The following is a 57,671-nucleotide window of genomic DNA, read 5'->3' as shown; positions in this document are numbered from 1 at the left end:
AGCCCTTGCCATTGTTCTTTCCGGTCTTGCTGTTGCGGTGCTGCTCAGTTATCCGGTGGAGCAACTGCGTGAGGCTTTTCGGGTGGTTCAGAATACTTATTCCAACCGCCTTACAACTCACGAAGAGATTGTGGAAACTCTGCTGGACCTAAGTGTGCGTTCTAAGATGGACGGTATGCTTTCCCTTGAAAAAGCTGGCGAGAAAACTACAATTTCATTTTTGCGCAATGCTCTCATGCTGCTGGTGGATAATTTTGAAGAAGATGAAATTAAAGATTGCCTGAAGACTGAAATGTCATTTTTCAACATGCGTCGCGGTGAATCCGAGCGTGTTTTCCAGTCCATGGCCCGCTTTGCTCCTGCCTTTGGTGTGGCCGGGTCCGTAATCGGACTGATCGGTCTGCTCATGGGCATAGATAATCCGGCAATGATTCTTAAACATATTCCGGTGGCCTTTATTTCAACTCTTTACGGTGTAATTTTCAGCAACATGATTTTCGCGCCCATGGCCGAAACCGTGCGCTGCCGGACCCGTAATGAGCTGATTAACCAGAAGATGATCCTCGACGGTGTTATCGCTATCAAGAAAGAACAGAATCCCTATAAGTTGGAAAGAAAGCTTGGTGCATTTCTTGATGCTGATGACCGCGAAGAAAAGACTGAAGCCTTGAGGAACATCACCCGCAAGTATATCAAGATGCGTAAAGACGAGAAGAAGTCCAAGGACAAGATTCTGCATGAAGTTCCTTTAGTAAAGGCCAAGGCTTCATAGGCGCAAAGTATAGATCTCCAAGTCATAATTGAATATGCGGCTCGGTGCGGCGTCCCTAAGCGGGCAGTCCGTACCGGGCCTTTTCGTGTCTGATTTCTGACATCCAATGAAATCTGTATTGTTCGCATTTATTTATTCTTATGAATGTATTAGAATTACAGTCAGTTTGTTTGGAAACTATTTAAAAATTTCAGAGCAGGGGATTGTGATAATGGGACTTGTTCTTGCCGTTGATATCGGTGGCACAAACAGTAGATTTGCAGCATTTGAGTCCGGGCCGGGCCATAAACTGGTCATGAAGGAAACAGTCTGGCTTTCCAGTGTACAGGCCCGCAGTTTTGATCATCTTATGGAAATGCTGGCTAAAAGTGATTTTCCCTACCTTCCGTCCGATTTTGATGTCACGGTTATAGCCGTGGCCGGTCCGGTGGTGGGCGGTGTCTATTGCAATGTTACAAATGTGGACTGGGAGGTTGATTTCCGGTCCGGTTATAAAAAATATGGCTTCCGTGCTGCTGTGTTGATTAATGATTTTGCGGCGCAGGCTTATGCTTGCCGTACTCCTGCGGTGGAAGGCTGCCGGGTCATTCATGAGGCTGAAATCTCACCTATTGGAACTGTGGGGGTTATCGGTGCCGGAACCGGGCTGGGGCATTGCGCATTGGTACCCGTCCCTGTTTCTGAACTGGGCTATGTACCTGTTCCCTCAGAAGCCGGGCATATTTCTTTTCCCTGCCAGACCACTGAAGAACTTGATTTCTGCAAATTCGTCATGGACAAGCGCAAGATCAGTTATTGTTGCGGTGACGAGGTGCTGACAGGGCGCGGGCTGAATATGCTTCACCTCTATCTGACAGGAGAAGATCTTGAGCCGCGTAAGGTGGCTGAGAAGATGAAACAGGGCGGTAGAACCCTCGAATGGTACTCCCGGTTCACTGCCCGTTGTTGCCGTAACTATGCTATCAGCGTTTGTGCCACTGGAGGGCTGTACATTGCCGGGGGTATTGTAGCCAAAAATCCTTTTGTGGTTGTACAGCCTGTCTTTTTAGAAGAATTTCTCGATTCCAGCTCCATGGGCGATTACTTGAAACAGATTCCCGTATTTTTGAACGATAATCAGGAAAGCGGACTTTACGGAGCCGCCTTGCGGGGTGTGCTGCATATTTAATCTGGAGATGATATGTCAAAATACGATTATGATCTCGGTGTGATCGGTGGCGGCGCCGCAGGTTTGACTGTTGCCGCCGGGGCCGCACAACTTGGCGTAAAAGTCTTGCTTATCGATAAAGAAGGCCATTTGGGCGGAGATTGTCTGCACTTTGGTTGTGTGCCCAGCAAGACCTTGATTCGTAGCGCACGGGTGCGTCATCTCATGGGGAGGGCCGGAGATTTCGGGCTGCCCGAGGTTGAGCTGCCCCCGGTAGATTACGCAAAGATTGTGGCCCGTATCAACGAGGTCATAGCGAAAATTCAGGTTCATGATTCCGTGGAGCGGTTCAATTCCTTGGGAGTTGAGGTTCGATTCGGCGAAGCCCGTTTTGCTGATTCGCATTCTGTTTCCCTGAACGGCGGCAGTTTATCCGCCCGTTCATGGGTGGTTGCCACAGGTTCCTCTCCATCTGCTCCTTCTATAAAGGGCTTAGATGAAGTTCCATATCTGACTAATGTGGATGTCTTTTCGTTACCGGAATTGCCCGAATCACTGGTTGTACTCGGTGGTGGTCCCATAGCCGTTGAAATGGCCCAATCGTTTCAGCGTTTGGGAAGCAAGGTCACGGTTATCCAGCGCAGCAATCAGATTTTGAGTCGGGAAGATGAGGATATGGCTCGTTACGTCATGGATGGTATGACGGATGATGGTGTGCGTTTTATCCTCGGATCAAAGGTTAATGAAGTCTGCAAGACTGATAGCGGCGGGATTGAAGTACAATTGGAGTCCGGTGGTAAGGTGCTTACCGTAAATGGCAGTCAGTTATTGGTTGCCATGGGCCGTCGATCCAATACTGCCGGGTTGGGATTGGAAGACCTCGGCGTAAACCTTGAGCGTGGGTCAGTTGTGGTGGACGCACGTATGCGCACATCGGTTCCAAATATTTATGCTGCCGGGGATGTGATTGGAAAGTATCGTTTTACCCACGCCGCAGGTTATGAGGGCGGGATAGTTATATCCAATGCTGTGTTTAGGATTCCACGCAAGGCCGATTATACATGGTTGCCGTGGTGTACCTACACCGATCCGGAACTTGCCAGTGTGGGTATGAATGAAAAAGCAGCACAGAACTTAGGCATCAAGTATAAGACAGTGATTGAGGAATTTTCGTCCAGTGACCGTGCTTTGGCAGAAGGTGAAGGGCAGGGGCGGATCAAGCTTTTGCTTAATGATAGTGAAAAGCCCATAGGTTGCCAGATAGCTGCGGTCCATGCCGGGGAATTGCTCTCCGAATGGGTTGCGGCTGTTAATGGCAAGGTCGGCCTTGCAACTCTCGCCGGGGCCATTCATCCATATCCAACCCTTGCTGAAATGAACAAGAAAGTGGCCGGGAAGTTGCTTGGTGAAAAACTTTTTTCAGACAGGGTGAGCAAGATTTTGAAGTTGTTGTTTTCCTATAGAGGTTCGTAATGGTTTTTTTGTTTTTTTGTGAATATATTGCAGTAGTTATTCGTTTAAGGTAAATCTAATAGATATGAGGAATAGAATATTTAAAGAAATCTTAGTTACATTGCTTTTCTGTGCTGGACTGTTTTTGACAACAGCTTCTGCATGGGCGGAAAAGTTTACTCTTGTTTCTTTGGAATATGAGCCGTATTCGTGCTGTCGTAACGGGACACTGCGGGGATATGATATAGAACTTTTGCAGGAATGTTTTCTTCGTATGGATGAAGAACTTGAAATTATGCTTGTCCCATGGAAGCGTGCTTTGCACATGGGAATGTATGGAGATGCAGATGGAGTTTTCGGGGTATTGAAACTTCCTGAGCGGGCTGAAAAAATGTTTTTTAGTGTCCCTGTGAGGGATGAAAAAATTTCTTTTTTTGTGCGTCACGATTCTCCTCTTGTTTATGATGAAGATTTAAATAAATTTAGGAATTTCTCTTTTGGAGTAGTAAGTGGCTATAGTTATGGCAAGGACGTAGATGCATTTCTAAAGAATGATGTCCCTGCATCCCGGGTTGAGGTAGGTGTTTCACCGGAAATGAATATTGCCAAGCTTCTTAAAGGTCGATTTGATATTTATGTCGGCGATACTCTTTCATCATTGAATACCATTCATAAGATGGGGGTTGCAGGGCAGGTTCGCAATCTTGGTCCTCCTTTCAGTCTCAGCGATGTTCATGTTGCTTTTTCCAAGAAACGTAAGTTGGGATTTTTACGCGACCGGTTTAATATTGCTTTTGAATCAATGCGCGCAGACGGAACTCTGGACCGGATTAAGAAAAAGTATTTCGATGAGTAGTTAAAGGATAAAATATAAATGCAGTGGAATAAGTTACTCAGCAAGCAGAGAATCGGAAAAGAAAAATCAAATTACATAGATAAAGACCGCAGTGAATTTCAGAGAGATTTTGACCGCATAATCTTTTCATCTGCCTTCAGGAGATTGCAGGATAAGACGCAAGTCTTTCCGCTCTCACGTAGCGATTATGTGCGCACGCGGCTTACTCATAGTCTTGAAACATCTTCCGTGGGGCGTTCCCTTGGGAATATGGTCGGCAGTCGGCTGGTAGAACAGTATCCTGAGCTCGACCTTATTTCTTCGGAACCGGGAACCGTGGTGGCGACAGCCTGCCTTGCCCATGATATCGGCAACCCGCCTTTCGGGCATTCCGGGGAGGACGTTATTCGGGATTGGTTTCAGACTTCTGAGATCGGTGCACAGCTTTGTTCCATGGTTGATGCAGAGCAGCGCAACGATTTTATCTGGTTTGAAGGCAATGCGCAGGGCTTGCGCAATATATTGGCCTTGCAACGTCCTTACAGTAAGGGTGGTATGCAGCTGACCTGCGCTACTTTGGCCGCTTTTACCAAGTATCCTTATGTTTCCAGGCATATCAAAGATAAAAAGAAGTTCGGTGTTTTCGCCAGTGAGGCCGAAATTTATGCCGAAGTGGCTGAACATCTTGGGTTGATCGAGCTGGAAGATAAAAAATGGGTACGCCACCCCTTCGCTTATCTGGTGGAGGCTGCGGATGACATTTGCTACCACGTTATCGATATTGAGGACGGGCACCGTCTCGATCTTATTTCATTTGATGAATTGCACGAAATTTTCATGGCTATTTTGGATAATGACAAGGGCATTAAAAGTCGGGTTGACGGAATACCGGGCCGGAAGGAGCAGGTTGAGTATTTGCGGGCCTGTACCATCAATGCGTTGGTGACCAGTTCTTGCGACGTTTTTTTTGAGCATGAGCAGGAGATTCTAGCCGGGAAATTTAATTCCAGTCTGACCGAGGAGATCGGCAAGGCTGAAGAATTCAGCAGGCTTAAAAAGATCGCTATTGAAAAGGTCTACAATTCCACTGAGGTGATAGAAACCGAAGCTGCTGCTTATGAAGTGCTTTGGAAAATTCTTGATTTTCTGGGGCGTATTGTCATTGAGATTCATACCAAGGGTAAACTTGGTGCAAAGTGCAAGAAATCAGTTAAATTGTTGCCTGAGCTTTATGCACCGTCAAACAAGGGCAGTGTGTACGAAAACACCCAGAAGATTGTGGATTATGTTTCCGGTATGACCGATACCTTTGCAGTACGGACTTTCAATAAGATCTCAGGGATTTCGTTGCTTCGACGTTAGCTTGATCTGCTATTAAAATTTAAACGCCGTGCTCATTATGAACACGGCGTTTTTTATTGGTGTTGTGGCTTAAGGCTACTGCAACAAATGTTTATTCAAAAATATTTCCATAGCCTCATAGAAGTCAAAACGGTTCTCCTGATTGTGGAATCCGTGGCCTTCGTTATCCTTGACCATGTATTCCACTGCCACTCCGCGATCACGCAGGGCTTTTACTATTTGGTCTGATTCCGCCTGTTTAACTCTTGGATCGTTGGCTCCCTGAGCAACAAAGAGCGGGGCCTTGATTTTGTCCGCATGGAAAACCGGGGAGACTTTGCGCAGCAGTTTGTAGTCGCGGACCGGATCGCCGACCTTGATGTAAAATTCCAGCTTTTCCGTTTCCCAGTACGGGGGCAGGGTTTCCAGCAGGGTGAACAGGTTGGAGGGACCAACGTAGTCGATGCCGCAGGCATACAAATCCGGGGTAAAGGTCAGCCCGGCGAGGGTGGCATAACCGCCGTATGAACCGCCATAAATGGCAATCCGCTCGGGATCGGCAATACCTAAGTCAATCAGCCAGTGGGCCGCGTCAGTGAGGTCGTTTTGCATGTTCAGGCCCCATTGCTTGAATCCTTTTTCCCAGAACTCGCGTCCGTATCCGGTGGAACCCCGGAAGTTGACTTGCAGTACCGCGATTCCCCGGTTGGCCAGAAATTGTGTTTCAGGGTTGAACCCCCAGTGGTCGCGCGCCCACGGTCCGCCATGCGGATTAATGAGTACGGGCAAGCCTCCCGCTTTTTTGTTTTTGGGCAGGGTCAGGTAGCCGTGGATGGTCAGGCCGTCGCGGGAAATGAAGGAAACAGGTTTCATCTCAGACAGTTGAGATTTATCAAGCCACGGGCTGACTTCGGTTATTTTTTCCAACTTTTTGCTTTTTACATCATAAATATATCCGGCTCCGAGGCTGCGGTCAGAGTATGTGCGGACTATGCATTTTGTTTCGTCTCTATCTGCATCAGTCACAACCACTTCATAGCCGGGTAATCTTGATTCCAGTTCACTTTGCAATTCTTCACGATCATCATCGAAAAATACGTAATGATGTTTGTCGGTATAGAAGCCTGTTCCGGTAATAATTTTGCGCTTCTTGGAATAAAGGAGTTGAGTTACATCAACATCGGGGTGTTCGAAAACCAGTTGTTCGAGCTTTTGTGTTTCCGGGTTGAATAGGTAGATAGCTTGCTTGTCCCGGTCGATGTTGGTGCTGACGTATATCTTTTTGTTTTTGAAATCAAAGAGCAGGGGGATAAAGGCTGTCCTGAAATCCATACTCATGATCGGGCGAAATAGTTCAGAGTCGGTGTTCCGGTAGAGAACTACATTTTGTCCGTTGCGATTGGCCATGGCTATGCGCACTTTACCGTTATGGTCGGTCATCCAGCCGCTTACATCGCCGGGATTGCGGGCTTCCAGTTCAAGCTCTCCGCTGACAACATTAAGTTTGTACACATCAAATAGTCTGGGGTCGTCCTTATTTATGGTAATGAGGATGTGGTTATCATCATTTTCGAGGTCATCCAGCAGGTTGGTGCGGGTGTTTTCAAATGGAGTCAGGTCCTTTTCTCCGCTTCCGTCTATTGCGGCGGAGAAGGTATGGACATTTTCATCTCCACCGGAATCCTGACCGAAGACAATGCGCTCATTGCCGGCCCAGAAATAACCATAGATGTCTCTTTTGGTCGCACTGGTTATTCTGGTGGTCTTGCCGTCGGAGAGGTCTTTTACAAAAATATTGAGCCTGTCTTTCCACGGTGCCAGCCATGCTAATTTCTTGCCGTCGGGTGAGATTGTGAAGCCCTCGGCCACTGGGTTTTTAAAGAAATCACGGAGAGGAATCTGGCCCGGTTTTAGTTGTGGTGCAATTATCTCCGGGGAAGGTGCAGGTTTGTGGGTGGAACAGGCAGTCACTCCCATAAAAAGAACGACAGAAAAGACAGCAATGATAAAAAATCGTAATGTTTTCATTTGTTACTCAACATTCTTTGCAGATTCAGGGTGGGTATATACGGTTCCGGGACCGTATTTTTTGGATTCGTTCAGGGCCAGATCAACTTTTTTGAGCAGGGATTCTGCGGACTCTTTGTGTCCGCACATGGCTATTCCGGTATTCATCAGAAACGGCACAGCCTTAAGGCTTCTGGTGTGCGTGATCAGTTTGTTTATTTTTTCAGTAAGGTTTTTGGCGTTGGTTACATTTGTGTGCGGAGCAAGTATTATGAATTTGTCCCCGCCGACTCGGTAAAAACTGTCTGGACGTCTTAAATTTTTACGCACCACACGGGCAAATCCGGCCAGAATTTTGTCCCCAACCTTTTGACCGTGTTTCTGGTTAATGGTTTTAAAATCATGAATATCCATCTTAATGAGTACGAGGTCGGAGCCGTATCTTGTGGCGGTTGAAACTGCTTTTTCCGATTCCTCGTAAAATTTCATCCTGCCGGGAAGGTTGGTCAGGGTATCCCGTTCGGCAAGTTTTTTGATAGTGGTTTTACTCAGTTCTTTTTCGCGGGCGCAGCGAATTAATTCATTCCGCATTGGAGAATCCACAAGGTAGTACTGGAGCACTGCGAGAATACATATCAAAAACAGGATTCCGTATTCATATTTCACCATCTTAACATGGTAGTAGTCTGAAATCTTGTTGATATCTCCTGAAACCATACCTATGGACGAGTCAAGTTTGCGTGTAGCTATGGTTATCGCTTTGCTGTCACCGGAAGCTACGGATTTGAGAAAATTATCAGTGGATTCAAAAAGTTTTGAGTCCTCGTTATCCAGCAACTTGGTCAAGCGGCTGTCCGCAGGGTAGTTCTGTAATTCTTCAATAATAGAGTTGAATATCTGTATCGTGGATTCATTGTTTATCTCATTGGGGGCAGTTAGTACTTCTACTGCTGTGGCGTGCAACCCACTGAGCAGGTTTTGGGTGTCTATGAGGTTTTTGCGTTCAATAAGTATAGTATGAAAAAGATAAAGCGCGGTCAGGGTCAGCAGAAGAATAAGGGGTAGGGTTATTTTGTAACGCAGACGGGCGGCATCCTGAAATCTCATAAGTATAAACCTTTGATTTGAGTTGATTGAATTTCTTCAGCTCCATTTCTTCTTTTATCCTTGCCTGTGTTTTATGTAAAATCAAAAATGAATAATTGGTTCCGGCAAATATATTCAGAACCTGTTCAGGGTAGACGGAAGGAGATTTCTGCTGCTAAAAGGTTGGTTGCCGTTTAAGGTGTTGTTTTATGGTAACTGACGCAGCTTATAACAATGATCAGAAGGACCTGAGTTTTCATAAATGTGGAATCGCGTTTATTTTTATGTTGCTCTTGTCCATTCCTTGGGCTAGGGAAAACCGCGTGCATGCATGGAAATTAAGGAGAAGATAAATTGTCCAAGGCAGACAGATATAATAAAATGTACCCCATTTCTTGGGAACAGCTGCACCGTGATTGCAGGGCTTTGTCCTGGCGGCTGCTTGAAAAAGGGCCTTTTGAAGGTATCCTTGCTATTACCCGCGGCGGGCTGGTTCCTGCGGCTATTCTGGCCCGTGAGCTGGATATAAGACTTATCGACACCGTCTGCATTTCCACTTATGATTGGAAAGTTCAGGAAAAGAAAGCCACTGTGCTTAAAGATTTCAAAGGCGATGGTGAAGGTTGGCTTTTGGTGGACGATCTTGTCGACACCGGAGGCACTGCCAAGCTGGTCCGGGAAATGGTTCCCAAGGCCCACTTTGCCACTATTTATGCCAAGCCTGAAGGGCGTCCTTTAGTGGATACCTTCATTACTGAAGTGAGTCAGGATACCTGGATTCTTTTTCCGTGGGACAGCGAGACCCAGTTCGCTGAGCCCATTGCGAAGGTTTGTCAGGAAGACAATAGTTAAGACTTTTAGGGTCTTAATACGGTTCAGGGTTAATTAGACATTTGCATTTCCAGCTGTCGGACATAGGTAGTCCGGGGGCTGGTTGTGTATTTGTTTTTTTGTTTTCAAAATCAGGGGAAGGTTCGTTGATACGGAGCTTCGACAGGGTTTACTAACTAATTCTCAAGGAGTGGATGATGCGTAAAGTTCTGCTTATGGCCATTGTTGCGGCCATGTCCGTAATGCTGGCATCTGTTGCGTTTGCCGGAGCTAAGAAGGACAAAGTTAAAGTCGGTTTTGTTTACATTTCTCCCGTGGGTGACGAAGGTTACTCCTATGCACAGGATCAGGGCCGTAAGGCAATTGACGCCCTTCCCTGGGTTGAGACTTCCTATGTAGAATCTGTTGCTGAAGGTCCGGACTCCGAGCGCGTTGTGCTCAACTTCGCCCGTAAGGGTTACGACATGATCATCGGTACCAGCTTCGGTTACATGGACCCCATGGTTAAAGTTTCCAAAAAATTTTCCAAGACCGCATTTCTGCACTGCTCCGGTTTCAAAACCACCCCTAACATGAGCAACTACTTCGGTCGTATGTATCAGGCTCGTTATCTGACCGGTATCGTTGCCGGTATGATGACCAAGTCCAACGTCATCGGTTACGTTGCTGCTTTCCCCATTCCCGAAGTTATCCGCGGTATCAACGCTTTCACCCTCGGTGTGCGCGCTGTTAACCCTGAAGCTAGCGTGCGTGTAGTATGGACCAAGACTTGGTACGATCCTGCACTGGAAAAAGATGCAGCCATCTCCCTGCTGGATATGAAAGCTGACGTTATCACCCAGCATCAGGATTCCCCCGGCCCGCAGGAAGCTGCTCAGGAACGTGGTAAATATTCCATCGCGTACAACTCCGATATGTCCAAAATGGCTCCCAAGGCTCACCTGACCGCTGCTGTCTGGAACTGGGCACCGCTTTTCAAGAACGCTGTTGAACAGCTTCGTGACGGTGTCTGGCAGGGTAACGAATCCATGTGGTGGGGTATGGACCAGGGCATCGTGGACATCGCTCCTTTCGGTCCCATGGTTCCCCAGAATGTTAAGGACAAAGTTCTTGCTGCCAAAAAAGAAATTATTGAAGGCAACAACGCAATCTTCGTAGGTCCCCTTAAGGACCAGAACGGTAAAGAAATGGTTCCCGCCGGAAAATCCATGACCGATCCTGAAATGCTCGGTATGATGTGGTTTGTTGAAGGCGTAATCGGGAATACCAAGTAATAATTTATGTTGGGTTATCGCTTACAAAAGCGTGACGAACCCTGGAACTGGGGCGCCCCGTTTATTATCGTGGGCGCTCTGGTTCTATCTTTCGGGATCAGCGCGCTCCTGCTTGAATTGCAGGGTAAATCTGCTGTACAAGGACTCTTCGTGCTTTGGCAGGGGTCTTTTGGTGCTTCATGGGCTTTGGAAGATGCCCTCTTAAAATCTATTCCCATTTTTCTCTGTGCTCTGGGTGTTGCTACTGCCTTTAGGATGCAGGTCTGGAATATTGGGGCTGAAGGTCAGTTTGCGCTTGGTGCAATCGGGGCTACGTGGGCTGCTTTGACTTTTCCCGGATTGCCCGGCTATCTGCTCATGCCGCTTATGTTCATCTGTGCTGCCATTTTTGGTGCCTTCTGGGCTTACATACCGGCTATTTTGCGGCTTAAATTGCAGGTCAACGAGATTATCTCCACCCTGATGCTCAACTACATTGCTATTCTGCTGCTTGAATACCTTGTGTTCGGCGCATGGAAGGACCCGGCCAGCTTTGGATTTCCGGTGACAGCTGAGTTTTCTCCGGCTGCCATTATCGGACAGATCGGTGATACCCGTCTGCATTGGGGATTCGCGGTATGCGTTGGTTCCGGTATTGCCATGTGGGCATTTATGCGCTTCACCCGTCTCGGCTTTGATATCAAAGTTGCTGGCGAGGGCGAAAGAATCGCAATGTATTCCCGCCTTCCTTACGGAATGTTGACTATTCTTGTCATGGCTATTTCCGGCGCACTTGCAGGCTGGGCCGGGTGCATAGAAGCTTCCGCTACCATCAACAGGCTGCAACCTTCCATTATGATAGGTTACGGTTATACCGCTATTGTTGTGGCATGGCTGGCGCGATTGCATCCCCTTTATATAGGCATCGCCGCATATTTGCTGGCTGCACTGCGGGTGGGTGTTGAAAATATGCAGCTTGAAATGCAGACCCCGGCAGCATTTGGTTCCATTATGGAAGGGCTGATCCTTATGTCCGTCCTCGCGGGCCAGATGTTTGTTACTTATAAGATTGTTAAGAAGAAGTAGTCGGATACTATAATGCTAGAAAGTTTTATTGTCCCCCTGCTGGCTGCCACAGTGCAGTCCGGAACACCGATCCTCTACGCCACCCTTGGTGAGATCCTCACTGAAAAGGGCGGGGTGCTCAACCTTGGTGTCGAAGGCATGATGAGCATGGCTGCTTTTGCCGCCTTTTTTGTTACCCTGACCACCGGTAATCCGTGGCTTGGCTTTATTGCCGGGGGGATAGCCGGAACATTTATGGCTGCGCTGCACGGATTTGTTTGTATCACCTGTCTCGGTAATCAGGTTGTTTCCGGTCTGGCTTTGACCATTCTCGGCGTGGGGCTGTGCAACTTTCTCGGAACCCCGTATATCGGTACAGCTACCGAAGGGTTTGATAAGTTCAGTGTTCCCGTACTTTCAGCCATTCCTTACATCGGGGATATCTTTTTCAAGCAGGATGCCCTTGTTTATGTTTCCTATATCATTCCGGTGCTGTTCATGCTGTTTATCAACAGGACCAGCATCGGTTTGGCAATTTCTGCTGTTGGGGAGAAGCCCGCAGCCGCAGCCGCAGTAGGGCTCAAGGCTATCCGTCTACGTTGGATTGCTTTGCTTGGTGGTGGATTTCTCATCGGACTGGGCGGTTCCTATCTTTCCCTTGCTTATACCCATCTCTGGGCTAACGGTCTTTCCGGCGGGCGTGGTTGGATCGCGGTTGCTTTGGTTATCTTCGCTTTCTGGAGACCGGGCCGGGCTGTTTTCGGTGCTTATCTTTTCGGTGGGGTAATGGCTTTCCAGCTCCGCTTGCAGGCTGTAGGTACCCACATTCCTTCATCTCTGCTCCTGATGCTGCCATATGCCCTGACCATCCTGGTGTTGATTTTCTCTGCAATGAGAGGGCGTAGCGGTAATTCTCCCGCGCATCTGGGAATCAACATCGAGCCTGAAGGATAGGTGCTGCAATGAGCTCTCAACAGAATTTCACCCGTCCCGAATGTCAGAAGGCTACCGGTTTCGAAGGTTGTGCCCCGCTTATTTCACTGAAAGGCATCACCAAGCGTTTTGGTAAAGTGGTGGCAAACAACGATATTTCACTTGATCTTTATCCCGGTCGCATCAAAGCCCTGCTCGGTGAGAACGGGGCGGGCAAGAGTACGCTCATGTCCATGCTTGCCGGACGCTTTCGTCCTGATGAAGGCTATATTGAAGTGGACGGTAAGCGTGTTGATTTTTCCAATTCCAAGGATGCCATTAAGGCCGGGGTAGGCATGGTTTACCAGCATTTTATGCTTGTAGATACCATGACTGTTGCCCAGAACGTACTGCTTGGTCAGGAAGGCGGATTTTTCGTCAACCCCAAGGAAATGGAAAAACGGGTCCGCAAGCTGGCTGAAGATTATGAGCTGGAGATTGACCCTTCAGCCATGGTTTCAACCCTTTCCATGGGTGAGAAGCAGCGGGTGGAAATCCTTAAGCTACTTTACCGTGAAAGCAGGGTGCTTATTTTTGATGAACCTACTGCGGTTCTTACTCCCCGCGAGGCCTTTCGCCTTTTTGAAGCTCTTTGGGCTATGACCCGTCAGGGCAAGTCGGTGGTCTTCATCAGCCATAAACTTGAAGAAGTTATGGCCATTGCCGATGAGGTTGCTATTTTGCGCCGAGGCAACATTGATGCCGAGGTTCCCCGCGATAAGATTGTTTCCAAGGCTGATCTGGCCTGCCGCATGGTCGGTAAGGAAGTTCTCCTTGAAGTGACCAAGGAAGAAGTCGAACTTGGCGATAAGGTTCTGGAAGTTAAGAATATGACCGGAATCGGCCTGCGCGATATCAATCTTGATGTGCGTAAGGGGGAGGTTGTTGCTATTGTCGGTGTTGCCGGTAACGGTCAGCAGGAACTTGTGGAAGGCGTTTGCGGTATGCGTAAGCCTCCCAAAGATACAATTTTCATTATGGGCAAGCCGTGGCGCAAGTTTTTTGCCGAGATGAAGTGGAATAATTCCATGTCCTACATCCCGGAGGACCGTCTTGATCTAGCCACTGCCCGCAATCTTGATTTAGTGGACAACCTGCTTTTGACTACTCGGCAGGGATTTACCGCAGGCCCGTTGCTTAAACACGATCAGGCTGCAAAAGTAGCTCAAGAATTGGTTGAAGAGTTTGATGTGCGTCCCGGACGTATTCGCGCTTTGGCTTGGCAGCTATCCGGCGGTAATCTCCAAAAGATGGTGTTGGCCCGCGAACTTTATCGCCAGCCGCACTTGATAGTCGCTGAGCAGCCGACACAGGGGCTGGATATTTCCGCCACTGAGGAAGTCTGGAACAGGTTGCTGGAAGCCCGTAAAATGGCCGGGGTGCTGCTTGTGACTGGTGACCTTGGAGAAGCTCTGCAATTGGCTGACCGCGTGGCGGTAATGTATTGTGGACAGGTCATGGATGAATTCTCCGTCAACGACAAAGAGAAAGTAGACAGCATCGGTCTGCTTATGGCTGGTGTGAGAGAGTAAGGCTTTCTTTTTCGAATCGAATTTAATAATTTAAGAATTGTACACCCCTTTCTGCTATGCAGAGAGGGGTTTTTTGTTGTTTTGAATATAAAACGGGGTATAAATTCCCGCACATGAATGTCCGTTATTTAGGACTGGGTAGGAAAAAGTGTCATTATAGAAAAAAAATGAATTTTTTTTTACTTCTAAGTTTAAGTAAGTGGATGCTGATTTTGGCAAAGCTGCTTATGGTATTGTGTAAAATTTCTCAAATTCGTTCGTACTGAATATAACTTTAAGGTGTTGAGTTGTGTGAAATTATGTTGATCTACATAGTTGTAGTTGCAAAGAGGTTTATTTAGGTTGTTTTACATAAAATAGATTTGTGTGAAAATTTTCCCAATCTAGGTTGTGTAGTCGCTGAAACCACTGTTTATGGGCGTTGCAGAGTATATACATCTACGTATTTTTATTGAAATAATCCCTGATTTTGATTAGGAAGATACGACTTTCATGAGGAGGAATAAAATGAAGACGAATTTTCTGTATGTTGGAGCGGCTGTAGTCTTTGCCGTTCTCGTAATTGTGTATTCAACTGCGACCAGTAATCTCAGTGAGGAGATTGCTAATATCTCCGGAGACAAGAAGGTAGAAATCATTTCCGAAGAATTGGTTGTACGGTTTCCCGTAAATCTCGAATTCAAACGTCCTGAAGTGCTTAACAAGGTTCGTTTTACCCCGGTTAAGTTTTCTCACTTCGACCATCAGGATGTTAACTGTGCCAAGTGTCACCACACTTGGGATGGCAAATCCCAGATCAAGAGCTGTGCCGCTGCTGACTGTCATGACAATCTGAAACAGAAAGCTGCACCTAACTCTTACTTTAAGGCGTTCCATACCCTTCAGAGTGACATCAGCTGTCGTGGCTGTCATGTGAAGATGAACAAGGAAGGCAAGACTGATCTTGCTGTTGCTCCTTGCGCAAACAACGCATGTCACCCCAAGCAGGACAGAGCACACAACTAAAAAAGTATTTCATAACTTTTCGAGGTTGTACGCTTGAGCCGTCTGTGGTTGCCCCGCAGACGGCTCTTTTTTGTTTTACGTATAGTCTTGACATCTTTTTATAACGCAGATAGTTTTGACATACCATACCGTACGGTATGTTGAAGAAGGAGTTGAAAAGTGAGCACGAAGGAAAGTAGGCGAGAAGTTCGGCATTGTGCAGAAGACCTGCTCGACGCAGGGTTGAAGTTGCTTGAAAGTGAAAGTGTGCAGCAACTGACTATCGATGCTTTGTGTCGAAAATTAAAAGTGACAAAAGGTTCATTTTACCATCACTTCAAAAATCGCGCGGATTTTCTTGAAAGGATGCTCGGATATTGGGTGGAAGGATGGACGCTTGCCAGCATCGAAGCTGCGAACAAGGGTGCTGATGCAATTGAGCGATTCAACCTGATAGTGGAGAAATCACATAAGTTGCCCTCGGGAACTGAGACTAGTATCAGGGCGTGGGCTTTATGTGATCCATTTGCACAGAAGTATATTGAGCGTGTTGACAGTATGCGAATTGAATATTTGCGTTCGATTTTTGAAGAGGTGAGTGGAGATCCTGAGCGGGCAGTCCTGCTGTCTAAAATAAGCTATTCCATGTTTTTAGGTGTTCGTATGATGGGGGCAAATGTCTCGGAAAAAGATCATATCCATATTCTCGAAACAATGAAGCAGGAGTTGTACAAAATTCCTGCGAAATAAAAAGGGAGTTTGTATCATGCAGTCAGATATTTTATGGAATGAGGTAGAAGAACTTTTCGCTAAAGTGGAGCATGCGTCACTCGGCACAGTGGATGCTGATGGTTTTCCACGTATTTCACCTATCGGTTCAGTCACTTTCACCGAACAGGGGAAGGGATATTATTTTGAAAAATTCCCCAAAACAATGCGCGAAAACATTGAACGTGATGCGCGCATGACTCTCATGGCAGCCCAGCCGGGTGCGGGATTCTGGATTAAATCTTTGTGGAAAGGGCGTTTTCCGTCTCAGCCTGCCCTGCGGCTATTTTGCCATACAGGGGTAAGGAGAAAAGCAACTCAGGCGGAGATTGATAATTTCCTTGGCAAGGTTAGTATGTATCGTTTTTTCAAGGGACATGATCTTCTCTGGAAGGATATGAATATGGTTCGTGAATTCGATGTGTTGCGTATTGAAGGGCTTGAGGCCGGGAGGATGAATCCATGAGTAAGTCAATAGCAATCTTAAATTTAATTCCCCAAATACATAAACTTAGCGCGAATGCCGATCACATTCATTGCCGAGTCTTTGACAGCCGTCGTGACATGGAAGATTTTTTGATCCGTTTGATGTCCTACAAACCGGGGTGGCTGACATTTCTATACAAAGTCAGAGGCGTACTGGCCAAAATAATGGGTCTCAAGCATGATGAGTTTATGAATCACGGTCTTGAAGTTTCTGATTACGATTTCAACCGTGGCGGGCAGGTAGATTTTTTTAATTCAGTTGATTTTGAAGCGAATAAATTCTGGATCGGCGAGGCCGAGGATAAGCATCTCATTGGATATATCGGAGTGGTTTCTGAGCCTGCTGAAAACGGTTCGCATCATTACCATGTTTTTACAATTGTCCGTTATAAGCATTGGACTGGGCCGGTTTATTTCAACCTGATCAAGCCGTTTAGTCATTTAGTGGTCTTTTTTATGGGTAAGTACGCGGCAGAATGAATAAAAAAGCGCACAAGGTAATTACTTGTGCGCTTTAGTTTTTATTCAAGCAGAGATTCCACTGCACTCATGTGTAGTTCCAATTCACTGTCTTTCAGCTTAAGTGCGTGTTGTAATTCTTTCATTGAATCCTGCGGATCAAAGAGCGGGTAGTCGCTGCCGAACAGAATCTGTTCGCGTGGGTGTTTGGCGATAATTTCATGAAGTACTTTTTTATCCATGAAGGGTAGACAGCTGGAGGTGTCGAAATAAACGTCCATGCCTGCCAGTTCTTCTGCGACCATTTTCCAGTGGTATAACCCGCCCATGTGCGCGCCGATTGCTTTCAGGTGGGGGAAGTTCTGGAGCAGTTTTTTCAGCTTCAGCGGGCAGGATGGATTTTTTTCAGGCGGAAGTCTGTCCCCGATATGGAACATGCACACAAAGCGGCCCTGCACCATTTCCATGATGCGGTAAAATTTGCGGTCGTCCATGAAAAATCCCTGAAAATCGGGGTGAAATTTCAAACCCTTGATGCCGTTTCGTTCCAGCCTTGCAAATTCTTTTTCAGGATCAGCATAGTCCGGGTGCATGGTTCCGAAGGTGACAATGCGTTCATCGGATTTTGCCAGCTCTATGGACCAGTTGTTGGCCGGGATGACCTGATCCGGAGCGGTCGCAGCGGTATGGATGATGACCCGGTCCAGACCTGCACGCGTGGCACGGTTCAGCAAATCTTCAGGGTGTCCGTTACCCACTGCGGTGATGCCGTAATGGTCGTGGAGCTGGGTAATAACTTTGTCTGCAATTTTAGGGTGGAATGCATGAGTATGAACGTCGTAATACATGGTAAGTCCTTTTTGGCCTCCGGCGGCTGGGGRAGGGAAACTTTTGGGAAAAGTTTCCCTTCCCAAGACCCCATCCCTTCAAAACTTTTTGATAAGGCTTCGCCGTCGGGGGGAGAAAATTGAGAGAGGGTATGCAAAAGAAAATTTCCCCATACCAGTTAGGCGGGGAAGTTTATTTTTTTATGTTTAGATTTGTCGCTCCCTACATGCGAAAGCGTTACTAACGCGTTTTGGAAAAGGGGAGAGGAGTCCAGAGGAGAGGGGAAAACCCTTTTGCTCACGCCAAAAAGTGTTTTCCCCTCTCCTCTGGTTCCCGAAGGGCCGTCGGAGACATTAAAATATTTCTTTAAGCCATTCCGGTACTCGTACGGGCCTGCCGTCTTTGTTGACGCAGGCATGCTCGGTAAAACCGCTTGCAATAAGCTTTGAGCGGTCATCTTTGTAGATATCGTAGATGAATTTGATGGAAGCTCGCTTCCATTCGCTGATGCCGACTTGAATACTGAGCTGGTCATCGTAATGGGCCGGGATGCGGTAACGGCAGTTGGCCTCACGCACGGGCAGGTAGATGCCGCGTTCTTCAACCGTGGCATAGCTCATGCCCCGTTCGCGAATGAAAAGCGAACGGGACCGTTCAAAAAAGTGCAGGTATTCTGCGTAATAAACCACACCCATGGCATCGGTCTCACCGTAGGAAACACTATGAGCCAGCCATGAATGTGGATTTGGGAATTCGTTATTCATGATTATCTGGTCTTGTTCAGCACCCACTGCATGAAATCATGGCCGTCGGGGATAATGATTCCGGCGCGGTCTGCGGTTTCTTCAGTGAATGATTTCTCACCGGAAGCAATGCAGCGCGGTGAGGTCATGATGAAGGGAACCGGGGTTTCATCGTGGGTTCTTGTTTCGATCGGGGTGAAGTGATCGCAAGTGATTACGTAGTTGGCTTTATCCAGCGGATATTTTTCCAGCAGCGGAGCTACAATGCGGGAATCAAAACGCTCAATGGATTTGATTTTATCTTCCACGCTGCCCATATGACCGGATTCATCCGGTCCTTCAAGGTGCACGTAGACGAAATCTCCGTGTTCGAGGAATTTGAGTGTTGCCTCGACTTTGCCTTCGTAGTTGGTATCCACCAGTCCGGTGGCTCCTTCCACATTGATTACTTCCATGCCGGAAGCGTGTCCGAGTCCTTTAATCAGGTCAACCGCAGAAACTACCGCGCCCTTCATGCCGAACTTTTCTTCAAAAGGCGGCAGGTTCAGCGGACGGCCCTGTCCCCAAGGCCAGATGGATACAGCCTTACTGCCGTTTCCGGCAAGGACTTTCGCAGCATCACGGACCAGTTTGTCCAGACGCGGGCTTTTGGCGAATTCGCGGACATCTTCGTCAATGGGCTTGTCGGTCAGGTCATGGGGCGGACGGATATGTAATCCGGCTTCCATTTCTTTGGCCCCGCCTTTCTGCACCAGCAGATGGCGGTACTGGATACCGGGATAAAAGGTAAATTCATCATTGCCGAGTTCGGCTTGCAGCTTTTCCACCAGCGGCACTGATTGATCGGTTCCGATATGTCCGGCGGAGTAGTCATACATGGTGCCGTCTTCAGCAAAATCGGAAATATTGACCAGATTCATGCGCCAGACGAGATCATCCGGCCCAAGTTTGAGCCCCTGCGCCGCTGCTTCAATAGGGCCGCGTCCGGTATGGTAGGTGGCGGGGTCGAAGCCCAGCAGGGACATGTTGGCAATGTCGGAGCCGGGAGCCATGCCTTTGGGTACGGTACGGCAGGTGCCGATCAAGCCTTTTCCGGCCAGCATATCCATGTTCGGGGTCTTAGCTGCCGCAAGCGTGGTCTTGTTGCCGAGTTCCTCAATGGGCCAGCCGCCCATTCCGTCAGCAATGAGAAAAAGAAGTTTCATATCTAAAAATTATCCTTTTAAAATACGCATGGAAATAGTCGGCTTGGTGATAAAAGGCATCTTGTCGATTTCGGCAATGGCCGCATTCACGTCCTTGGTGCTTGCCTTGTGAGTGGTGAATACCACCGGGATGTCCCGCTCTTCAGGATTTCCTTTCTGTACGGCCTGCGCAATGGAAATGTTATGCTCTGCAAGGCACTTGGAAAGCGCGGCCATTACTCCAGCTTTATCCTGTACGGTGAAACGGAAGTAGTACTCCGAGGTCGCCAGTTCAGGAGCGAGGATGTCGGCTTTTTTAATGGGAGCGTTGCAGAATCCGGTGTTGTCCGGGGTGTCGGTTTTGGCAAGGGCCATGATGTCTGCCAGAACCGCGCTTCCGGTGGGCAGTGATCCGGCTCCCTGACCGTGGAAAAATGCGGGACCGACAGCGTTGCCTTCAACACGTATTGCATTGTAGTTGCCACCCACGCGGGCCAAAAGCAGTGTATATTTGACCAGTGCCGGAAAAACGCCAGCTTCAAGTTTTCCGCCTACATCACGTACTGCGCCGATAAGTTTGATGCGGTAGCCGAATTCACGGGCAAAGCGGATGTCCTGTCCTTCAACCTTGGTGATGCCTTCGATGGGCAGTTCAGCAAGGGGGTAGTCTTTACCGTAAGCAATGCGGGCCAGCACACAAACCTTGTGCGCGGCGTCGATTCCTTCAATATCAAAGGTAGGATCGGCTTCGGCGTAGCCTAGTTCGGTGGCCTGCTCCAGAGCGGTATCGAATTCCAGCCCGCTGGTGGACATCTCCGAAAGGATATAGTTGGCGGTACCGTTAAGAATACCGACAATGGATTTAATGCGGTTCCCGGCCAGTGATTCCTTGATGGACTGGATGATAGGGATTCCGCCGGCAACGCTTGATTCGTAGTACAGGCCGACCTTGTTTTTGGCGGCGATTTCGAAAAGCTCGATGCCGTGCTCAGCCAGCAGATGCTTGTTGGCGGTGACTACATGCTTGCCTGCTTCAAGGGCTTTGATGACAATTTCCTTGGCAACGGTGGTGCCGCCCATGAGTTCTACGACAATGTCAACATCCGGGCTGGATGTGAATTCATCGGGATCGGCGGTGAATTTTACGTTAGGTCCGGGCAGGAAATCCCTTTTTTTGTTTACGTCACGGACAAGAACGGATGTAAGCTCAAATTTTTTGCCGCAACGGGCGAGGATTACATCTTCATTTTCTTCCAAAATCCGGGCGAGTCCGGTTCCGACGGTGCCGAATCCGGCAATGGCAAGCTTTACGGTCTGCATTAAAACCTCATTAATTCATTTCTCTTGGTTCAAAAAAACTGACAGGCTGCGTTATACCGCAGCCTGCCAGAAATTTGAATAATTATCTTTTACCCTTTGGCGAAAAGGTCTTTCATGCCGCGTACGGCCTGATTGATCCTCTGTCTATTCTCCACAAGGGCCATGCGTACATGGTCATCCCCGTAGTGGCCGAAGCCAAGTCCGGGAGCGACTGCAACCTTGCATTCGCGCAGCAGCAGCTTGGAGAATTCTACTGATCCGAGATCCTTGAACTGCTCAGGAATCGGTGCCCAGACAAACTGGGTTGCTTTGGGAGGAGTTACATCCCAGCCGATGCGTTGTAAACCTTCGCAAAGGGCGTCGCGGCGGTCCTGATAAACGTCCATGATTTCGCGGACGCAATCCTGCGGGCCGGAAAGGGCATGGCATGCCGCAATCTGGATTGGCTGAAAAAGTCCATAATCCAGATAACTTTTGATGCGTGTCAGGGCCTGTACCATTTCCTGATTACCGCAGCAGAATCCCACACGCCAACCGGGCATGGAATAGCTTTTAGACAGGGAGAAGAATTCTACTCCTACGTCTTTTGCTCCGCGAGCCTGCAAGAAGCTGGGGGCCTCGTAACCGTCAAAAGTGAAGTCCGCATAGGCGAGGTCGTGAATGACCAGCAGATCATTTTCTTTTGCAAAATCGACGATTTTTTCAAAGAACGGAATATCTGCGGTAATCCCGGTAGGGTTATGCGGAAAGTTGATGATCAGAAGTTTCGGCTTGGGCCATGTCTGGCGCATTGCCAGTTCGAGATCTTCAAAAAAATCACGGTCATGAGCCATGGGAATACGTCTTACATCCGCTCCGGCAATAATACTTGCGTAAGGGTGGATGGGATAGGACGGGTCCGGCGCGAAAACAACATCACCGGGTGAAAGCATAACCAACGCCAAGTGCGCCAGCCCCTCTTTGGCGCCCATGGTAACGACCACTTCCTGATCATAATCCAGTTCAACGTCATATCTTCTTTTATACCAAAGCGCCATTTCTCTGCGCAGACCTTTGATTCCCTTTGACGCGCTGTAGCGATGGTTGGCAGGCTTGTTCGCCGCTTCAACCAGCTTGTCTACAATGTGCTGAGGGGTGGGGAGATCCGGGTTCCCCATACCGAGGTCGATGATGTCTTCGCCTTCGTGGCGCATCTGCATTTTCAGTTCGTTCACCTTGGCAAACACATAGGGGGGCAGCCGGTGAACTCTTGGAAATTTATCCATGGTCGTTACTCCTAAATAAAATATAAACTTAAAGATGATATGTAACCGTGGGGCCAGTTGCTGTCAAAATTATTATTTGAATGATCTGTGTCTTTTTTGTTTGTATATTTGTTGGTCAGTCTTGAATTTTAAGTAATAAATTTTTCTTAAAATGATTTTTTTCTGGGGTAAAATTAGGTAAAATAGATTTTTTGCAGAAGATTATTTGTGGAAGACGAAGTGACGTTTAGATGAATTTTTTTTCGTGAATGTTGACATTAAAAAAAAAACGGGATTAATTATTATAAGAAAAAATTTTATCACTGAATTTTTGAAATTTTAAAACCAGCAGGAGGTTCCTGTGGCTCTTTCCAAGAAATTTCTTAAGACCAAGCCTGTGTGCAAGGTTAAGTTTGATGTGGAAAAGGATCAGATTGAAAACGGTGAAGCCATTTATCTGGTTGGCGATTTTAATGGTTGGGATGAAAGTTCCATTCCTATGAAAAAGCTGAAAAGCGGCAAGTATACTGTGACCGTGGATCTTGAAACCGGGCGTGATTACCAGTTTCGTTATTTTGCCGGGGAGAATGTCTGGTTCAATGATACCGACCCGGACCGAACTGAAATGACTCCTTATGGAGACTCAGAAAATTCGGTGGTTAGCGTTTAGAGTTCCAGTGATGATCGAAATATACGGGCGGAAGTTCAGCGGCTTTCGCCCTTTTTGTGCTTCCCTATTCTGTTTTTTATCATTTCCTGACCTTGATCTACCCGTTCCTCCTTGACCTTGGACCCTCTTTTTTTTAGCTTCATTTATTCTGTTGTTCGCTGTTGTAATCAAGCAAGTCGTAATTGGGTCTTTGCTTACTATATTTATAGAAGAAAATTAGGGGGACATAATGGTTCAAAAAGCAGAAAAAATCTGGTTTGACGGTGAATTGGTTAACTGGGATGACGCACAGGTTCACGTGCTTACCCATACCCTGCACTACGGTGCCGGTGTTTTCGAAGGTATCCGCGCATACGCAACCGTGGACGGAAAGTCTGCTGTTTTCAGGCTGCGTGAGCATGTGGTTCGTCTTTTCGATTCCGCAAAGATTCTCGGAATTACCATTCCTTTCACTGTTGAAGAAATTCATGATGCAATTCTCGAAACCCTGAAAGTGAACGGCCTTAAAGAAGGTTACATCCGTCCCCTCGTATTCATCGGCGACGGTGCCATGGGCGTACATCCCGGCAAGAACCCAATCCGTGTCTGCATCGCAACATGGCCTTGGGGTGCTTACCTTGGTGAAGAAGCTCTTGAAAAGGGTATCCGCGTTAAGACCTCTTCTTTCAACCGTCATCACGTAAACTCCATGATGACCAAGTCCAAGGCTTGCGGTAACTACGTCAACTCCATCCTCGCAAAGGTTGAAGCTGTGCAGGACGGTTATGACGAAGCTCTCATGCTCGATACCTCCGGTTTTGTTTCCGAAGCTACCGGCGAGAACATTTTTATCGTTAAAGATAATGTGATCAAGACCACTCCGCTTACTTCCGTACTTCCCGGCATCACTCGTGCCAGCCTGATGAAGGTTGCCCGTGATCTCGGTTATGAAGTGGTAGAGCAGCTCTTTACCCGTGACGAACTCTACGTTGCTGACGAGGCTTTCTTCTGCGGTACCGCTGCTGAAGTAACCCCCATCTGTGAAGTGGATAACCGCACTATCGGTGAAGGCAAGCGCGGTCCCATCGGTACCATCCTCCAGAAAGAGTACTTTAATGTTGTTAAAGGCGGCAACGACGAGTACAAGAGCTGGCTGGATTATTACGAAATTTAGTATCTAATATTGATTGCTGATCTGTGTTGCATAGGTCAGCAATCGATAATTTTAGCGTGTTTAAAATTAAAAATGCGAAGCATAATAAAAGTTTTTGGGATTCTTAAACCCTTTTTACAAAAAGGGTTTAAGGCCCCCGGCAGGGTCGCCGAAGGCACAGAATGAGTACATCAAATCTGACAGCAAAATACCGTCCGCAGACATTTAGCGATGTTGCCGGACAGAAAGCAGTCAAAACAATTCTTTCCCGCGCAGCCGCGCAGGATAAGATTGCTCCCGCGTACCTTTTTAGTGGTACACGCGGGGTAGGCAAGACCACCATTGCCAGAATTTTTGCCAAGGCACTTAACTGCAAAAACGCACCAACTGCGGAACCCTGTAACGAGTGCGACAACTGTCGCCAGATTACCGCAGGCGTCGGCGTGGACGTGGTCGAGATCGATGCCGCATCGCACGGTAAGGTCGACGACGCCCGCAGACTTAAGGAAGATATCGGCTATGCGCCCATTGAATTCCGTTATAAGGTTTTTATCATCGATGAAGCGCATATGCTTACCGTGCAGGCCTTCAATGCTTTGCTGAAAACCCTTGAAGAGCCGCCGCCGCACGCAACATTTATCATGGCCACCACGGAAACACACAAGTTTCCGGCCACCATCATCAGCCGTTGTCAGCATTACGCTTTCAAGATGCTCACCAACGATGAGCTTACTGCCCATCTTTCTAAAATCCTGAATATGGAAAAGATTGAGTATGAGCAGGGTGCCATTGACCTTCTTGCCAAGCGCGGAGCAGGCAGTGTGCGTGATTCCATGTCTCTGCTGGGACAGGTGCTTGCTCTCGGCAGTGAGAAGTTGCTCGAAGGTGACGTGCGTTCCATTCTTGGTCTTGCCGGGCGGGATGTCTTTTTCTCGCTTATGCAGGCAATTCATTCGCGTGATCTTGTTTCCGTGGGCGAAACAGTTCAGCAGGTTCTCGGGCGCGGACTTGATCTTGGATTTTTTATCCGCGAACTGGGCAACTGCTGGCGGAATATGTTTTTGCTCAATCAGTCGGGGGAACGGGCAGTACCGCTGCTCGGGCTTTCTTCCGAGGAAGCAGTGGAGTTCATGAAATGGGCCCAGACCTTTGACCGTTCATTCATTCATGCCTGCTGGCAGATGACCGTGGACGGACAGCGCAAGGTTATGACCAGTCTTGAACCGGCCATGGCTTTGGAATTGCTTTTGCTCAACATGACAAGTCTTACTGACCTTATTTCCTTGGAACGGGCCGGGGCGTTAGCTTCGGCAGCACCTGCTCCGCAATCTGCACCTGCGGCTCCTGTTAATCAGGCACCGCCGCAGACCCCTTCGCCAAACCAGCCGCCGAGCGGACATCCCTCCGGTGGACAGCAGGGCGGGCAGACTCCGCCGTGGCAAGGGAGCGGGCAGCAGGGGATGCAACAGCAGCAGGTTCCTCCGCAGAATCATTCCATGCAACCGCAAGGAATGGGAGCCGGTAACGGTCGTCCCATGGGCCGCACTGAGTCCGGTTCTCCCGCCGGTAATCGTTCAACAAACGATATGGGAGCTGATGATTCCTCCCTTCCGGATGCGGCAGGTTTACAGACTGAGAATGATTTAAATCCTCCTGTTCCTGAATCGGAAAACCAGGCACCGGAGACGGTTGCACCGCTGGAATCAGTTCCGTCTGATCCTGTCCCGGCTAAGCCGACATTTCCCTCAGAGGTCAGTGGTCCTCGTGATTTCAAGGGCTTTTTGCAATTTGTTGCCGATCGTGGGGCTAATGGTTCTACGTCCGGTTTGAGCAAATGCAAGGGTGAATTTATTGACGACAAGCTGATTTTGACTTGCGCCAATCCGTTTCATCAAGGGCAGGTTGCCGGACGTGAAACACGTGGTGTTATTTCTCGGCTTGCCGCAGAATATTTCGGCCCTGAAACTGAATTGGAAATCCAGATTAGTCAGAAGGGTAAGCGCAAGAGCAGGCAGGAGATTCGTGATGAGGTGGAAGCCCATCCTGATGTGAAAAGGGTGATTGAGTCCTTCGGGGCCAGCATCATTTCCATTGATCCGCGCAAAGATATCTAGTCGGATTGACGGGATTTCCCGGCAGTCCATTGTGGAAAGAACAAGTTAATAATCTCAAGGAGTAATATAATGAAAGGTATGAACGATCTCGTACGTCAGGCTCAGGTTATGCAGCGTAAAATGACTGCTTTGCAGGATGAACTCAAGACCCGCGAAGTGGAAAGCTCCGCAGGTGGCGGAATGGTTAACGTAAAAGTTAACGGTTCTTCCGAAGTGCTTGAAATCAAAATTGATCCTGCCATAGTTGACCCTGAAGACGTAGAAATGATTCAGGATCTCGTTCTTGCAGCCGTCAATGACGCCAACAAAAAAGCAAAAGCCATGATGGAGTCCGAAATGTCTTCCATCACCGGCGGTATGAATATTCCTGGAATGTTCTAAGTAAATGTCTCCGACGGCCAGAGGGGGAAACTTTTTGTAAAAAGTTTCCCCCTCTGGACTCCCCCTTCCAAAACTTTTATCGGGCTTCGCGTCCGTGTTTGGATGAACTATATATTTTATGGAAAATTTACCTGAGCCGTTACGTGTAGTAGCGCAGGAGTTGGCTAAGCTGCCCGGCCTTGGGCCTAAGTCAGCCTTGAGAATTGCGTTGACCATGCTGAAGATGCCTAGAGAGAAAGTTACAGGCATCGGGCAGAGCGTGATTGATCTGCGTGAGAAGCTTTGTATCTGTGAGCAGTGCTCCAGCATTACTGATACCTGTCCTTGTAAGATCTGTTCCGATCCCAAGCGCGAACATGACAAGCTTTGTCTTGTTTCGGAATGGGATTCGCTGCTGGCAATCGAGGAAATGGGGCTTTATCGCGGCTACTATCTGGTGCTGGGTGGCCTGCTTTCACCGCTGGATGGGGTGACACCGCAGCAGCTTGAGTTTCAGAAGCTTGAAGAACGTCTTGCCAAGGGTGAAGTCAAGGAACTCATCCTTGCACTGGGCGCGACAGTTGATGCCGAAGCCACAGCTTCATTCATCAAAAATATGGTTGAATCAAAATTTCCCGGAATCGAACTTTCCCGTTTAGCGCAGGGCATCCCCATCGGATCAGAAGTAAAATACACAGACAAAGAAACGCTACGGCAGTCACTGGAATACCGCCAGAAGTTGTAGATAAAAAACGCACAGATATATAAGTTGTCTCAATTCAAAACCACTAAAATGTTTTGGGATTCTTAAACCCTTTTGGAAAAGGGTTTAAGCCGCCGGAGGCAAATTTCTTTCACTAAAAAAGCGCGTAGCGCATCTAATTACGCCCCCGCGAGGCCGCCGGAGGCCTATATAGGACCAATTGATGTCGGATATATTAACTGGTGAAGTCCGGACAGTTGTTTATCATAATGAAGAGAACGGTTACATTGTAGCCCGTGTCTCATCCAAGGACGAACCGATGCAGATCACGGTTGTGGGAGTTCTGGGTTCTCTCACACCCGGCGAATCCGTTGAACTCCACGGCCGCTGGAAACAGCACCCTAAATTCGGCCGTCAATTCGAGGCCGATTTTTATGAAAGAATCCGTCCGGCAACCGAGGCCGGGGTTATCCGATTTTTGAAATCGTCTTCCATCAAGGGCATTGGTGAATCCATAGCTACGGATATGGTCAAAACATTTGGCATTGAAGTGCTGGATGTTCTTGATGATGAACCGGAAAAACTACTCAAGATCAAAGGTATTTCTAAAAAGAAGCTCGAAGCGATCAAGGAATCGTGGTCATCCCAGCGCGAAATCAAGAATCTGATTGTTTTTCTGCACACCCATGAAGTGCCGCCTACCTACGCTGCAAAAATTTTCAATCTCTACGGCGCACAGTCGGTTACTAAGATCAGTGAAAATCCTTATGAACTGGCCTATGAAATCCGGGGTATCGGCTTTAAAACAGCTGATACCATGGCCCTTAAACTTGGTTTTGCGCCTGATTCGCCGCAACGCATTGAAGCAGCCATTGTTTATTCGCTGTTTTCAGTAAGCGAGCGGGGCGGACATATGTTTCGTCCAAAAGATAAGTTGATTGGAGATGTGACTAAAATGCTGGGCGGCGTTGATCTGGAGTTGATCAGCGAAGGTATTTTTTCATTGGAAGAGCGCAAAAGGGTTCGGGTGGAAAATCTGCCGGAACAGGACATTGATGAAGCGGTCTTTCTGATGCATTTTTACCGTTTTGAGCGGGAGATATGCAAACGTCTGCATGGGCTGGTCAGTCATCCCTCCCCGGTGAGCCGGGAGAAGGTGGAAAAGACTCTGCCCGAAGTTGAATCCGAGCTTGGTTTTGAGCTTTCAGATGAACAGCGCGAGGCGGTTTTTGAGGCCTGCGTAAATAAATTTTTCATCATCACCGGAGGGCCGGGTACAGGTAAGACAACCATCACCCGCGCCGTGGTCATGACTCTTAAAGAGCTGGGGCTGAAGGTCAAACTTGCTGCTCCCACCGGGCGTGCGGCTAAAAGGCTTTCCGAGGCTACCGGACGGCAGGCTTCCACCATCCATCGCATGTTGCAGTTTACCCCGGATGATGGCGGTTTTTATTACAATGAGGATCAGAAGCTTAAGGCGGATGTGCTTGTTGTGGATGAGGCTTCCATGCTCGATGCTCAGCTTTGTCTTGCGGTGTTGCGTGCTGTTCCGCTGACTTGCCGGGTTATTTTTGTGGGCGATGTGAACCAGCTGCCGTCAGTTGGACCGGGCAACGTACTTTCCGATCTGTTGCAGAGCGGACAGGTGCATAGTGCAGTGCTGAACCATATTTTTCGGCAGGCGCAGGAAAGCTATATTGTTGTTAACGCTCACCGCATTAATGACGGCGAATTTCCTATGCCTCATCCGGCAGAAGCACCGGAGGCTGATTTTTATTGGATCCCGCAGGAGTCTACGCAAAAGGTGCAGGAGATGATTGTTCAGACCGTTTGCGAGCGGATTCCTGAGCGGTACGGTCTCGATCCCATGACCGATGTGCAGGTGCTGACTCCCATGCATAAAGGGGATGTGGGAACCCAGAAGCTGAATGCTGTGTTGCAGGAAAAACTTAATCCCGGAAATGGCAAGGGACTTAAGCGCGGTTTTGTTGAATACCGTGTGGGTGACCGTATTTTGCAACTGCGCAACAATTACGACAAGGAAGTATTCAACGGCGATCTTGGCCGGGTCATGTATATTAATACTGAAGATAATGAACTCACCGCCGAGTTTGACGGTAATATTGTGCATTACGAGCTTGCTGAGCTGGATGAATTGACCCTCGCCTATGCGGTCAGTGTGCATAAGTCGCAGGGTAGTGAATACCCGGCAGTGGTTATGCCCATTGTTTCCCAGCACTATATGCTTTTGCAGCGTAATCTGCTTTATACCGGTTTGACTCGTGCCCGCAAGCTGGCAGTTCTTATCGGCAGCAAACGGGCTTTTCATATCGGGCTGAATAACGTTACCGCAGGCAAGCGGTTTACCAACCTGCGCTACCGTATCAAGCAGATTTTCGACGAAAATTTATTGTAGGCATATGAATGCCTCCGGCGGCTGGGGAAGGGAAAATTTTTGCAAAAGTTTTCCCTTCCCCAGACCCCATCCCTTTCAAAACCTTTCAGTATGCTTCGCATTTAGCGTGGTAGAACGGTTTCCGAAATAAAAATCGCAATAGCATGTATGCTGCTGCGATTTTTATTTTTACGGGTTGCTCTAAACGAAGCGGCGAAGCCTTAATAAAAGTTTTTGAAGAGTCTAGAGAAACTTTTTTCAAAAAGTTTCTTTGGCCGCCGGAGGCATAATCTTTTTAATTAAAAGCGCGTAGCGCATCAAAGTGCTATTTTCTTCTTCTTTCGCGAACCCAGCAGTTGCCTTCGATGGACTTGGCCCATTTCTTAAGGGATGCGGCCTGTTCGCCGATTTCCATGAGATTCTGATCCGGTTCGCAATCGAGAATTGCAAGAGACACTGATACTAGCGGAAATCTGGAGATGGAACCGTTGCGCCCTTTACCTTCCATCCAGCCTTTCTTGGCGTCAGTTTCATTGTAATTGTGTTTGGCCAGTCTTTTGAAAATGCGGGTTACGGATTTACAGAGTCGTTCAGCTTTCACGGGATGGGTGACCATGACAAAATCGTCCCCTCCGATATGACCAACGAAATCACCACTGGCTCCATGTCTTTTGCTGGCCCATGATATTACTTTACTGATTTGAAGGATTATTTTGTCCCCGTTTTTGAAGCCGTAGGTATCGTTGTAGACCTTGAAGTTATCGAGATCGGCGTAAATGATGCTGTACTTTTCCTTTGCTTTCATGCGGCGATCGATTTCTTTTTCAATGTCGAGATTGCCGGGCAGACCGCTGAGCGGGTTTGTTCCTTTAGCCATTTCCACTTGTGCGTGGGCCAGTGTGTCCAGCAGACGTTGTACTGAAACCGTACCCATCAGTTGTCCTTTCCGCGTGATGATTACATCATCGTAGGCTTGTTTTCTGGCCCGGGCCATGGCTTGCTGGGATACTTTTTCCACGGTGGTTTCAAGGTCAACTATGAGCGGCCCGTCATCCATTACAGATGAAATGGGCTTGTTGGAGTATAGGGCGACACCGTACTTGCCTGAAAGATGCTTGTTCAGATTGTATTCCATGACCAGACCGCAGGGGTAGTTGTTTTTTACCACCACGATGCTACTCAGGTTGTTGGTTTCCTTGAAAGTCTGCTGCACCATGGGCACCGGGGTATCTGATTCAACAGATTCCACCTTGTTGACCAGATTTTTTACCGGGATTCCGTAGGTGCCAGTATTGGTTACTAGATCGGAGGTTCTGCGCAGGTTCAGGGTTTCAGTACTTAGTTGGGGTTTCTCTCGCTGCGGACGGGCGAAGAAATAACCCTGTCCCAGATGCACCCCCATATCTACTAATGTCAGGGCTTGTTCCTGTGTTTCCACTCCCTCTACGATTAGTTTACCGCCGATTTTTTCCGCAAAGTCGGTGAAGGTGTCGATCAAGGCCCGGTTGACCTGATTGGTCTCGATGTTGTCGACAAAAGACTTATCCATCTTGATGTAGTCTGGTTTGATTTCAGCGATGGAAGTCAGACCGGAATATCCGGTTCCGGCATCGTCAATGGCAACCAGATAGCCTTGGTTGCGATAGTGATCCAAAGTTTTGCGAAAAGTTGTGAAGTCCTTCACGCTGTGTCTTTCAGTTATTTCAAAGACGATGTTGCCCGGTTTGAGTCCCCATTTTTCCAAAAGACGCTTGGTCTCTCCGGTGGTGAAGTTGGGGTCGACAATTGTTCTGGGATGGATATTGAGGAAAAGTTTGTGCTGAGGATTATGATCCCCGAATGTTTTGATGGCAGCTTCACGGCAGAGTTTTTCAAGCTGGAACAGTTTGCCCAGTTTTTCAGCCATGTCGAAAAGGGTCAAAGGGGATCGGAATGGTGAGTTTTGCGGTCCCCTTGCCAGGGCTTCCCAGCCGTGGATAGATTTATCGTTCAGGTTTACTATGGGCTGGTAATGGCAGCGGATATCGGAATTAATTATGATGTCGTTAAATTCATTACTTAATTCAAGCTTGGATATATCGACACTTTTTTGAGCTTCAAGGCGTGCTTCACCAATAGCTGAAAGGAAATTTGACCACAGTTTGTCATTTGAATGTTCAGCATGAAATGATGAGTATCCGCTGTTAATGGTAATATTGTTGCCTGTGCGACCTATCTGGTCAATTCTCAGTTTGTTTTCAGTGTTCACTTTGAATTGATAAGCCAGTTCTTGCAGGGATAAGGTGTGTTTTGTCTCTGTGGGGTCCAGCAGAAAGAATTCACCGGCATTGAAGGAAAATATGTGAAAATCATTGTGATGCAGGTTTTCTTTTCCTTCTTCGATGATGGCGGAACTTATCCCCTTTTCCAGTTGGTACGCCCATTCAGAGCCGTACATGGCTGAGAGGATTGGAAAGTCCTGAATTGCGAAATATAATATGTTGAGCCAACCTACATTTTGAATAAGACTCCCGATGCCCGGACCTTCTATAATGCTCATTCTTTTCTCGGTGGTATCGTATAAATCGGCCGCTTTTTTCTTTAATAATTGTAACATGTGTATCCCCGTCAGATGACAGTGCTCAGCTTGTTAGTCGTGTGAGAATTAGTTTCAATAACAATGCGAAAAAAGTACGCTCAATTTGGAGTCGGTTGTTACTGTGTTGTTACAATGTGTTTAAGATTTGTTGCAGCATTATTGTAGGACAGGAATATTATTTAATCTTAATATCTCTTAATTCATAATTGACTGGAATAGTGACGATAACTGGGGTATTTTGAAATAAAATAACTGAAAATCAGAACGGAGAATAGATGAGGTTACTGGTTATTTCTCCTGATTTGCGCCACATGGGCGGAGTGGTTGAAACCGTGAAGCTGCTGTTACGCGAGCTTGAAGGCAAGGCAGAAGTGACCCCTGCTGTGCTGGGACGCAGGATCAATCAGACAGGTTTTGCGCGTTTTTTTAGAACACTGGCTGATATTCTTAATTTGTTTTGGCTTTCTTGTTTCAACCGTTTTGATGTTATTCATATGAATCCTTCTTTGAATCTTGTGTCTGCACTGAAGGAAGGAATTCTTTTTCTCATGTTTTGCCTGCTTGGTTATTCCGGGAGGATTCTCATTTTTATCCATGGCTGGGATGAGATTTTTTTCAGGCGTATTGCTACAGGCCGTTTTTCCGCAATGTTGCTGCGCGCGGTGCTTAACCGGGCTGGAATGGTCCTCGTGCTTGCCGAGGATTTTAGGAAAGAGCTAGGCTCCATCGGTGTGGACCTTTCCAGGGTCGAAGTGGTCAGTACCATGGTTGATATGGACAATCTTCCTGTTTCATCGGTTTGCCGGGATGATGGGAAGTCTCTTTTATTTCTTTCCCGGATGATTGAGGGGAAAGGTGTGTATGAATTGCTGGATGCTTTTTCTCTGCTTTGCGCTAGGTTTGAAGGACTTGAACTTGTCATGGCCGGAGACGGGCCGGAACAGGAAAATTTGATGCGCATTGCGGAGTCTCGAAACCTTAGCAATGTTTCGTTTCCGGGATATATTCAGGGTGTTGAGAAGAATAGATTGCTTGAAAAGTCTTGTATTTATTTATTGCCCACAAGCAGGGAGGGATGTCCTGTTTCACTGCTTGAGGCAATGAGTGCAGGGTTGGTTCCGGTGGTGACGGATGCCGGGGGCATTAAAGATGTGATAAAACCGGGGCAGACCGCTGTGTTATTGGATGAGGTCAGTGCCGAGGCAATCGCCGGGGCAGTGGCTGGACTAATTGATGATTCAGATTTCAGGGTAGCGGTATCTGAAAATGCCCGGAGATTTGCTCGTGAGCATTTCAGTTCCCACAAAGTTACTGGAGAAATTTTCGAGTTTTATGAACGATTGAATTTCCAGAAGTAAAATGGTGGACTTGCATGACTGCATTATTGTTCATGTTCTTTTTTTTTCGTCCGATCATGTTTGTGGATATCGGATGGCTGGTCTTCGGTCTTAATATAACCGAGGTTTTTGCTATTTTTGCTACTGGTATTTTGATTATTGCTTTTATTCTGCGTGCCATCGCTACAAAGACAATAAATATTTCCGTTGTTGATTTCTTCTTGTTCTCATTTGTTATCTGGGTGTTGTTTATTTATCTGCTTTATATTGACCGTTCCCACATAAAAGAAGCAGCAAAGTTTGTTATCCCATTTATTACTTATTTTGTATTGAAAAATGTTATTACTAACGTAAAAGACTATGCCCGGTTCATAAAACTGATGCTTATCGGCTATGCCATTCCTATTCTTGGCAGTACTTTTCTTATTGTGCAGGGGAAGGGGTTGTATACTGTTTTATTTTGGACAAATCTTTCCCGGTTCAGCGGTGTGTACACCAATCCTCACAACCTTGGGCATTGTATGTCATTATATTTAATGGTGCTTGCCGTCTATGCTGTAATTTGCAAAGACCATGATGATCTTATCCCCTTGTTGAAGCAGAGACTTTTTTTTATTTTTTCATTCATGCTGAGTGTTTTTGCTCTTTACTGTCTTTATAAAAGCTATGTGCGTACTTGTTTTTTCGGAGTGCTGATTTTTGTTTATTATTACCTGTTCAGAGTTAATAAGCGGCTTCTGGCCCTTCTGTCCGCGATTATGGGAGTGGTGCTGATTCTTTCGGCTGCTGTGCTGTACACAATTTTTTTTGATATGGTCGATTCTGCAAAAAATCCGGATAAATCCCAGTTTGGTTCGGGGCGTCCGGTCATATGGATGCATAATGTTGAGGAATTTGTTTCCCAGCCGTTGGATGGTATTCTGGCCGGGGTCGGGGTCGGCAATATTTATTCCCATATCAGGTCACGCAGGGAGCAGGTTGGCGACATGCTGAACAGTCATAACGATTTTCTTGATGTTCTGACCCAGACCGGGATTATTGGTTTTTTTCTGTTTATTGCTTTTCAATTTTCTCTTTTCCTGAAAATACGAATGCTTGAGGGGAGGGAGCGTTATATCTTCCTTGCCCTGTTTTTAACCGTGACCTTTATGAATTTTGTCAGCAACAGCTATGTGACCCGTTTCGGACTGGGGCAGATGTTTTATGCTGTGCTGGCTTATATTGAGTTACCCGAACATAAAGTCCGCAGGCAGGAGAGGTTGGAAAAGGTAAAGCAGGAAGCTGACCGGATCATGGAAGGCGGAGGGCGTTCATGAGTATGGAACGGATCGTCTGGCTTTTTAATAGACTACGGGCCATGGGGCCTGTTGAAATCATGCGGCGATGCATTGATGAAGGAGTCTCCTTCATGCAAAGTCGCGGCCTGATGCTGGCAGCAGATTCACCTTTGTTTTTTTCTGATAATTCACTGCTGCATGTCCCGGAATTTGATTCGCAGGAGAGAGACTTAGAAGACGTTTTGCGGATTGCGGATAAATTGATTGATGATGGAATGGATGTCTTCACACTTTCCGGGGTGGAATGCGTTAATCCTGAATGGAATCGTGATCCCCTGACCGGAATTGAGGCTCCGCTTTATTTTGCCAAGAAACTCAATGTTAAAGACATCAAGCTGTGCGTAAATATAAAATATTTATGGGAACCGGGCAGGTTTTTACAAGCAGTTCCCTTTGCGCTTGCTTGGAAAATTTCAGGTGAAATTAAATACCTGCGGGCGGTAAAGGGCATGCTTGAGTCTTGGTTGAATCAATGTCCGTATTTAATGGGAGTTCATTGGGCCAGTCCATTGGAACTTGGGCTCCGGCTTATAAACTGGAGTATTGTTTGGCAGTATGTCGGGGGTTTTGATTCGCCCATGTTTGAAGGAGAAGAGGGGCGTGTTCTTCGTGATTGCTGGCTCCAGTCCATTTATCAGCATATTCATTACATTGACGGCTGCTATTCGTATGGTTCATCTGCAAATAACCACCTGATCGGCGAGGCTGCCGGAGTTTTTATTGCCTGCTGCACCTGGCCTTTCGAAGATGATTATGACCGCTGGAAGAGCCGTGCCTTGGGGATTCTGGAAGATGAGGTTCATAATCAAGTCTGGCCGGATGGTGTAAACAAGGAACAGACTCTGGCTTACCAGCAGTTTGTGTATGATTTACTTTCCCTCTCATATCTTTTTGATCCGATTTGTTTTTCCACTAACTATTGTGATGTGCTCAAAAAAATGAATGTCTTTATTGCAGCCATGTCTGACGGGTCCGGTAATTCACCCATGATAGGTGATGCGGATGATGGCAGGGTTTGCGGATTGTCTCTTTTGCCGCAGGGCGTGCCGCAAGTATTTACTCCTTCTGGCGGTCAGCCGGATTCGTTTCCAGACGGTGGCTATCATATTCTGCGTGATGACCGTGCCGACTTGTTTATGGTTATCGATAGCGGACCGTTAGGATACGGAACTCTTGCCGCTCATGGACATGCTGATGCGCTTGCAATTTATCTTACGCTGGACGGCCATGAATTTCTTATTGATCCGGGCACCTATGTGTATGGCTCAGATCCATTTTGGCGGGAATATTTTCGGGGAACTTCAGCCCATAATACCGTGCGTCTGGATGGAATGAACCAGAGTGAGTCTGGCGGTAATTTTCTGTGGAATACCCATGCACAAACTTATGGAAAAGTTGAGCGTGGACAAAGTGAGGATGTTTTTCAAGGTAGTCACGACGGATATCAAAGGCTTGCCGATCCGGTGACTCATTCTCGGCAAGTCCTTTTGAACCGAGAGGAAAGACAAATTTCAGTGCGCGATGGATTTTCTTGTTGCGGAGAACATCTTGCAGAGCAGTTTTGGCATTTCAGCGAGGAGTGCAGAGCAGAGCTTCTTTCGGATAACATGGTGCAGGTCGAAAATGCAGGAATAAGGATCAGCATGACATTTGGCCCTAATGTGCGGCTGGAATTGTTTAAAGGTGATGAGCAAATTCCTTTAGGTTGGGTTTCGCGGCGGTTCGGGGTTAAGGTTAAAGCGGTAACTCTTGTTGCAACGGCTGAAGTGGAAGGAGACACCGTCCTCAGTACTGAAATTTTTTACTAAGTTTTTTATTTCAGCAGGTTTGATATTTCTGATAATGTTTTTTTCTGTTACTTATTGCTGAACCAAGTTGTTTTTGCAGGTCTTGCGTGATTTATTGCTCCGGGGAGTATTACAAGTGGCAGCTGTTCTATCTTTTATTTCTGTTGTGGCAGCATGGATCGTGTTGTACTGGGATTCTTTTCCGCCTCTTTTAAGGAGATGGAATACTGATGATTATTCCTATTGCTGGCTGGTAGTCCCTCTTGCTTTGTATGTGGCATGGCAACGTAAGGACTTGCTTCCAAAGGTTATTACTCCGTCATCCGGTTCCGGTTATCTGGCCTTGCTTTTGAGCGGGGTTCTCTTTTTTCTGGGTAAGGCTGCGGCTGTGGACGCATTGGTTTTTGTCTCCATGTGGCTGACCGTGGTGGCACTGGTCTTGTTTGTCTACGGCTGGCGGTCCATGAAAACCTTCTTTTTTCCGTTGCTTGTACTTGCTTTTGCCGTACCGCCGCCGCCTTTCATCAACCGCACGCTTACCTTTAAGCTACGCCTTATTTCATCTGATATTTCCGTACGCATAATGCAGTTCATCGATATTCCCGTGTTCAGGGAGGGGAATGTCATCGACCTCGGGGTGATTCAGCTTCATGTGGTGGATGCTTGCAGTGGCTTGCGCTATGTCTTTCCTACCATTCTTTTGGGTATTCTCATGGCGTACTGGTTCAATTCCCGCACTTGGCAGCGGGTGCTGGTCATCCTTTCCACTGTGCCCACTGCTATTTTTACCAATGCATTACGTATTGCCATTGTGGGCTATTTGGCCCGTAATGTTTCCGTGGAAACAGCAGAGAGTTTTTTTCATGACGCTTCAGGTATCGTGATTTATTTGCTTTCAATTGCAGTGCTTGCCATATGGAGTCTGTTGCTGAATCTATTAGGTGGCAGAAAAGTGGAGCAGCGGGCTGGGTCCCGGCCCGGATATTACGGGCAACCGACCGGGAGGGGCATGCATGTTTTTCTAATGGCTGCTGTTCTGGGACTATATTTTGCCGCCAATATGTATCTACTTACCGGGCGGGTGATCCCGCAGCGGGCAAGTTTTGACAATTTTCCTCTGGAAATCGGGGAATATGTGGGGAAAAGGGAGTATTATGGTGAGAATGTCCTTAAATCCCTAGGATCTGATGATTATCTTGCCGGTGTGTTCAGAGATAAGCAATCCGGGCGTGATATACTTGTTCTGGTTACCTACTATGATTATCAGGAACCGCAGCGGGCAGCCCATAACCCGGTCAGTTGTCTGCTGGGCGGCGGTGGTTGGAGTCTTACTTCATCCCGCGACTTGCCTGCTGATCCGCAAAAAGGCCGACCGTTCGAAGTCCGCAGGCTGCTGCTTGATAAGCCGGGACAGAGGTTGCTGGCTTTTTACTGGTTTCAGCAGAGGGGCAGGGTCATCACTGACGAATATATGAATAAGGTTTATCTGGCTGTAGATTCCGTTACCCGGCAACGGACAGACGGTGCTCTGGTCAGGGTTGAACTGTTGCTGAACGAAGATGAAACAGTCGAGCATGGTCAGAAGGTTCTTGAAGATTTCATTAGAAAATTTTCAACAACACTTAAACCTTATATTCCTGAATAGCGCATCTGAATTGAATTAATAAATACGGGGAAATCAATGCGAAAGAATTTTTTTGCGGTAATCCTGATAATAGTATCCTTCTGCCTTTTGGGCGGATGTGAAAAACGACGGGACGATTTTTACCAGAAGGCTGTGGAGTACTACAATAAGGGAATGTATACCGAAGCCGGACTTGAAATAAAAAATGCTCTTTCCATTGATCCCGAATGCGCTTCATGTCGTCTACTGCTCGGAAAAGTTGCTCTGGAAAAAGGTAATTTTCAAGGAGCGTTCATTAACTTCAGGTATGCTACGGATCTTGATCCTGTCTTGGTTGAAGCAAAGGTTGAACTGAGCAAGCTCTACCTGCTGGCCCGCGAATATGATGATGCCGGAGATATGGCCCGCAAGGCACTTAATCTGGATGCTTCAAACATTGAGGCCCGGTTGGTGCTGGCTTCTGTTCTTGCAGAGAATAGAAAATTTGTTGAAGCGGAAAAGATGCTTAAGATTGCCTTGAATGAAGATCCGGGCAATCCTGATGTATATCTTTCCATGAGTAGTATCTATGTCCGGCAGAATGATAATAAAAAAGCTGAAGATGCATTGCTTGAGGGGCTTAGTCGCCTTCCTCGCGATTCTTCTTTGCTGATGAAGATTGTGGCATTTTACCGCAGCAATAATCAGTCGGAAAAAGCTTTGAAGTTTGTGGAAAAGCTCCTGCAAAATAGCAGCGGCGATCCTCGGACAAAAGTTTTTGCGGCTGAATTTTATTCCGCCATGGGTGATGTTGTCAAAGCTTCAGAGTTAATGGCTGAGGTGGTTCGCAATCATCCTGAAGAAGCGAAATACAGGGTTCTTTATTCAAGGGTCCTTAATTCTCAGAAAAAATTTGTGGAGACCGAAAAGCTTCTCAAGGAAGGGTTGGAGTTAGATGAAAGTTCGCTCCCTATAAGGACTTCTCTGGCAGGGTTGTACATGTCTCAGGGGCGTCAGGAAGAAGCTGTGCAATTTTTATTGGATGGTGTGGCTCTGGACCCGGAAGGATCTGAAAGTGCTGATTACGTTGTCTATCGCAAGCAACTTGCCACTATGTATCTGGATATGAATGAACCGAAAAGGGCTATTGAGCAGCTTGATAAAGTAATTGAACTGAACCCAAAGGATGCTGAGGCCCATTATTTGCGCGGTCAGATTTTTCTTTTTGAGGGGCGCGGAAATCTCGCTGTTTCTGAATTCAGGCAGGTGGTCCGGGATAATCCTGAAAGTGCTCCTGCCTATGTTCTGCTGGCGCGGGCGCATTTGGTTAACGATGAAGCCAGTATCGCTATCGAGAATTTGAAAGAAGCCATTGCTCTTGATCCGGGATACGCTCCGGCAAGGGAAGTGTTGATCAATACTTATCTTGATCGCAAAGATTGGCATCAGGCAATTCTTGAATTGCAGCGACTCAGAGAGAAACGGCCTGATGATATCCAGATTTTGGCTGCAATCGGCGATGTGTATGCCATCAAAGGTGATAGAAATCTTGCCAACCGTGTTTTTTCTGATCTGGCTAGGAAGTTTCCCGATTCTCCTGTTGGAGAGATGAAGATGGCTGAGCTGGCTCTTTCTCAAGGTAAGAATTCGTTGGCGGAGAAGCATTATACCTCTGCCCTGAAAATAGCTCCTGATTCCTTGGCAGCGATTCAGGGGAAAGTGGATATCTTTATCCTCCAGCATAAATATACCGCTGCAACTAATTTTTGCGAAAAGCTGCTTCAGAAGTTTCCCGATAATGCGAGGATTTATGAACTTCTCGGAAGGGTCTATGCTGCGAGAGATAATTTTAAGGCTGCTGAGACCAATTATTCCAGAGCGGTTACCATTGCGCCGGAATGGATGCTGCCTTATCTGCGCATCGGTGATCTTTATGTGAGCAACAAAAAGCTTAAGGCAGGTATTGCCAAGTTCAAGAAAGAGGTTGAGAAAGATAGCGTCAGTCCCGGACCTCAGTTTATTCTAGGTCTTCTTTATGAGCAGAATGGAGAGTATGAAAAATCACGGGATATTTATTCTAAACTTCTGGAGCAACATCCCGGATTTCAATTGGCGGCTAACAATCTGGCCTATCTTCTGGCAACTAAGTTTTCAGATAGCGGGGGTCATATGGAACAGGCTCTTAAGCTGGCCCGTGTAGCTGCCAGCAGTCAGAGCCCTGAAGCTCTCGATACTCTTGGTTATGTACTTTACCTTAACGGGGAATATGAGCAGGCTCTGCATGTATTGAATTCAGCTTTGCAGGTTTTACCCGAATTCTCAGCGGCCCAGTTCCATAAGGCATTGGTGTATTCTCGTGAGGGTAAGAACGATGAAGCGAAGAAGATTCTTAATAAGCTTCTTAAAAGTAAGGATGATTTTCCAGAACGCAGCGAGGCTGTTAATTTGCTTGAACGGCTTTGAGCTGTAAAGATATTAAAAATTCATTAAGGAAAAATATGGGAGTTGCATAGTTATGCAACTCCCTTTTTTTTTGTTATGATTATAGTTAATTGGGTCTTTTCGGTTTTTTCTTTAGCGCAGGAGGAATAATGGACCGGAAGATACACATTTCACCACACATGCTTGAGCCGTTGCATAGAGTTATAGATGTTGGAGCTGGGATAGCGATTCTACTCACGCTTTATAATGTTTTTTCTCCTGCATCATTTTCCTCCCGTCCTACTCATATAGCCCTACTGGCCGCAGTTACTGCGGCATTGGCTCTTATCTCTTTTCACCTTGCCGGTGTTTACCGGAATTGGGCAGGGTCTGATCTTGTCCATGAATGCAACCGTATTATTGCAGCAGTCTTTTTAGTTTTCGGTGGGCTGTTGCTTTTTGGGTATGCTTTCAAGGTTTCCAGTGTTTATTCAAGGTTGGTCATTCTTGCGGCGATGCTTTTGTGGCCCGCTTTACTCTGCCTTGAACGTGTTTTTATACGTAAGGTTGTTTCCCGTTTTTTTGTTGAAAATGTGGCCGGCAGGAAGGCAGTTGTGGCTGGATGCGGTCAGTTGGGTAATTCACTTGATGAGTGGGTCAATGATAACCCATGGGCCGGAATCAGGATTATGGCTTTTTTTGATTCTGCTGATCCGGGGTGTCATGGTGCAATTCCAAGTGGCGGGACTTTGGAGGATCTGCCGGGGTATGTGAATGAAAATCATATCCAGATTGTGTTTGTGGCCCTGCCCATGCGGGATGAAGCAATGCTTAACAAGCTTTTGCAGGGGCTGGAGGATACTACGGCCCAGATTTATTTTTTCCCGGATATGTCCATTTTCAAGCACCTTATGGGCGGTGATGTGGCGCATGTGGCTGGTCAGACTGCGATTGTGCTTAGGACTTCCCCTTTTGAGGGGATGAACGGGTTCGTAAAGCGTATGGAGGATTTGATTGTTTCGGGCCTGATCTTACTCATGATTTCTCCTGCTATGCTTCTCATTGCGTTAGGCATAAAGATGACTTCAAAGGGACCGGTATTTTTCAGACAATGGCGTTATGGACTTGAGGGTGAACCCTTCCAGATTTACAAGTTCAGAACCATGAAAGTTTTGGAAAACGGATACACCTTTACTCCGGCCACGGATAGGGATCCGCGTATTACTTGGTTCGGCATGTTTCTGCGTAAGAACAGCCTTGATGAATTACCTCAGTTTTTGAATGTACTTGTTGGGTCCATGTCCATTGTTGGGCCACGCCCGCATGCAGTTAAAATGAATGAAGATTATCGCAAGCATATTCCCGGATACATGCTTCGTCATATTTCCAAGCCGGGGATCACCGGGTTGGCGCAGGTAAATGGATACCGGGGCGAGATTAAAAGCGACGAGGATATGAAAAAACGTATATCCTTCGACATTGAATATTTACAGAACTGGTCAGTGCTTATGGATCTAAAGATTATTTTGAAGACCGTGTATAAGTTTGCTTGGCGGCAGTAAATTTTTATGTCCGATAAATGACCTAAGAGTATAATTTCATTATATAAGAACAGTCGGCTATACCTAGGAGGTTTTGTGAAGACACTGAAATTATTAATTTTGTGCAGTGCTGTCATGTTCTTTGCGTTAACCCCACAGTGGGCTTCCGCCCAATTGACCGTAAACGATGAATACAGGCTTGGTCCTGAAGATGTGATTGAAATTTCGGTCTGGGGTGATGAAGAGCTTGCCAGAGAAGTTGTCGTAAGACCGGATGGCGGTGTTTCATTTCCTCTTGCCGGGGATTTGAAGGCCGGGGGGCTGACCGTGGATGAGCTGCGTGAACAGGTAAAAAAACGTATCGCCGAGTTTGTTCCCGATGCCCCGGTAACAGTTATTCTGCGCAAGGTTGAGGCTCCCAAGGTTTATGTCATGGGAAAAGTTAATAATCCCAAGGTCCATGTAATGGGACAGGATATGACTGTGGTTCAGGCTTTAGCCATGTCCGGGGGATTGAGTCCTTTTGCTGAGAGCGGCAATATCATCGTAGTCCGCAGGAACAAAGATGGAAGCCAGAAGGTTTTTAACTTTGACTATGACGAGCTGGCTGAGGGGGAGAGTTTGAAGCAGAATATCCTTCTGAAACCTGGCGATACCATTATCGTGCCCTAGGATATGTTTGCTTTAATCTATTCTGACAGGGGAGTAAGATGTCTGGATTGGTTCGCAGGATCTTACGCGCCGTGGCATTCAGTCTTGTGCTGGTGCCGGTCTGCGTTGTTCTCGCAGGGGACGGAGGTGTCTCTTGGCGGGTGCGGATTCCTGTGATTCAGCCTCTTGAAAACTGGTCCAGCAAAGTGGAGACGGGGGCGGCAATCTTTGTGGCCGACCTTAAACGTCCGGTAAATGATGTGACCCTTCAAGCCGAGCCGTTTCAACTTGCTCAGGGCAGAGGAAGCGAGATAAGGGGTTCTGTCGTTGATAAGGTTGTCCGCAAGCGCGTCGCGGCTGCTCTCGTATCGGTGAAAGATGTTCAGACTGCGGAATTTGGGCCGGTTTCAGTTAAAAAAGTTTTGGTAGCGGAGAGACAGTCTGATCTTGTCTCACCTGAGTTTGTCGGAAGTACTATGAAGGAGGAAAAAGTGAAAGTTCAGGAGCGCATTGAGGCTCCGTCCGTATCTCTTATTCCTTCTGAAAATGCCCGCGAAAAGGAGGCTATTGCTTCCGGTGATGACAGTTTTTTCACTACTCCCAAGCGGTCGGTCGGCCTTTCCGGTAAGGTGATCAAGATTAAGCCTATCCTCCGTTTGCGTGAAATGTACGACAGTAATGTGGATTACAAGAAGTTTGATGATCTGGTTACTGAAATTACTCCGGCGCTTAAGGTTGAGATTTATGATGAAGACCTGAAAGTTAATTTCAGAGGCGACTTTATTTACAAGGATTATCTGGAGCACAATGAGTTGGACAGGTACGACTACAACTTGTCGCTGTCCGGGAAATATAAGTTTAATCCCAGATTGGACGGGGAAGTTGAATTTACTCATAAGCGCTACCATAACCTTGACCAGAATACTTATGAGTCCGGTGGTGTGGATATTGATCCGACTGTGATCCTGAAAACCACAGCAACACCGACATTGAACTGGCGTATGGGAGAGAAGGATAATCTCAGCATCTCAAACTATATTGATAAAACCAATTACGAGCGCAAAACCGATTCTGATTATGTAACCAACGTGCTCAGCTTCATATGGGGGCATGCTTTAGATAATGAACGGACAACTTTGTATCTGGGTGAAATGAACACTTTTACCCATTTCAGCCGTGAGATGGACGATTTTAAAAGTGATCAGGTTTCGTTTCAGGCAGTGGTTGGGGTTGACCATCAGTTTACAGAAGCGTGGAAGCTTTCAGTCAAAGGTGGTCCGGGTTTGACTTTTTCCAATTATTCAAGCGAAACAACAAGGGGAGATGATGTTGATTTTCTCTACCAGTTTCGTGTCGAGTTGGGGTATCGTGAGTTGGAGTTCAGCGTGGTACCGGCTATTGAAAGGACTGTGCGTCCCGGACGTTATGGCGAGAATGAAATTTTTGACCAGGCAGAGTTGTTTTTCCGTTATGAGTTCTCGGAATATCTGACCTTGGACAATATTAATACTTACTGGATGAATGAGTCAGGCGGGGAGAGCGGTGGTAGAAAACATAAAGCCAACGGTGTGTTTTCCCAGGCTGTTGTTAACTGGATTTTTGAAGAGGATTGGAAAGCATATTGCGGTGTGAGCGTTAACTTTTCTCGTAATGAAATCAGCGGAACAGATAATGAAAGATTCAGGAGCTGGGTCGGATTGTCTTACTCTTTTCCGACCGAGATAAACTAAGGGAGCGGGCATATGCAGGAAAGCTCGGATATTGCATATTATCTGGATGTACTTAAACGCAGGAAATACCAGTTCCTCCTTCCGGCGGGAGCGGTCTTTACGCTGATCGTGATACTGGCTTTCGTGCTTGCTCCGGTTTACAAGTCCACGGCAACCATTTTGATCGAAGATCAGGATATCCCACAGGATCTGGTGCAGACTACAGTTACCGGGTTTGTGGAAGAAAGGTTGCAGTCTATCTCTCAGATCGTGCTTAGTCACGGTAACTTGCTGAACATTATTAAAGAATTTGAACTGTATCCTAATCTTGTCGGCAAATATACCACTGAGGAGATCATCACCAAAATGCGTGAAGATATCCAGTTGGAGCCAATTACCGCAGATGTCACTAATCAGTATTCTGGTCGTCCGGGTACGGCTACTGTTGCGTTTACCCTTTCCTATGAAGGACGTAGTCCGCAGAAAGTTGCGCAGGTGGCAAATGTGCTTACGTCTCTTTATCTGAAGGAAAACCTGAAAGAGAGGGAAGAAAAAGCCAGATCTACTTTTGAATTTCTTGAGTTGCAGCTCGCTGAATTGCGTTCCGAAATTTTAGAGCTTGAATCCAGTATTGCCATTTTCAAGGAAGGGCACGTTAATGAACTACCGGAATTGCTGGTTCATAACATGAACTCCATGGAGCGGTTGCAACGGGAGCTTGATCAGGTTCAGGAACAGATAGCTTCCCTCAAGAACCGTAAGGTTTACCTTGAAGGGCAGCGGGCCAGTATTGATCCGAATCTGCGTATTGTGGCCAATGACGGGACCCGTTTTCCCACCGCAAGAGAGGATCTGGAAAAATTGCGCCGGGAATATCTTTCCTTGCAATCCCGGTATTCCACACGGCATCCTGATATACTGGCCATGAAGAGGCAGATTGAGGCTCTTGAGAAAGATGTTGATGCAGCGGACAATCTTGATGCTCTCAATCGGGAGATCAAGAATAAGGAGCAGGAATTGTCTATCCTGCTCAAAAGATATTCAGGCAAGCACCCTGAAGTTATTATGCTCCGCAGGCAGATTGATTCTCTTAACGAGAGTCTTGAGGAAGCGGCCTTGCAGGATAGCATGTTTGATTCTGCTTCAGATATTCCAGATAATCCGGGCTATATTCAGATTGAAACCCAGATTGCTTCTACCGAACTTGAGATTGCCGAGGCGGAGAGGAATTTTCAGGAACTGAGCAATAAATATGCGGCCTACCAGCGCAGAGTGGTTAACACTCCACAGGTGGAGCAGAGATATAAAATTCTGCTGCGTGATTATGATAATGCCCAGCTTAAGTATCAGGATGTGAATACCAGATTATTGGCCGCTCGTGAGGCTAAGGGTTTGGAGCAGAGTCAGCTTGCCGAGCGGTTCACCTTGATTGACCCGCCTATTGTCCCTGAAAAGCCGATTCGTCCCAACAGACTGGCCTTGGTTCTGGTGGGTTTTGTGCTTTCATTGGGGATTGGAGCGGGAACCGGAACCGTGCTGGAATTTATGGACCGATCCATCCGCAGGCCGGAAGAATTGTCAGCAATTGTTAAGTATCCGGTACTGGCAATTGTTCCATATTGGGAGACTGAGCTTGAATCACGGACTATTGTGCGCCGGAAATGGAGTATGGTGTTGACTGTTTTCTCTCTGATGGTTTTGACTGTGGCAGCGGTACATTTTTTCTTTATGCCCCTTGATATTATTGTAGTAAAAGTGGTTCGTAAGGTTATCCTGAATTTTTAAAAGTACAGGGAGTCATCATGAGCAAACTGCTCAAGGCAGTTGAAAAAGCAAGACGCAACCGGATGCTACAGGAAGAGCAGGGTGTGCTGGAAAGCAAGGATTCTCATGTAGAAGATGCTGCTTCGGATATGCCGCCCCCTACTCCTGAGAAGGATGTCTATGCTGATGTAAATACAGATGATTCCATACAAAGTTGTAGTCTTCCATCTTCTTTCTACAGTGATGACATTGTATTGGATGAGATGGAGCTTGCGAAGAACAGGATTCTTACCAAGCACAGCAATGCTTCTTTTACCGATATATATAATCTGTTGCGGACCCAGATTTTTCACCGTACCAGAAAAAATAAACATAACGTGCTGATGGTTACCAGTGCCATGCCCGGAGAAGGTAAAACCATCACTTCCATCAATCTTGCCATAAGTATCGCCCGTGAAGTGGATCAATTTGCGTTGCTCGTAGATACTGACATGCGTAATCCGAGTATTCATAAGTATTTGGGAATTGAAGTTGAAAAGGGGCTGACCGATCATCTTCTCCATGATATTCCTGTTTCTGATCTGCTTATAAAGCCGGGGATAAATACACTTTCGTACCTGCCTGCCGGTGATCCTATCAGGGGATCAACCGAGATTCTCGGCTCGCCCAAGTTGCAGGAACTTATTATTGAAATGAAGGACCGTTATCCGGACCGGTATGTTATATTTGACTGCCCGGACCTTCTGCATGCTCCTGATGCGTTGGTTTTTTCGAGCTATGTTGACGGAATTATTTTTGTTGTGGAAGCAGGTAAAACTTCACGTGAATATGTCCAAAAGGCTCTTAATTTGCTGGAAGGACGTAATATCGTAGGTGTTGTTTTGAATAAGACGGAAAGGGAAAACTTGAACGTTGTCAGCTGAGGCGGTGGCTAAATGTATCTTGAGTTTTACGGCTTGAAAGAAAAGCCATTTAACATCCTTCCCGACCCGGAATATTTTTATCTTAGCCCGTGGCACCAGCAGGCAATCATACATATTGATTACGGTTTGATGAACGGTGACAGCTTGATTTTGCTGACCGGGGACGCGGGAACCGGGAAAACATCGATTATTTATAGACTGGTTGCTGAGCATTGTGACGATACAATTGTCGGAGTTATCTTTAACAGCGCTGTGGGGGGAGATTATATTGTGGAGATGATTCTCACCGAACTTGAGGCGGAAATGCCCGAGAATCCTACTCCAGCTTCCTGTCTTGATGCTTTGCAGGAGCATCTGCTTAAGATTTATACTAAAGGTGAGAAACGGGTCCTGCTGATTTTGGATGAAGCTCAAAATTTGAGCGACGATGCTCTTGAACAAGTGCGCATGATTTCTAATTTGCAAGCAGGAAAGGATAATCTCATTTCTATTCTTATGGTCGGGCAATCCGGCTTTCGTGACCGCTTGCGCAAGGCCCGATACAGTCAGATCGTGCAGCGGATTGTTGTCAGTGCCCATCTCTCCCGTTTGAGAGAGCAGGAAGTTCAGGAGTATGTATACTACCGTTTAAGACAAGGCGGGGCTGAAGATCCGTTTGCAATTTTCACCGAGGGAGCAGTTGCGAAGATCAGCGAGTATTCCCACGGCATTCCTCGTAATATAAATGTGATTTGCGAAGGTGCGCTTATCTTTGGTTTTGCCGATGATATCAAGCCCGTTACAGCCGAAGTGGTGGAGACTTTTGCTCAGGAGCGGATCAGTGATGGGCTTTTGACGGTTCCTGAGTGCTCTGAGCGTTATAAAGAAGAAGATCTGGGATTGTATGTGGAAGAATTGGAAAAGAGGGTGGCTAGCCTTGAATCTTCGGTGGGGATTGTAAAGCGTACTTTAGTGAAGATAATTAAGACACTTAAGCGTGTTACCGCTAAATAAGCAAAGAGGTGTACATGCGGCTGGGAACGGTTGTCGCAATAGTTGTTTTGTTCTCGGCAATATGGACTGTTCCGTATTGTGCGGCTTCCGTTGATTATTATGTTTTCAAGTCCCGTCCCAGACTTTATTTCAATAAATCCCGCCTTGAAGAATTACGCTCCCTGAAAGATGAAAAGCCTTATTCTGATTTTCTGCGCATTATCCGTAAGCGCGGGCGCGGACTTGTGGGGAACAGGGCTCCAGCCACTCTTCTTCGCTACAATGATGAAACCCTGCGCCGTCCGGCTGATGGATTGGTTGACCTTGCTTTTTACCATTTAATCAAAGGTGATCCGTCTGCATTTGTTACTGTGCAGGATCTTTTACGGACTTTTTGCGTTTCTCCCCGCTGGGGAAGCAACGAAGATATCGGGGCTGCACATTCAATCTTTGCCCTTTCTCTGGTTTATGACTGGTTTTATAACGATCTTTCTTCAGCCCTGCGTTTGATGGTTAAGGATGCCATTATTGAGCATGCGGAAATCTTGGATGAAGTTATTCGCACCAAAAGGCTCTGGTGGGCGCAGTCTCGCGGGCTGCTTCAGAACCATAATTATGTTAATGCAGGGGCTTTGGCAGTTGCGGGGATTGCTCTTTACGGAGAGGACAGGAGGGCCGCCAAGTGGCTCAAAACCGCCAGTAATAATTTTAAGCTGGTTTTGCCCCTGCTTTCCCCGGATGGTGCTTCCCATGAGGGTGTCGGTTACTGGAGTTATGGGACTCTTTGGCTGCTTAATTATTATATGGCCATGGCTCCGGCACAGGGGCTGGAAATGGTCCGCTCAAGTGGATTTTTAAGTAATACCGCTAAATTTCGACTATACGCCTCCTTGCCCGGATTTAAATATAATGTGGATTTTGCGGATTCACCCATGGTGGATTTTTACGGTCCGGGGGCGATCCTGCGTTGTCTTGCCCGTATTTTTAAGGACGGTCATACCCAGTGGCTGGCAAGTGAAGTTGAACGCAAAAGGCGTATGAGCACCATACTCTGGCAGGATTACATCTGGTATGATCCGCAGGTGCAGCCGCAGGAACCGCAGGGACTGCCGCTTCACGCATGGTTTGGAAATCTCGGAATTCTTTTGACCCGTTCTTCATGGGCGGATGATGCTTCTCTTGTTTTTTTCAAATGTGGCCCTCCGCAGGGATTTCATGCCCTGTCCAAAGGGGTTTTCCCCGGATCACATATTCACCCGGATGCGGGGCATTTCGGTCTCTGGCTGGGCAAGCGGTCTTTGGTAAATGATGACGGATTTTTGCTCAAGAAATTTTCCATTAATCACAATATCCCGGTCTTTAATAAAATTGGTCAGCTTGGCGAGGGCACTGCAGTCTTCCAGCTTTACGACTACAAAAAGGGCAAAGGGCCCACTCCTAAGCCGAGGTTTGTCAGCGGAGACGGTTTTCAGGCTGTAGAGGTCGAACTTGCCGGATATTATCCCTCTTCAGTGCGGCCGAAATCACTGAAGCGGGTGATCGTGGTTATTAACGGTGAAGATTTTTTTGTGCGTGACCGGATTGTTCCTTCCGGCAGTACCAGCATTTATTATCCCATGCACCTGTACCGTAAGGGACGTCTGGTCAGGGGGGCCGGTGACGGGAAAGTTTGTATTGAGCGGGAAAGCGGTTATGTTTTGAATTTTCATGGGGACGGCTTCAGTACATCATTCAAGCGATACGCTGGACTGTTGCGGTTTATGGGTAAGAAGATTCCCCGCTCGGGAATGCTTTATCAGGCGGAGCGTAAAACTTCTTCCCCATCCACCATGCTTACTGCTGTGGGGCGGACTCTTGAGGGATGTGCTGCCCCGACTTTGTTCGGGAGTTCTGTTTCAGGAGATCGCATTAAGGTTGAGTGTCGCAGCGGGAGCTACAGGGTTGATTTTTCAAAACTCGAGGTGCAGAAGCTATGATCCATGCATTCATACTATATGACAGCAGGTCCGGTTCAACCTTGCTTTCATCTCTGCTGAATCGTCATGCCGGGGTCGTGGTTGCGCAGGAGAGCCATTTTATTTCCCTTGTCTTGGAAAATTTCAAAGATGAACAAGCCATGACCGTGGGCGGTCTGCTGGATTTAATTTACTTGGAACCTCGTTTTGTTGAATGGAATGTGGACCGGGAAGTTCTGCGCAGCAGGTTGGATGAGTTTGACCAGTTAACCTACCGCATCGTGTTCGACGTTGTCTTTGCGCAGTACCTCAAGGTGCGCGGTGAGGGCGAACCGGAAGTGCTGGTCATCAAAGGTGCGCGGCACGATTTTCATCTGAAGCAGTTGAAGAAGATATATAGTGATTCGAAATTTATTTTTCTTTTACGTGACGGGCGGGCAGTTTTTAATTCCAAGCTGAACATGGTTTCACTGACCGGGATGAAGATGTCCAACAATATTTTTCAGGCTGCTTTTGATTGGAAAAGAATGTTGCACAGGCTGGACGGAGAAACGTTGATTCGTATCCGCTTTGAAGATCTGCTTGCCAATCCCGAGGGCGAGGTTGTCCATTTACTTGATGCGCTGGATGTGAGCCTCGCAGGTAAAGTGATCAGCTCTACCCAGCAGGATTACTATCAATTGATCGGTAAAAAACAAAAACATCTGCACAAGAATGTGGGCCGGGACCCCGATCGTAAAATTGCGCTGAAGTGGAAAGATATTTTAAGTCCTGCCCAGATTCAGCTTTACGAGCTGATTTGCGCCCGTGAGCTTTTAGAAAACGGATACGAACTATATGCACCGGGCAATGTGCCGTTTAGGGAAAGTGCCGGGCTGATTGTCGGGCAGGCTGTGCATTGGATCTGGCTCAAAGTACGAAATATTTTTTATTACACCTTTATTGATAGGAGTATTCTCCACAAGCTGAAGGAAAAACGGTTTGAGCAGTGATTATTCCAATTTGAAGAAGCTGATCCTCGTCTTTACTGCCAAGGGAGTGAAGGGCGCAGGTGGTTTGCTGCTGGCTTGGGTGCTGGCTAAGAAGTACGGGGCTTACGGTTCCGGTCTTTTCTTCATCGGCTATACTTTTGCTTTTCTTTGCGCAAATTTTGCTCAGCTAGGCATTGGAAATGGGTGCTTGCGCTTTATCCCGCAGCTAAAGAGTGAGGATGGTGGCAATCTTTCATCTATGTGGACCCTTTCACAATTGATTGTGGGGGGCTTTGCCTTGCTGCTTTGCGGGTCGGTTATGGTTTTTGCCAAATCTGTGGCCGGATTGGTCTTTAAAGATGTGTCAAAGTGGGAGTACATTTTTTACGCTTCTCCCATAATTTTTTTCTGGAGTTTGACCAGAATCAACATAATGGTTCGCCAGAGTCTTGGCGATATGTCCGGGATTACACTGGTGGAAAACTTGCTGATTCCACTGGGCATGCTGCTTCTTTCCGGTTTAGCATTTGTGGTCGAGTTTAGTGTGCTCGGTTTTCTGGTGGCTGTGACTGCGCTTTATATTATGTCTTTTTTGTATGCATTTATGAGCACTCGCAGGGATTATGGATTGAGCTTTTCGCTCAGGCTGCGCGGTACGATCAGTGTGCGTGAAATTCTTGTGTATTCCATTCCGCTTTTGACCATCGCTTTTTCCCAGACTTCACTGATCTGGATAAATACGCTCATCCTCGGTGCTGTCGGTTCAGTGGTTGAGGCCGCTTATTTTGTGGCTGCTATGAAGGTTGCGGTGTCCATTTCTATTCTGTTGTATACTTTCAACAGCGTTTATGCCCCGCAGATATCTACTGCCTATGCTCGTGAAGATTATGCTTCTATCCGTTCCCTTTATCGCGATGCCACCCATGCATTGACCTTTTTTTCATTCATTCTGCTGGCCGGGGTGGCTGTGTATTCCGATGTGATCATGCGTTTTTTTGGTGTGGAATATGAGGCCGGGACAGCCTGCCTACTCTGGATGCTGCTTGGTCAGATTTGCAATTGCTACACGGGTCCGGTTGGTTATCTTTTGATCCTTTCCGGTAAGTCAAAGCTGGAAGTTTTCAACACCGTGGCCGGGCTTATTCTTAATGCGGGACTCTGTTTGCTGCTTTACAACAACCTTGGGGTGAGCGGGGCTGGGTTGGCTTTTTGTCTTTCAAACGTGCTCATCAATCTGCTGCGTTATTTCCAGTGTCGCAAGTTTTTTGGAATCAGCTGGTTGGATCGCAAACAGAAGTTTTTTGTCTGTCTGCAATTGTTGCTGGTTTTTGCGTACCTGTTTTTAAGTTCTTATGGTGTGAACCGTGAGCTTCTGGTCGCAGGGCTTTTAGCCATCTATCTGCTGGGTAATTTTTATAACATCAGAAATCTCTACGGAAATTTGCGCACCCAGCGTTAAAACAGGTGCAGGCTCTGCTCCGGAATGGCGACTTTGATGGGCAATCCCGGTTTAAGTTCACCGTTACCTATCATCTTGCGCGGTACTAAGGCGTAGATTTCCATGCCGTCGTAATCAAGGCTGACCCGTGCGTGAAAACCTCCGGCTGTGATACCTTTGATGGTGGCATAAAAGCTGTTCTGCCCGTTATGTTCACCTATTTCACTGCCCAGCAGCACTTCTTCGGGCCTGAAGGCCAGCCTTGTCTCAGACCCCGTTTTTTCCTTACAGCAATCTAATCTCAGGTCGCCCAGCTGTACCCATTCTTTCATGGGAACGCAGGGGTAAATATTGTTCATGCCCACGAAACCGGCCACGAATTCCGAGCCGGGAGAGTTGAATATATCCCGGATTTTACCTTTGCGTACTAGTTGACCATTCCTGATGATGGCCCCATTGGTGGAAAGATAAAGGGCTTCGTCAAAATCATGAGTAACCATGACAAAGGTGATCCCGGTTTCGCGGTGCAGGTCTTTGAGCAGTTCCTGTACTTCTTGCCGGAAAGCCGGGTCCAGTGCGGAAAGGGGTTCATCCAGCAGCAGTACTGCCGGATCAACCAGCAAGGCGCGGGCAATGGCTGCCCGTTGCCTTTCACCACCGGAAAGATGGTGTGGGGTACGGGTGAGTAAGTGAGAAATATTGAGTTTCTCTGCAAGTTCCGCAGCTTTTCGTACGGCCTTATCTTCGCTTATTCTTTTGTATTTTGCACCGAAAGTGATGTTTTCCAGCACGCTTAGGTGTGGGAAAAGGGCGTAGTCCTGATAGACAATGGACAGTCCCCGTTTTTCCGGGGGCAGGTGGGCGATCTCATAGCCTGAAATTTTAATGGAACCGGAAGAAACCGGAACCAGCCCGGCGATTGTTTCCAGCAGCACGGATTTGCCGGACCCGGTAGGACCGAGCAGGGTGAAAAAGTCTCCTTCCGGGATGTGCAGGTTTATATCCTGTAAGAAAAATTTGGGAAGTTCGACGTTAAGTTTTTCTATTTTGATCATGATTCCCTGCTCCCCAGTCCGCGTGAAAGAAGTCGCAGTGCCGCAAAGAGCACCAGTGAAAGAAAAATAAGCCAGATAGCCACCGGGCGGGAATAGGACAGCCCATAGGCGGTGAATCGTTCGTACATGAGTACCGGGGCAATCATGGGATGGTAGGCCACAATTACAACCGCGCCGAACTCACTGAGTGCGCGGGCCATGCACATGATCATTCCGGTCAGCAGGGATCGCCAAGCCAGCGGCAGGGTGACCCGGAAAAATGTTTGCGTTGGGGAGGCTCCCAAGGTGCGGGCTGCTTTTTCCAGTCGATCAGGGACAGATTCAAAACCATCCCGGGCAGCGTTAAGATAGAAGGGCAGTCCCACAAAGACCAGCACGGCCACTATGCCTGTATTGGTGCCCATAATGCGGATTCCGGCATCCAGCAGCATCTGCCCGATCCAGTGGTTACGTCCGGCAATGGATAAGAGTGCGATACCGATGACCGGGTGTGGGATCATGATCGGCATGTCAATGATGGATTCCACCAGAGCTTTCCCTTTGAAATCCTTGCGGGCCAGCATAAAGGCGAAAGGGGTACCGATGGCGAAAGATATGAATGCCGCCAGTCCTGAGCAAAGCATGCTGCGGGTGATGGCTGCGCGCACATCCGGGTCCATAATGGTTTCAAGCAGTTCATTGGCGCTTGAACCGAGGATCAGCTGGCTAAGGGGAACCAGAATGAAGCCGAGGACCAGAATGGTGGAAAGAATAGAGCTGACTGATATTTTATGAAATTTTTTCATGGGCGGGAAGTTGGAAAGCCGGGGAGTTACTCCCGGCTTTCCATAATTATACTCAGTTTATTTTTTAACTTTTACAAGCTTCTGGAGTTCTACAGGCATGTTCTTGATCATTGCTTCGTCAGGAACGATAGCTGGAACAAAGGGAGGCTGGCCCATTTCTTTGAGAATTTTCAAGCCGCCTTCTGGGGAAAGCATATAGGCCATGAAAGCGGTGGCCGCAGCTTTGTTGGGAGCATCTTTGAGTTCGGTGATACCGTAGGTTATGGATTTACCGACGCGTTCGATGGTGGTGCCGGGCTTCTTGCCGCTGACAGTCACTTTAGCCTGTTTGTAGAAGCTGTTATATTTGTAGTCGGAAAGGTTGATGTGCTTGTCGAGGGTGATGTACTTCAGGTCGTGCTGCACTGCTACGGAGAGGTATTCCCAAGCATAGTCCATGTTTCCGGTTTTGAGCAGAGAGATAAGTTCAACTGATTTGGGGCGGACCCATTCTTTTTTACGCACGGAAACAAGCTTATCAAAGAGGCCGGATTTGCCGTAAAATTTTTCAGCAAGCTGCATGACCATTACGCTGCGGTAGCCGCAGGGGTCGAGGTTGGGGTCGGAGTGGCCCCAGATAACACCGGGTCTGGCAATAATGTCGTACCAGTTGTCGGCATTGATTTCAGCCGCGAATTTGGATTGGTCGGTGTAGCAGAGAACAAGCTGGTTGGTAGCGAAACGGATGTTGAAGTCCGCATATTTAGGGATCAGGTTCTTATCGATAACTACGTAGTCGGCGGAAGCCATAATGTCTGCGGGTTTGCCCACTTCGGAAATCATGCGAGCCATTTTGGTTGAACCGCCGGCTTCACGTTTGATGTCTACGCCGGGATGCATGGCTTCAAATTCTTTTTCCATTTTAGCAAGGGGAACTGAAAGGCTGCCAGCGTGGAACATGATTACATCGCCGCTGATCTTTTCTGCGGCAAATGCCGGGACTGCGGAGATCAGTGATAGCATAACGAGCATTACTCCTAAAGAAACTAAACGCATTGTTCTCTCCAATTATGATTATTAAAATTTAAGGGCAATTGAAATAACCGTATATTTAGTAGGGGAATTGTTGTCAAACATGACATATGTCATGGAGAGCATAATAAATTTGTGTGCGAAGACTGAAGAGAATTGAAAATTGGAACAAAAAAAGCAGCATGTTAATGCTGCGCGGTACGTCCCCTGCGGCGGGATTTATGAAGAAACATGGCGCAAAAATGCAGGTTTAGCTTACTTGTCGGTTCCTGATTTTTGCGCCGTCCTCTGTTGCTTTGCCGCTTGTGGTTAGAGGTTGGATTTGCGGCAGTCTGATTGAAAATGAATAGGGTTACTGGGTGATCTGTTCTGTTTTCTTTACGGATTCGAGATTGTTATCATCGCAAAACTTTACCCGGTTATAGAAAAGGTCTTCCGGTCCGGCCTTGCTGAACAGCTCCTGTAGCAGCACATTCAGAAACATGCTTTTGCTGATTCCCAGATTCTGGCAGGCTTCCTCGATTTTTTCATTGATCTCATGGTTTAGGTACACATCTGAAAGGCGTGTATGCATAATTTCCTCCTTATTATTTAAGTGTGGTGTATTCATTGTATTGAGTAGTGATTCAAGGTTTCTTCGAGTTCCGCTATTGATAACATAATACGAAAGAATTGTTATGTACAGAGGGTTTCGCGAATTTAACCTTTCTGTCGTCAATTCTTAAACTTGTATTTGTGTGTCGGACTGAATGGATGTGCAGCGTGTGCAGTTGTGCATTGCACATATGTGCAATGAATTTGTGCAAATGGAAGTGCAGAGAACGTTTGGTAAAAATAGGTGTTTTTTGTAAGTATATGTAATTGCGAACTAAGTTCTTTTGGCACGCATGATGCTAAGTAAAAAGACAAGACGGGCGAAGAAGTTGTTCCCCTGCAATTTCTTCAACAAATGCCCGAATAAATATACAGTCTTCATTCCTCATCATCACTCCTTAATACAAAAAGGACCGGGAACCTCCAGCCCGGTCCTTTTGTATTTTTATTGTCTCCGACGGCTGGGGAAGGGGAACTTTTGGGAAAAGTTCCCCTTCCCCAGACCCCATCCCCTCAAAACTTTTCAATAAGCTTCGCTCTATGATGTTTAATATTTTTGCTTTGTATCTTGAGTGTGCGTATCAGATTATTTCTTTTTTCCTAATTGCTGAATTACATTTCCAGCCACAATAAAAAGTAATCCCACCAGCGTTGAAGGCAGGATTTCCTCTCCCAGGATAAAGTGGATTAATATTAATGACAGGAACGGGGAGAGGAATATCAGGTTGCTGACTTTTGACGCCTTTTCACTGAATTTAAGGGCATTCAGCCAGAGGGCGAAGGTGATACCCATCTCGAAGAATCCTACATAGGCGGCTGAAAGTATGGCCGGGATATTAAACGGTGGCAGCCCGGAAAAGATAAGCATAGCTCCGGTTACCAGCGGCAGGCCGAAGCAGAAATTTAAAAATAGACCTATAAGCGGATCGAATTTGCTCTTGGTGTTCATTATCCAGTACAGGGACCAGATTATGGTGCTGAACAAGGCCAAAAAGACCCCGTAACCATTACTGAATTTTATATCGAACAAGTTGCCGTGGGTGGAAATGACTACCACGCCGAGGTAACTGGTCAGGATTGCCAGCAGTTCACGCATGGTCATTTTCTGGCCTAGCAGAGGGATAGATAACAATGAAAGGGTGATGGCCCAAGTGTAGTTAAGCGGTTGGGCTTCCTGTGCCGGGAGCAGGTCGTAGGCTTTAAAGAGTATTATATAGTATAAGAAGGGGTTGAGCAGGCCGGGCAGTCCGCATTTGAGCAATTCAATTTTGCTCATTTGCTTTATCTGTCCGGTTTTATTTTGTATTTTTAAAATGGCGAAGAGTGATATGGTGGAGAAAATAACGGCGTAGAAGAGCAGCTGCAGCGGGTCCATGTAGCCGAGAGCTATTTTGAATGCCGAGGCCACAGTGGACCAGATGAGTACGGCGGAAAGTCCGTACAGGTATGCTTTTTTCTGGTTGTGCTGCTGCATTTTCTAATTGCTCCGCGGTTGCCTGAATTTGATTATTGGTGCATGTAACAGTGCATTCGAATTATCAAAAAAAGCCTGACTA

General features: G+C 47.1%; 47 protein-coding genes (1 of these 47 running past the window's edge). 34 read left to right on the top strand and 13 right to left on the bottom strand.

Annotation, left to right across the window (positions count from 1 at the left end):
• From D0S45_05180 to D0S45_05160, 5 genes are all read left to right on the top strand, one after another.
• Positions 1-772, top strand: partial view of a flagellar motor protein MotA gene (locus tag D0S45_05180; protein TIH18612.1) — the 3' portion only. Its footprint begins 98 nt before the window's first position; only the last 772 of its 870 coding nucleotides appear in the window; its start codon lies off the left edge, out of view; the stop codon is at positions 770-772.
• A gap of 211 nt (positions 773-983) precedes the next feature.
• On the top strand, positions 984-1,940 hold the full coding sequence (locus tag D0S45_05175) for a glucokinase (protein TIH18611.1): 957 nt from the start codon (positions 984-986) through the stop codon (positions 1,938-1,940).
• Positions 1,941-1,952: 12 nt separating this feature from the next.
• Positions 1,953-3,392 (top strand): mercuric reductase, encoded by a 1,440-nt coding sequence (locus D0S45_05170; protein ID TIH18610.1) that lies wholly within the window; start codon positions 1,953-1,955, stop codon positions 3,390-3,392.
• Between the two features lie 64 nt (positions 3,393-3,456).
• A complete protein-coding gene (locus tag D0S45_05165) occupies positions 3,457-4,227 on the top strand; it encodes a hypothetical protein (protein ID TIH18609.1) in 771 nt (256 codons plus the stop codon).
• Between the two features lie 18 nt (positions 4,228-4,245).
• Positions 4,246-5,568: a deoxyguanosinetriphosphate triphosphohydrolase gene (locus tag D0S45_05160; GenBank protein ID TIH18608.1), complete on the top strand. Its 1,323-nt coding sequence runs from the start codon at positions 4,246-4,248 to the stop codon at positions 5,566-5,568.
• A 75-nt stretch (positions 5,569-5,643) separates the two neighbouring features.
• On the opposite strand, the gene D0S45_05155 is transcribed toward D0S45_05160, so the two are convergent.
• On the bottom strand, positions 5,644-7,575 hold the full coding sequence (locus D0S45_05155) for a S9 family peptidase (protein TIH18607.1): 1,932 nt from the start codon (positions 7,573-7,575) through the stop codon (positions 5,644-5,646).
• Between the two features lie 3 nt (positions 7,576-7,578).
• Positions 7,579-8,661 carry a GGDEF domain-containing protein gene (locus tag D0S45_05150; protein ID TIH18606.1) on the bottom strand — a complete coding sequence of 361 codons (1,083 nt, stop codon included), beginning with the start codon at positions 8,659-8,661 and terminating at the stop codon, positions 7,579-7,581.
• Positions 8,662-8,994: 333 nt separating this feature from the next.
• On the opposite strand from D0S45_05150, the gene D0S45_05145 reads away from it, so the two are divergent.
• The 9 genes from D0S45_05145 (at position 8,995) to D0S45_05105 (ending at position 17,011) form a co-directional block, all read left to right on the top strand.
• Positions 8,995-9,492, top strand: coding sequence for a xanthine phosphoribosyltransferase (locus D0S45_05145; GenBank protein TIH18605.1), 498 nt, complete (start codon positions 8,995-8,997; stop codon positions 9,490-9,492).
• Positions 9,493-9,665: 173 nt separating this feature from the next.
• Complete coding sequence (locus D0S45_05140; GenBank protein ID TIH18604.1) at positions 9,666-10,745, top strand: BMP family ABC transporter substrate-binding protein; 1,080 nt, start codon at positions 9,666-9,668, stop codon at positions 10,743-10,745.
• 6 nt (positions 10,746-10,751) lie between these two features.
• A complete protein-coding gene (locus tag D0S45_05135; GenBank protein TIH18603.1) occupies positions 10,752-11,810 on the top strand; it encodes an ABC transporter permease in 1,059 nt (352 codons plus the stop codon).
• A gap of 12 nt (positions 11,811-11,822) precedes the next feature.
• On the top strand, positions 11,823-12,743 hold the full coding sequence (locus D0S45_05130; GenBank protein TIH18602.1) for an ABC transporter permease: 921 nt from the start codon (positions 11,823-11,825) through the stop codon (positions 12,741-12,743).
• 8 nt (positions 12,744-12,751) lie between these two features.
• A complete protein-coding gene (locus tag D0S45_05125) occupies positions 12,752-14,293 on the top strand; it encodes an ABC transporter ATP-binding protein (protein TIH18601.1) in 1,542 nt (513 codons plus the stop codon).
• A 507-nt stretch (positions 14,294-14,800) separates the two neighbouring features.
• Positions 14,801-15,298, top strand: coding sequence for a cytochrome C (locus tag D0S45_05120; protein TIH18600.1), 498 nt, complete (start codon positions 14,801-14,803; stop codon positions 15,296-15,298).
• Between the two features lie 159 nt (positions 15,299-15,457).
• Entirely contained in the window at positions 15,458-16,027 is a 570-nt protein-coding gene (locus D0S45_05115; GenBank protein ID TIH18599.1) for a TetR/AcrR family transcriptional regulator, read from the top strand.
• A 16-nt stretch (positions 16,028-16,043) separates the two neighbouring features.
• Positions 16,044-16,511 (top strand): pyridoxamine 5'-phosphate oxidase family protein, encoded by a 468-nt coding sequence (locus D0S45_05110; protein TIH18598.1) that lies wholly within the window; start codon positions 16,044-16,046, stop codon positions 16,509-16,511.
• Entirely contained in the window at positions 16,508-17,011 is a 504-nt protein-coding gene (locus D0S45_05105; protein ID TIH18597.1) for a DUF2867 domain-containing protein, read from the top strand. The genes D0S45_05110 and D0S45_05105 overlap by 4 nt, the downstream gene beginning before the upstream one ends.
• Positions 17,012-17,052: 41 nt before the next feature.
• Here D0S45_05105 and D0S45_05100 read toward each other — a convergent pair whose 3' ends face one another.
• The 5 genes from D0S45_05100 to D0S45_05080 form a co-directional block, all read right to left on the bottom strand.
• A complete protein-coding gene (locus D0S45_05100; protein TIH18643.1) occupies positions 17,053-17,838 on the bottom strand; it encodes an amidohydrolase in 786 nt (261 codons plus the stop codon).
• A 333-nt stretch (positions 17,839-18,171) separates the two neighbouring features.
• Positions 18,172-18,582, bottom strand: coding sequence for an acyl-CoA thioesterase (locus D0S45_05095; protein TIH18596.1), 411 nt, complete (start codon positions 18,580-18,582; stop codon positions 18,172-18,174).
• Between the two features lie 2 nt (positions 18,583-18,584).
• Entirely contained in the window at positions 18,585-19,766 is a 1,182-nt protein-coding gene (locus D0S45_05090; protein TIH18595.1) for a cofactor-independent phosphoglycerate mutase, read from the bottom strand.
• A gap of 9 nt (positions 19,767-19,775) precedes the next feature.
• Positions 19,776-21,065, bottom strand: a complete 1,290-nt coding sequence (locus D0S45_05085) for a homoserine dehydrogenase (GenBank protein TIH18594.1) — start codon at positions 21,063-21,065, stop codon at positions 19,776-19,778.
• Positions 21,066-21,154: 89 nt separating this feature from the next.
• A complete protein-coding gene (locus D0S45_05080; protein ID TIH18593.1) occupies positions 21,155-22,330 on the bottom strand; it encodes an aminotransferase class I/II-fold pyridoxal phosphate-dependent enzyme in 1,176 nt (391 codons plus the stop codon).
• 340 nt (positions 22,331-22,670) lie between these two features.
• On the opposite strand from D0S45_05080, the gene D0S45_05075 reads away from it, so the two are divergent.
• The 6 genes from D0S45_05075 (at position 22,671) to D0S45_05050 (ending at position 29,704) form a co-directional block, all read left to right on the top strand.
• The gene (locus tag D0S45_05075; GenBank protein ID TIH18592.1) at positions 22,671-22,979 is read left to right on the top strand and encodes a glycoside hydrolase; all 309 of its coding nucleotides are present in this window, start codon (positions 22,671-22,673) and stop codon (positions 22,977-22,979) included.
• A gap of 229 nt (positions 22,980-23,208) precedes the next feature.
• A complete protein-coding gene (locus D0S45_05070; protein ID TIH18591.1) occupies positions 23,209-24,132 on the top strand; it encodes a branched-chain amino acid transaminase in 924 nt (307 codons plus the stop codon).
• Positions 24,133-24,293: 161 nt separating this feature from the next.
• A complete protein-coding gene (gene dnaX, locus D0S45_05065) occupies positions 24,294-26,225 on the top strand; it encodes a DNA polymerase III subunit gamma/tau (protein ID TIH18590.1) in 1,932 nt (643 codons plus the stop codon).
• Positions 26,226-26,294: 69 nt separating this feature from the next.
• The gene (locus D0S45_05060) at positions 26,295-26,606 is read left to right on the top strand and encodes a YbaB/EbfC family nucleoid-associated protein (GenBank protein ID TIH18589.1); all 312 of its coding nucleotides are present in this window, start codon (positions 26,295-26,297) and stop codon (positions 26,604-26,606) included.
• 118 nt (positions 26,607-26,724) lie between these two features.
• Positions 26,725-27,330, top strand: coding sequence for a recombination protein RecR (gene recR, locus D0S45_05055; protein TIH18588.1), 606 nt, complete (start codon positions 26,725-26,727; stop codon positions 27,328-27,330).
• 181 nt (positions 27,331-27,511) lie between these two features.
• Positions 27,512-29,704: an ATP-dependent RecD-like DNA helicase gene (locus tag D0S45_05050; GenBank protein ID TIH18587.1), complete on the top strand. Its 2,193-nt coding sequence runs from the start codon at positions 27,512-27,514 to the stop codon at positions 29,702-29,704.
• 304 nt (positions 29,705-30,008) lie between these two features.
• Here D0S45_05050 and D0S45_05045 read toward each other — a convergent pair whose 3' ends face one another.
• Positions 30,009-32,279 (bottom strand): GGDEF domain-containing protein, encoded by a 2,271-nt coding sequence (locus tag D0S45_05045; protein TIH18586.1) that lies wholly within the window; start codon positions 32,277-32,279, stop codon positions 30,009-30,011.
• 257 nt (positions 32,280-32,536) lie between these two features.
• Between D0S45_05045 and D0S45_05040 the strand changes: the two genes are divergently transcribed.
• The 14 genes from D0S45_05040 (at position 32,537) to D0S45_04975 (ending at position 52,691) form a co-directional block, all read left to right on the top strand.
• Positions 32,537-33,619 (top strand): glycosyltransferase family 1 protein, encoded by a 1,083-nt coding sequence (locus tag D0S45_05040; GenBank protein ID TIH18585.1) that lies wholly within the window; start codon positions 32,537-32,539, stop codon positions 33,617-33,619.
• Between the two features lie 14 nt (positions 33,620-33,633).
• The gene (locus tag D0S45_05035) at positions 33,634-34,914 is read left to right on the top strand and encodes an O-antigen ligase family protein (protein TIH18584.1); all 1,281 of its coding nucleotides are present in this window, start codon (positions 33,634-33,636) and stop codon (positions 34,912-34,914) included.
• Entirely contained in the window at positions 34,911-36,743 is a 1,833-nt protein-coding gene (locus D0S45_05030) for a heparinase (GenBank protein ID TIH18583.1), read from the top strand. The genes D0S45_05035 and D0S45_05030 overlap by 4 nt, the downstream gene beginning before the upstream one ends.
• 115 nt (positions 36,744-36,858) lie before the next feature.
• A complete protein-coding gene (xrtD, locus tag D0S45_05025) occupies positions 36,859-38,367 on the top strand; it encodes a VPLPA-CTERM-specific exosortase XrtD (protein TIH18582.1) in 1,509 nt (502 codons plus the stop codon).
• A gap of 36 nt (positions 38,368-38,403) precedes the next feature.
• Complete coding sequence (locus D0S45_05020; GenBank protein TIH18581.1) at positions 38,404-40,788, top strand: tetratricopeptide repeat protein; 2,385 nt, start codon at positions 38,404-38,406, stop codon at positions 40,786-40,788.
• Positions 40,789-40,916: 128 nt separating this feature from the next.
• Positions 40,917-42,308, top strand: coding sequence for an undecaprenyl-phosphate glucose phosphotransferase (locus tag D0S45_05015; GenBank protein ID TIH18580.1), 1,392 nt, complete (start codon positions 40,917-40,919; stop codon positions 42,306-42,308).
• Positions 42,309-42,383: 75 nt separating this feature from the next.
• Positions 42,384-42,959, top strand: coding sequence for a polysaccharide export protein (locus tag D0S45_05010; protein ID TIH18579.1), 576 nt, complete (start codon positions 42,384-42,386; stop codon positions 42,957-42,959).
• A 38-nt stretch (positions 42,960-42,997) separates the two neighbouring features.
• Entirely contained in the window at positions 42,998-44,668 is a 1,671-nt protein-coding gene (locus D0S45_05005; protein ID TIH18578.1) for a hypothetical protein, read from the top strand.
• 12 nt (positions 44,669-44,680) lie between these two features.
• Positions 44,681-46,432: a lipopolysaccharide biosynthesis protein gene (locus D0S45_05000; protein ID TIH18577.1), complete on the top strand. Its 1,752-nt coding sequence runs from the start codon at positions 44,681-44,683 to the stop codon at positions 46,430-46,432.
• A 17-nt stretch (positions 46,433-46,449) separates the two neighbouring features.
• Positions 46,450-47,334: a polysaccharide biosynthesis tyrosine autokinase gene (locus D0S45_04995; protein ID TIH18576.1), complete on the top strand. Its 885-nt coding sequence runs from the start codon at positions 46,450-46,452 to the stop codon at positions 47,332-47,334.
• 12 nt (positions 47,335-47,346) lie between these two features.
• Positions 47,347-48,327 carry an AAA family ATPase gene (locus D0S45_04990; protein ID TIH18575.1) on the top strand — a complete coding sequence of 327 codons (981 nt, stop codon included), beginning with the start codon at positions 47,347-47,349 and terminating at the stop codon, positions 48,325-48,327.
• A 14-nt stretch (positions 48,328-48,341) separates the two neighbouring features.
• Complete coding sequence (locus D0S45_04985) at positions 48,342-50,282, top strand: DUF4962 domain-containing protein (protein TIH18574.1); 1,941 nt, start codon at positions 48,342-48,344, stop codon at positions 50,280-50,282.
• The gene (locus D0S45_04980; GenBank protein TIH18573.1) at positions 50,279-51,253 is read left to right on the top strand and encodes a sulfotransferase; all 975 of its coding nucleotides are present in this window, start codon (positions 50,279-50,281) and stop codon (positions 51,251-51,253) included. The genes D0S45_04985 and D0S45_04980 overlap by 4 nt, the downstream gene beginning before the upstream one ends.
• The gene (locus D0S45_04975) at positions 51,243-52,691 is read left to right on the top strand and encodes a polysaccharide biosynthesis protein (protein TIH18572.1); all 1,449 of its coding nucleotides are present in this window, start codon (positions 51,243-51,245) and stop codon (positions 52,689-52,691) included. Before D0S45_04980 ends, D0S45_04975 begins: the two co-directional genes overlap by 11 nt.
• On the opposite strand, the gene D0S45_04970 is transcribed toward D0S45_04975, so the two are convergent.
• From D0S45_04970 to D0S45_04950, 5 genes are all read right to left on the bottom strand, one after another.
• Positions 52,688-53,725, bottom strand: a complete 1,038-nt coding sequence (locus D0S45_04970) for an ABC transporter ATP-binding protein (GenBank protein ID TIH18571.1) — start codon at positions 53,723-53,725, stop codon at positions 52,688-52,690. The genes D0S45_04975 and D0S45_04970 overlap by 4 nt on opposite strands.
• On the bottom strand, positions 53,722-54,510 hold the full coding sequence (locus D0S45_04965; GenBank protein TIH18570.1) for an ABC transporter permease subunit: 789 nt from the start codon (positions 54,508-54,510) through the stop codon (positions 53,722-53,724). Before D0S45_04965 ends, D0S45_04970 begins: the two co-directional genes overlap by 4 nt.
• A gap of 57 nt (positions 54,511-54,567) precedes the next feature.
• A complete protein-coding gene (gene wtpA / locus D0S45_04960) occupies positions 54,568-55,545 on the bottom strand; it encodes a tungstate ABC transporter substrate-binding protein WtpA (GenBank protein ID TIH18569.1) in 978 nt (325 codons plus the stop codon).
• Positions 55,546-55,873: 328 nt separating this feature from the next.
• The gene (locus tag D0S45_04955; GenBank protein TIH18568.1) at positions 55,874-56,095 is read right to left on the bottom strand and encodes a hypothetical protein; all 222 of its coding nucleotides are present in this window, start codon (positions 56,093-56,095) and stop codon (positions 55,874-55,876) included.
• Between the two features lie 606 nt (positions 56,096-56,701).
• Positions 56,702-57,589: a DMT family transporter gene (locus tag D0S45_04950; GenBank protein ID TIH18567.1), complete on the bottom strand. Its 888-nt coding sequence runs from the start codon at positions 57,587-57,589 to the stop codon at positions 56,702-56,704.
• Between the last annotated feature and the right edge of the window lie 82 nt (positions 57,590-57,671).

Source organism: Marinifilum sp. JC120 (assembly GCA_004923195.1).
GTDB lineage: Bacteria > Desulfobacterota > Desulfovibrionia > Desulfovibrionales > Desulfovibrionaceae > Maridesulfovibrio.
This window is presented reverse-complemented; position numbering and strand designations above follow the sequence as displayed.

Coding starts and splice junctions, on each gene's coding strand:
- D0S45_05175 (TIH18611.1), top strand. CDS start 984: ATGGGACTTGTTCTTGCCGTTGATATCGGTGGCACAAACAGTAGATTT.
- D0S45_05170 (TIH18610.1), top strand. CDS start 1,953: ATGTCAAAATACGATTATGATCTCGGTGTGATCGGTGGCGGCGCCGCA.
- D0S45_05165 (TIH18609.1), top strand. CDS start 3,457: ATGAGGAATAGAATATTTAAAGAAATCTTAGTTACATTGCTTTTCTGT.
- D0S45_05160 (TIH18608.1), top strand. CDS start 4,246: ATGCAGTGGAATAAGTTACTCAGCAAGCAGAGAATCGGAAAAGAAAAA.
- D0S45_05155 (TIH18607.1), bottom strand. CDS start 7,575: ATGAAAACATTACGATTTTTTATCATTGCTGTCTTTTCTGTCGTTCTT.
- D0S45_05150 (TIH18606.1), bottom strand. CDS start 8,661: ATGAGATTTCAGGATGCCGCCCGTCTGCGTTACAAAATAACCCTACCC.
- D0S45_05140 (TIH18604.1), top strand. CDS start 9,666: ATGATGCGTAAAGTTCTGCTTATGGCCATTGTTGCGGCCATGTCCGTA.
- D0S45_05135 (TIH18603.1), top strand. CDS start 10,752: ATGTTGGGTTATCGCTTACAAAAGCGTGACGAACCCTGGAACTGGGGC.
- D0S45_05130 (TIH18602.1), top strand. CDS start 11,823: ATGCTAGAAAGTTTTATTGTCCCCCTGCTGGCTGCCACAGTGCAGTCC.
- D0S45_05125 (TIH18601.1), top strand. CDS start 12,752: ATGAGCTCTCAACAGAATTTCACCCGTCCCGAATGTCAGAAGGCTACC.
- D0S45_05120 (TIH18600.1), top strand. CDS start 14,801: ATGAAGACGAATTTTCTGTATGTTGGAGCGGCTGTAGTCTTTGCCGTT.
- D0S45_05110 (TIH18598.1), top strand. CDS start 16,044: ATGCAGTCAGATATTTTATGGAATGAGGTAGAAGAACTTTTCGCTAAA.
- D0S45_05105 (TIH18597.1), top strand. CDS start 16,508: ATGAGTAAGTCAATAGCAATCTTAAATTTAATTCCCCAAATACATAAA.
- D0S45_05100 (TIH18643.1), bottom strand. CDS start 17,838: ATGTATTACGACGTTCATACTCATGCATTCCACCCTAAAATTGCAGAC.
- D0S45_05095 (TIH18596.1), bottom strand. CDS start 18,582: ATGAATAACGAATTCCCAAATCCACATTCATGGCTGGCTCATAGTGTT.
- D0S45_05090 (TIH18595.1), bottom strand. CDS start 19,766: ATGAAACTTCTTTTTCTCATTGCTGACGGAATGGGCGGCTGGCCCATT.
- D0S45_05085 (TIH18594.1), bottom strand. CDS start 21,065: ATGCAGACCGTAAAGCTTGCCATTGCCGGATTCGGCACCGTCGGAACC.
- D0S45_05080 (TIH18593.1), bottom strand. CDS start 22,330: ATGGATAAATTTCCAAGAGTTCACCGGCTGCCCCCCTATGTGTTTGCC.
- D0S45_05070 (TIH18591.1), top strand. CDS start 23,209: ATGGTTCAAAAAGCAGAAAAAATCTGGTTTGACGGTGAATTGGTTAAC.
- dnaX (TIH18590.1), top strand. CDS start 24,294: ATGAGTACATCAAATCTGACAGCAAAATACCGTCCGCAGACATTTAGC.
- D0S45_05060 (TIH18589.1), top strand. CDS start 26,295: ATGAAAGGTATGAACGATCTCGTACGTCAGGCTCAGGTTATGCAGCGT.
- recR (TIH18588.1), top strand. CDS start 26,725: ATGGAAAATTTACCTGAGCCGTTACGTGTAGTAGCGCAGGAGTTGGCT.
- D0S45_05050 (TIH18587.1), top strand. CDS start 27,512: ATGTCGGATATATTAACTGGTGAAGTCCGGACAGTTGTTTATCATAAT.
- D0S45_05045 (TIH18586.1), bottom strand. CDS start 32,279: ATGTTACAATTATTAAAGAAAAAAGCGGCCGATTTATACGATACCACC.
- D0S45_05040 (TIH18585.1), top strand. CDS start 32,537: ATGAGGTTACTGGTTATTTCTCCTGATTTGCGCCACATGGGCGGAGTG.
- D0S45_05035 (TIH18584.1), top strand. CDS start 33,634: ATGACTGCATTATTGTTCATGTTCTTTTTTTTTCGTCCGATCATGTTT.
- D0S45_05030 (TIH18583.1), top strand. CDS start 34,911: ATGAGTATGGAACGGATCGTCTGGCTTTTTAATAGACTACGGGCCATG.
- D0S45_05020 (TIH18581.1), top strand. CDS start 38,404: ATGCGAAAGAATTTTTTTGCGGTAATCCTGATAATAGTATCCTTCTGC.
- D0S45_05015 (TIH18580.1), top strand. CDS start 40,917: ATGGACCGGAAGATACACATTTCACCACACATGCTTGAGCCGTTGCAT.
- D0S45_05005 (TIH18578.1), top strand. CDS start 42,998: ATGTCTGGATTGGTTCGCAGGATCTTACGCGCCGTGGCATTCAGTCTT.
- D0S45_05000 (TIH18577.1), top strand. CDS start 44,681: ATGCAGGAAAGCTCGGATATTGCATATTATCTGGATGTACTTAAACGC.
- D0S45_04995 (TIH18576.1), top strand. CDS start 46,450: ATGAGCAAACTGCTCAAGGCAGTTGAAAAAGCAAGACGCAACCGGATG.
- D0S45_04990 (TIH18575.1), top strand. CDS start 47,347: ATGTATCTTGAGTTTTACGGCTTGAAAGAAAAGCCATTTAACATCCTT.
- D0S45_04985 (TIH18574.1), top strand. CDS start 48,342: ATGCGGCTGGGAACGGTTGTCGCAATAGTTGTTTTGTTCTCGGCAATA.
- D0S45_04980 (TIH18573.1), top strand. CDS start 50,279: ATGATCCATGCATTCATACTATATGACAGCAGGTCCGGTTCAACCTTG.
- D0S45_04970 (TIH18571.1), bottom strand. CDS start 53,725: ATGATCAAAATAGAAAAACTTAACGTCGAACTTCCCAAATTTTTCTTA.
- D0S45_04965 (TIH18570.1), bottom strand. CDS start 54,510: ATGAAAAAATTTCATAAAATATCAGTCAGCTCTATTCTTTCCACCATT.
- wtpA (TIH18569.1), bottom strand. CDS start 55,545: ATGCGTTTAGTTTCTTTAGGAGTAATGCTCGTTATGCTATCACTGATC.
- D0S45_04955 (TIH18568.1), bottom strand. CDS start 56,095: ATGCATACACGCCTTTCAGATGTGTACCTAAACCATGAGATCAATGAA.
- D0S45_04950 (TIH18567.1), bottom strand. CDS start 57,589: ATGCAGCAGCACAACCAGAAAAAAGCATACCTGTACGGACTTTCCGCC.